The 57,671-nt window shown below is 58.9% G+C and carries 48 protein-coding genes, 2 tRNA genes, 1 other RNA gene and 1 riboswitch (2 of these 52 only partly in view); of the genes, 23 read left to right on the top strand and 28 right to left on the bottom strand.

Features of this window, described 5'->3' with window-relative positions; translation table 11 throughout:
- From H8790_RS02900 to glyA, 6 genes are all read left to right on the top strand, one after another.
- A protein-coding gene (locus H8790_RS02900) for a 5-formyltetrahydrofolate cyclo-ligase (protein WP_187333523.1) crosses the window boundary here: on the top strand, positions 1 to 537 show its 3' portion. It extends 45 nt beyond the left edge of the window; 537 of the gene's 582 nt are visible here — the last part of the coding sequence; its start codon lies off the left edge, out of view; its stop codon occupies positions 535 to 537.
- 227 nt (positions 538 to 764) lie between these two features.
- Positions 765 to 856, top strand: a riboswitch (glycine riboswitch).
- A 78-nt stretch (positions 857 to 934) separates the two neighbouring features.
- Positions 935 to 2,032 (top strand): glycine cleavage system aminomethyltransferase GcvT, encoded by a 1,098-nt coding sequence (gene gcvT / locus H8790_RS02895; RefSeq protein ID WP_187333522.1) that lies wholly within the window; start codon positions 935 to 937, stop codon positions 2,030 to 2,032.
- Positions 2,033 to 2,075: 43 nt separating this feature from the next.
- Positions 2,076 to 2,453, top strand: coding sequence for a glycine cleavage system protein GcvH (gcvH, locus tag H8790_RS02890; protein WP_187333521.1), 378 nt, complete (start codon positions 2,076 to 2,078; stop codon positions 2,451 to 2,453).
- Between the two features lie 39 nt (positions 2,454 to 2,492).
- A complete protein-coding gene (gene gcvPA / locus H8790_RS02885; RefSeq protein WP_187333520.1) occupies positions 2,493 to 3,806 on the top strand; it encodes an aminomethyl-transferring glycine dehydrogenase subunit GcvPA in 1,314 nt (437 codons plus the stop codon).
- A gap of 1 nt (position 3,807) precedes the next feature.
- Entirely contained in the window at positions 3,808 to 5,232 is a 1,425-nt protein-coding gene (gene gcvPB, locus H8790_RS02880; protein ID WP_187333519.1) for an aminomethyl-transferring glycine dehydrogenase subunit GcvPB, read from the top strand.
- Between the two features lie 52 nt (positions 5,233 to 5,284).
- The gene (gene glyA, locus H8790_RS02875) at positions 5,285 to 6,532 is read left to right on the top strand and encodes a serine hydroxymethyltransferase (protein WP_243208553.1); all 1,248 of its coding nucleotides are present in this window, start codon (positions 5,285 to 5,287) and stop codon (positions 6,530 to 6,532) included.
- Positions 6,533 to 6,601: 69 nt separating this feature from the next.
- Here glyA and mmuM read toward each other — a convergent pair whose 3' ends face one another.
- From mmuM to H8790_RS02855, 4 genes are all read right to left on the bottom strand, one after another.
- Positions 6,602 to 7,558 (bottom strand): homocysteine S-methyltransferase, encoded by a 957-nt coding sequence (gene mmuM, locus H8790_RS02870; RefSeq protein ID WP_187333518.1) that lies wholly within the window; start codon positions 7,556 to 7,558, stop codon positions 6,602 to 6,604.
- Between the two features lie 3 nt (positions 7,559 to 7,561).
- Positions 7,562 to 8,995, bottom strand: a complete 1,434-nt coding sequence (locus H8790_RS02865) for an alanine/glycine:cation symporter family protein (protein WP_187333517.1) — start codon at positions 8,993 to 8,995, stop codon at positions 7,562 to 7,564.
- Positions 8,996 to 9,186: 191 nt separating this feature from the next.
- Entirely contained in the window at positions 9,187 to 9,696 is a 510-nt protein-coding gene (locus tag H8790_RS02860) for a sigma-70 family RNA polymerase sigma factor (RefSeq protein ID WP_187333516.1), read from the bottom strand.
- Positions 9,642 to 11,309 (bottom strand): recombinase family protein, encoded by a 1,668-nt coding sequence (locus H8790_RS02855; protein WP_187333515.1) that lies wholly within the window; start codon positions 11,307 to 11,309, stop codon positions 9,642 to 9,644. The genes H8790_RS02860 and H8790_RS02855 overlap by 55 nt, the downstream gene beginning before the upstream one ends.
- Before the next feature lie 286 nt (positions 11,310 to 11,595).
- Between H8790_RS02855 and H8790_RS13960 the strand changes: the two genes are divergently transcribed.
- A complete protein-coding gene (locus H8790_RS13960; RefSeq protein ID WP_256404481.1) occupies positions 11,596 to 11,721 on the top strand; it encodes a hypothetical protein in 126 nt (41 codons plus the stop codon).
- A 342-nt stretch (positions 11,722 to 12,063) separates the two neighbouring features.
- Here H8790_RS13960 and H8790_RS02850 read toward each other — a convergent pair whose 3' ends face one another.
- The 4 genes from H8790_RS02850 to H8790_RS02835 all read right to left on the bottom strand — a co-directional run bounded on the left by H8790_RS02850 (position 12,064) and on the right by H8790_RS02835 (position 15,178).
- Positions 12,064 to 13,272: an RtcB family protein gene (locus tag H8790_RS02850; protein ID WP_187333514.1), complete on the bottom strand. Its 1,209-nt coding sequence runs from the start codon at positions 13,270 to 13,272 to the stop codon at positions 12,064 to 12,066.
- Positions 13,273 to 13,342: 70 nt separating this feature from the next.
- Positions 13,343 to 14,806 (bottom strand): DUF2828 family protein, encoded by a 1,464-nt coding sequence (locus tag H8790_RS02845; RefSeq protein ID WP_187333513.1) that lies wholly within the window; start codon positions 14,804 to 14,806, stop codon positions 13,343 to 13,345.
- 138 nt (positions 14,807 to 14,944) lie between these two features.
- Positions 14,945 to 15,017 (bottom strand) — tRNA-Met (locus tag H8790_RS02840).
- Between the two features lie 95 nt (positions 15,018 to 15,112).
- Positions 15,113 to 15,178, bottom strand: a tRNA-Leu gene (locus tag H8790_RS02835).
- 121 nt (positions 15,179 to 15,299) lie between these two features.
- On the opposite strand from H8790_RS02835, the gene H8790_RS02830 reads away from it, so the two are divergent.
- Together H8790_RS02830 and H8790_RS02825 are read left to right on the top strand one after the other, a co-directional pair.
- Positions 15,300 to 16,532 (top strand): WYL domain-containing protein, encoded by a 1,233-nt coding sequence (locus H8790_RS02830; protein ID WP_187333512.1) that lies wholly within the window; start codon positions 15,300 to 15,302, stop codon positions 16,530 to 16,532.
- Complete coding sequence (locus H8790_RS02825; RefSeq protein ID WP_187333511.1) at positions 16,532 to 17,506, top strand: WYL domain-containing protein; 975 nt, start codon at positions 16,532 to 16,534, stop codon at positions 17,504 to 17,506. Before H8790_RS02830 ends, H8790_RS02825 begins: the two co-directional genes overlap by 1 nt.
- A gap of 251 nt (positions 17,507 to 17,757) precedes the next feature.
- Here H8790_RS02825 and H8790_RS02820 read toward each other — a convergent pair whose 3' ends face one another.
- Together H8790_RS02820 and H8790_RS02815 are read right to left on the bottom strand one after the other, a co-directional pair.
- Entirely contained in the window at positions 17,758 to 17,964 is a 207-nt protein-coding gene (locus tag H8790_RS02820; protein WP_187333510.1) for a sporulation sigma factor SigK, read from the bottom strand.
- Positions 17,965 to 18,068: 104 nt separating this feature from the next.
- Positions 18,069 to 21,377 (bottom strand): Ig-like domain-containing protein, encoded by a 3,309-nt coding sequence (locus H8790_RS02815; RefSeq protein WP_187333509.1) that lies wholly within the window; start codon positions 21,375 to 21,377, stop codon positions 18,069 to 18,071.
- 684 nt (positions 21,378 to 22,061) lie between these two features.
- Here H8790_RS02815 and H8790_RS02810 point away from each other — a divergent pair.
- Positions 22,062 to 22,682, top strand: coding sequence for a flavodoxin family protein (locus H8790_RS02810; RefSeq protein ID WP_187333508.1), 621 nt, complete (start codon positions 22,062 to 22,064; stop codon positions 22,680 to 22,682).
- 34 nt (positions 22,683 to 22,716) lie between these two features.
- On the opposite strand, the gene H8790_RS02805 is transcribed toward H8790_RS02810, so the two are convergent.
- Genes H8790_RS02805 through H8790_RS02790 form a run of 4 tightly spaced genes read right to left on the bottom strand, consistent with a single transcriptional unit; the run spans position 22,717 to position 25,309 of the window.
- Positions 22,717 to 23,280: an ATP-binding cassette domain-containing protein gene (locus H8790_RS02805; RefSeq protein WP_187333507.1), complete on the bottom strand. Its 564-nt coding sequence runs from the start codon at positions 23,278 to 23,280 to the stop codon at positions 22,717 to 22,719.
- Positions 23,280 to 23,996 (bottom strand): ABC transporter permease, encoded by a 717-nt coding sequence (locus tag H8790_RS02800; protein ID WP_243208551.1) that lies wholly within the window; start codon positions 23,994 to 23,996, stop codon positions 23,280 to 23,282. The genes H8790_RS02805 and H8790_RS02800 overlap by 1 nt, the downstream gene beginning before the upstream one ends.
- Positions 23,997 to 24,015: 19 nt before the next feature.
- Positions 24,016 to 25,029, bottom strand: a complete 1,014-nt coding sequence (locus tag H8790_RS02795; protein WP_187333505.1) for an ABC transporter substrate-binding protein — start codon at positions 25,027 to 25,029, stop codon at positions 24,016 to 24,018.
- 1 nt (position 25,030) lies between these two features.
- On the bottom strand, positions 25,031 to 25,309 hold the full coding sequence (locus H8790_RS02790) for a TM1266 family iron-only hydrogenase system putative regulator (RefSeq protein WP_187333504.1): 279 nt from the start codon (positions 25,307 to 25,309) through the stop codon (positions 25,031 to 25,033).
- A 277-nt stretch (positions 25,310 to 25,586) separates the two neighbouring features.
- On the opposite strand from H8790_RS02790, the gene H8790_RS02785 reads away from it, so the two are divergent.
- The 3 genes from H8790_RS02785 to H8790_RS02775 all read left to right on the top strand — a co-directional run bounded on the left by H8790_RS02785 (position 25,587) and on the right by H8790_RS02775 (position 29,456).
- Positions 25,587 to 28,724 carry a UvrD-helicase domain-containing protein gene (locus tag H8790_RS02785; RefSeq protein ID WP_187333503.1) on the top strand — a complete coding sequence of 1,046 codons (3,138 nt, stop codon included), beginning with the start codon at positions 25,587 to 25,589 and terminating at the stop codon, positions 28,722 to 28,724.
- Positions 28,725 to 28,844: 120 nt separating this feature from the next.
- A complete protein-coding gene (locus H8790_RS02780; protein ID WP_187333502.1) occupies positions 28,845 to 28,988 on the top strand; it encodes a hypothetical protein in 144 nt (47 codons plus the stop codon).
- Between the two features lie 45 nt (positions 28,989 to 29,033).
- Positions 29,034 to 29,456 (top strand): hypothetical protein, encoded by a 423-nt coding sequence (locus tag H8790_RS02775; protein WP_187333501.1) that lies wholly within the window; start codon positions 29,034 to 29,036, stop codon positions 29,454 to 29,456.
- A 46-nt stretch (positions 29,457 to 29,502) separates the two neighbouring features.
- Here H8790_RS02775 and H8790_RS02770 read toward each other — a convergent pair whose 3' ends face one another.
- The gene (locus tag H8790_RS02770; RefSeq protein WP_187333500.1) at positions 29,503 to 30,378 is read right to left on the bottom strand and encodes a LysR family transcriptional regulator; all 876 of its coding nucleotides are present in this window, start codon (positions 30,376 to 30,378) and stop codon (positions 29,503 to 29,505) included.
- A 142-nt stretch (positions 30,379 to 30,520) separates the two neighbouring features.
- On the opposite strand from H8790_RS02770, the gene H8790_RS02765 reads away from it, so the two are divergent.
- Complete coding sequence (locus H8790_RS02765) at positions 30,521 to 31,915, top strand: alanine/glycine:cation symporter family protein (protein WP_187333499.1); 1,395 nt, start codon at positions 30,521 to 30,523, stop codon at positions 31,913 to 31,915.
- A gap of 118 nt (positions 31,916 to 32,033) precedes the next feature.
- On the opposite strand, the gene H8790_RS02760 is transcribed toward H8790_RS02765, so the two are convergent.
- The 8 genes from H8790_RS02760 to H8790_RS02725 form a co-directional block, all read right to left on the bottom strand.
- The gene (locus H8790_RS02760) at positions 32,034 to 32,987 is read right to left on the bottom strand and encodes an ABC transporter ATP-binding protein (RefSeq protein WP_187333498.1); all 954 of its coding nucleotides are present in this window, start codon (positions 32,985 to 32,987) and stop codon (positions 32,034 to 32,036) included.
- Positions 32,988 to 32,989: 2 nt separating this feature from the next.
- Positions 32,990 to 33,898 carry an ABC transporter ATP-binding protein gene (locus tag H8790_RS02755; protein ID WP_243208550.1) on the bottom strand — a complete coding sequence of 303 codons (909 nt, stop codon included), beginning with the start codon at positions 33,896 to 33,898 and terminating at the stop codon, positions 32,990 to 32,992.
- Between the two features lie 139 nt (positions 33,899 to 34,037).
- Positions 34,038 to 34,913, bottom strand: coding sequence for an ABC transporter permease (locus H8790_RS02750; RefSeq protein ID WP_243208549.1), 876 nt, complete (start codon positions 34,911 to 34,913; stop codon positions 34,038 to 34,040).
- Positions 34,914 to 34,919: 6 nt separating this feature from the next.
- Positions 34,920 to 35,858, bottom strand: a complete 939-nt coding sequence (nikB, locus tag H8790_RS02745) for a nickel ABC transporter permease (protein ID WP_187333496.1) — start codon at positions 35,856 to 35,858, stop codon at positions 34,920 to 34,922.
- Between the two features lie 43 nt (positions 35,859 to 35,901).
- A complete protein-coding gene (locus H8790_RS02740; RefSeq protein ID WP_187333495.1) occupies positions 35,902 to 36,723 on the bottom strand; it encodes a tetratricopeptide repeat protein in 822 nt (273 codons plus the stop codon).
- A 39-nt stretch (positions 36,724 to 36,762) separates the two neighbouring features.
- Positions 36,763 to 38,763, bottom strand: a complete 2,001-nt coding sequence (locus H8790_RS02735; protein ID WP_187333494.1) for a S9 family peptidase — start codon at positions 38,761 to 38,763, stop codon at positions 36,763 to 36,765.
- Between the two features lie 69 nt (positions 38,764 to 38,832).
- Complete coding sequence (locus H8790_RS02730) at positions 38,833 to 39,198, bottom strand: Rid family hydrolase (RefSeq protein ID WP_187333493.1); 366 nt, start codon at positions 39,196 to 39,198, stop codon at positions 38,833 to 38,835.
- A 24-nt stretch (positions 39,199 to 39,222) separates the two neighbouring features.
- Complete coding sequence (locus tag H8790_RS02725) at positions 39,223 to 40,803, bottom strand: ABC transporter substrate-binding protein (RefSeq protein WP_187333492.1); 1,581 nt, start codon at positions 40,801 to 40,803, stop codon at positions 39,223 to 39,225.
- Here H8790_RS02725 and H8790_RS02720 point away from each other — a divergent pair.
- Together H8790_RS02720 and H8790_RS02715 are read left to right on the top strand one after the other, a co-directional pair.
- Complete coding sequence (locus tag H8790_RS02720) at positions 40,782 to 41,864, top strand: LysR family transcriptional regulator (RefSeq protein ID WP_187333491.1); 1,083 nt, start codon at positions 40,782 to 40,784, stop codon at positions 41,862 to 41,864. The genes H8790_RS02725 and H8790_RS02720 overlap by 22 nt on opposite strands.
- A 420-nt stretch (positions 41,865 to 42,284) precedes the next feature.
- A complete protein-coding gene (locus H8790_RS02715) occupies positions 42,285 to 44,768 on the top strand; it encodes a response regulator (protein ID WP_187333490.1) in 2,484 nt (827 codons plus the stop codon).
- An 82-nt stretch (positions 44,769 to 44,850) separates the two neighbouring features.
- On the opposite strand, the gene H8790_RS02710 is transcribed toward H8790_RS02715, so the two are convergent.
- The 5 genes from H8790_RS02710 to smpB form a co-directional block, all read right to left on the bottom strand.
- Positions 44,851 to 47,472 (bottom strand): DUF11 domain-containing protein, encoded by a 2,622-nt coding sequence (locus tag H8790_RS02710; protein WP_187333489.1) that lies wholly within the window; start codon positions 47,470 to 47,472, stop codon positions 44,851 to 44,853.
- A 298-nt stretch (positions 47,473 to 47,770) separates the two neighbouring features.
- Positions 47,771 to 48,135: a transfer-messenger RNA gene (gene ssrA / locus H8790_RS02705) on the bottom strand.
- Between the two features lie 69 nt (positions 48,136 to 48,204).
- On the bottom strand, positions 48,205 to 48,963 hold the full coding sequence (locus H8790_RS02700; RefSeq protein ID WP_187333488.1) for an SDR family NAD(P)-dependent oxidoreductase: 759 nt from the start codon (positions 48,961 to 48,963) through the stop codon (positions 48,205 to 48,207).
- 14 nt (positions 48,964 to 48,977) lie between these two features.
- The gene (locus tag H8790_RS02695) at positions 48,978 to 49,508 is read right to left on the bottom strand and encodes a peptidylprolyl isomerase (protein ID WP_187333487.1); all 531 of its coding nucleotides are present in this window, start codon (positions 49,506 to 49,508) and stop codon (positions 48,978 to 48,980) included.
- Between the two features lie 16 nt (positions 49,509 to 49,524).
- Complete coding sequence (gene smpB, locus H8790_RS02690; protein ID WP_243208548.1) at positions 49,525 to 49,998, bottom strand: SsrA-binding protein SmpB; 474 nt, start codon at positions 49,996 to 49,998, stop codon at positions 49,525 to 49,527.
- A 249-nt stretch (positions 49,999 to 50,247) separates the two neighbouring features.
- Here smpB and H8790_RS02685 point away from each other — a divergent pair, with 249 nt between their 5' ends.
- The 7 genes from H8790_RS02685 to H8790_RS02655 form a co-directional block, all read left to right on the top strand.
- Positions 50,248 to 50,784, top strand: a complete 537-nt coding sequence (locus H8790_RS02685; protein ID WP_187333486.1) for an NUDIX hydrolase — start codon at positions 50,248 to 50,250, stop codon at positions 50,782 to 50,784.
- A gap of 10 nt (positions 50,785 to 50,794) precedes the next feature.
- The gene (locus H8790_RS02680; protein WP_187333485.1) at positions 50,795 to 51,502 is read left to right on the top strand and encodes a response regulator; all 708 of its coding nucleotides are present in this window, start codon (positions 50,795 to 50,797) and stop codon (positions 51,500 to 51,502) included.
- 26 nt (positions 51,503 to 51,528) lie between these two features.
- The gene (locus H8790_RS02675; protein WP_187333484.1) at positions 51,529 to 53,292 is read left to right on the top strand and encodes an ATP-binding protein; all 1,764 of its coding nucleotides are present in this window, start codon (positions 51,529 to 51,531) and stop codon (positions 53,290 to 53,292) included.
- Between the two features lie 18 nt (positions 53,293 to 53,310).
- Positions 53,311 to 54,555 (top strand): hypothetical protein, encoded by a 1,245-nt coding sequence (locus H8790_RS02670; protein WP_187333483.1) that lies wholly within the window; start codon positions 53,311 to 53,313, stop codon positions 54,553 to 54,555.
- 24 nt (positions 54,556 to 54,579) lie between these two features.
- Positions 54,580 to 55,392: a hypothetical protein gene (locus tag H8790_RS02665; RefSeq protein WP_187333482.1), complete on the top strand. Its 813-nt coding sequence runs from the start codon at positions 54,580 to 54,582 to the stop codon at positions 55,390 to 55,392.
- Between the two features lie 209 nt (positions 55,393 to 55,601).
- Positions 55,602 to 56,900, top strand: a complete 1,299-nt coding sequence (locus H8790_RS02660; protein ID WP_187333481.1) for a UDP-N-acetylglucosamine 1-carboxyvinyltransferase — start codon at positions 55,602 to 55,604, stop codon at positions 56,898 to 56,900.
- Between the two features lie 122 nt (positions 56,901 to 57,022).
- On the top strand, positions 57,023 to 57,671 hold the 5' portion of the coding sequence (locus H8790_RS02655) for an MBL fold metallo-hydrolase (RefSeq protein ID WP_187333480.1). Its footprint extends 146 nt past the window's final position; only the first 649 of its 795 coding nucleotides appear in the window; the start codon lies at positions 57,023 to 57,025; its stop codon lies beyond the right edge, outside the window.

Genomic DNA, 57,671 nt, shown 5'->3' with positions numbered 1-57,671 from the left:
ATGGCGGAGCGGGCCATCCCGCTTGAGGAAAAGCTGCGCTCCGACGAGCGGATCCTCACCCGGCTGCGGACGCTGAGCGAATACCAGAACGCCGACACGGTGTTCTGCTTTGTGGGAACGCCCCACGAGATCGACACCCGCCCCATCCTTTTGGACGTGCTCTCCTCCGGCCGCAGGCTCTGCGTCCCTCGCTGCCTGGCCGGCCACCGGATGGAGCCGGTGGTCATCCGCTCCTTAGACGACCTCTCCCCCGGCGCATACGACATTTTGGAGCCGGTGGCCTCCTGCCAGGTGCTCCAGAGCGACGAGGTGGACTTCACGGTGGTGCCCTGCCTCTCCTGCGACCGCTCCGGCCACCGTCTGGGCCGGGGCGGCGGCTACTACGACCGCTTCCTCGCAAACTACCGCGGCCGGGCGGCAATGGTGTGCCGGGAGTCGCTGATGCGGCGGCGCATCCCTGCGGATTTGTACGACCAGACCATCGAAATACTTGTGACAGATGCCCAAATCTACCACTGTCGGACAGATGGGATGTAGGCAATCGTTTACATACGTACATACAAAAAATGCCCTGCAATGCAGGGCATTTTCTTCTTTTAGCTCAGGTAAAATTTCTTGACACCGCTTCCGCTTTTTGGTATCCTATCTTCAATAAAAACAATCAAACAGGCCGCGTGTCTGTGTTAAAAATTGCATATTGTCGGATGAACGATTCAGAAGAGGCCAAGCAGACGGTGAGCCGCGCTGGGCAGAGGACTGGATCGGGACGAAGCTCTGAAAAGCATGACACATGCACCGGCGGGGCAACCGGACTGCGGTCCGGGAATCTCTCAGGTAAAGACACAGAGGCGCAACAAGAACTCACACTACAAGGGGGTAAGTTGCGCCTCTGTCTTTTTAATACTTAATTTTTGTGGATGGAGGCACATAAATTATGGAAAAGAAAACGCCACTGTACCAGACCCATGTGGACCTGGGCGGGAAGATCGTCGAATTCGGCGGCTACCTGATGCCGGTCCAGTACGGCGCTGGTGTCATTGCCGAGCATATGGCGGTCCGCCAGAAGGTCGGCCTGTTCGACGTCTCCCATATGGCTGAGCTCATTTTAGAGGGTCCTGACGCTGTTGCCAACATTCAGCACCTGGTTACTGCGGACATCTCCAAAATGGTGGACGGCCAGGTCAAGTACGCCATGCTCTGCAACGACAAAGGCGGCATTGTGGACGACCTTGTGATCTACCGCCGGGCCGCCGACAAATACCTGCTGGTGGTCAACGCCGGCAACCATGAAAAGGACGCAGCCTGGGTGGAATCCCACATCAGCGGCGACGTGCACTATGCCGATGTGTCCGAACAGGTGGCCCAGCTGGCCCTGCAGGGGCCCAAGGCCGGTGAGGTGCTGAAAAAGCTCTGCGACGAGTCGGAAATCCCCCAGAAATACTACCACTTCACCGAGGGCGCGGCTTTGAAGGCTGGTGGACGGGATATCCCAGCCATCGTCTCCCAGACCGGCTACACCGGCGAGTTCGGCTTTGAGATCTACTGCAAGTCCGAGGATGCGGTGACACTCTGGAACGCCCTGCTGGAATCCGGCAAGGAGGAGGGAATCCTGCCCTGCGGACTGGGTGCCCGCGACACGCTGCGCCTGGAGGCCAGCATGCCCCTCTACGGCCATGAGATGAACGACGACATCTCCCCCAAGGAAGCGGGGCTCCCCTGCAAGCTGGACGGCAAGGATTTCATCGGCCGGGACGCCATCATCGCCCGGGGCACCCCCACCATCAAGCGCATCGGCATGAAGGTGGTGGGCCGCGGCATTCCCCGTGAGCACTGCGACCTCTACACCCTGGACGGCAAGAAGGTGGGCTGGGTCTCCTCCGGCACCCACTGCCCCTACCTGGGGCACGCCGTGGCAATGGGCTATGTGAATGTGGAGGAAAACGAGGTGGGCAAGCACCTCAACGCCGACGTCCGCGGCCGCATGGTGGAGGTGGAGATCGTCTCCCTGCCCTTCTACAAGATCGAGCGCTAACAAGTCATTGAACTCAAATTAAGGATAAATGGAGGAACTGATTATGAACTTTCCCGCCGAACTGAAGTATTCCAAGTCCCATGAGTGGGTCAAGATGCTGGATGACACCACCGCCCTGGTGGGCATCTCCGACTTTGCCCAGGAGGAGTTGGGCGATCTGGTGTTCATCAACCTGCCCCAGGTGGGCGACAGCGTCACCAAGGAGGAGAGCATGTGCGACGTGGAGTCCGTCAAGGCCGTCTCCGACGTCATGTCCCCGGTCACCGGCGTGGTGGCCGAGGTCAACGAGGAGCTGCTGGACGCCCCCGAAAAGCTCAATGACGATCCCTACGGCGCCTGGATCGCCAAGATCGAGAACATCACCGACACGGAGGAGCTGCTGGACGCCTCGGACTATGAGGCCTTTACCCGGGAAGCCTGAGCCGGTTTTTCGATCTATCCAGGAAAGAAAGGTGATTTGATGGGTACATACGTTCCCAATTCCCCTGCTGTACAAAAGGAAATGCTGGATGTCATCGGCGCAAAATCCATTGACGAGCTTTATGGCAATGTGCCGAAAAAGATGCTGGTGAAGAATCTGGACCTGCCCGCCGGCATGAGCGAGCTGGAGGTCCGCGGCGCTGTCACGGCCATGGCGGAGAAAAACACAGTCTTCAAGACCTGCCTCCGGGGTGCCGGCGCATACCGCCACTTCATCCCCTCCGTGGTGAAGTCCGTTTCCTCCCGGGAGGAGCTGGTCACCGCCTACACGCCTTATCAGGCGGAGATCAGCCAGGGCATTCTCCAGTCCATCTTTGAATACCAGACCATGATCTGCGAACTCACCGGCATGGCGGTCTCCAACGCCTCCGTCTACGACGGGGCCACCGCCGCCGCGGAAGCCGTCACCATGTGCCGGGACCGCAGGCACACCAAGGCTTATATCTCCGCCACAGTTCAGCCCAGCGTCATCGAAACGGTAAAGACCTACTGCTTCGGCTCCGATACGGAGCTGGTGGTGGTGCCCGCCAAGGACGGCCGCACCGACCTGAAAGCCCTTAAGGAGATGCTGGGCGCCGACGCCGCCTGTCTGATCCTCCAGCAGCCCAACTACTACGGACTGATGGAGGACGCCGGCCAGGCCGGGGAGATCGTCCACGCCGCAGGCGCAAAGTTTGTCCTGTCCGTCAACCCCATCGCCTGCGCCCTGATGAAGACCCCCGCCGAATACGGCGCCGATGTGGCCGTGGGCGACGGCCAGCCCCTGGGGCTGGACCTTGCCTTCGGCGGCCCGTACCTTGGCTTCATGGCCGCGACGAAAGAGATGATGCGCCACCTGCCGGGCCGCATTGTGGGCCAGACCCACGACGTGGACGGCAACGTGGGCTACGTGCTGACCCTCACCGCCCGCGAACAGCACATCCGCCGCGAGAAGGCCTCCTCCAACATCTGCTCCAACCAGGCCCTGTGCGCCTTCATGGCCGGCGTTTATATGAGCGCCATGGGCGAGGAGGGCATGCGCCAGGCAGCCACCCTCTCCATGTCCAAGGCCCACTACCTGGCCAAGGCGATGGAGAAGGAGCTGGGCTGGAAGCTGAAGTACAAGGGTGAATTCTTCCACGAGTTTGTGACGGAAGTGGATGATAAGACCGCCAAAAAGGCCCTGAAGGCCTTGGAGAAAAACGGCATCCTGGGCGGATTGAGCGTGGAGGGCGGACTGCTGTGGTGCGTCACCGAGGTGGTCTCCCGGGCCGAGCTGGACCGGGCGGTTGCAATTTTGAAGGAGGTGTGCTGAGATGAAACTGATTTTTGAGCAGGGCTCCCCTGAGCAGCACATGACCCTTCTGCCTGAGTGCGACGTGCCGGTTGTCAAGCTGAAGGAAACCCGTCAGGTCCCCCTTCGGCTGCCCCATGTGTGCGAAAACGAGCTCACCCGCCACTACACCGCCCTTGCCAAGCGGGTCCACGGTGTCAACGACGGCTTCTACCCCCTTGGCTCGTGCACCATGAAATATAACCCCAAGATCAACGAGGACATGGCCGCCCTGCCCGGCTTCACCCAGGTCCACCCCACCCAGGGCGAGGGGACGGTCCAGGGCTGCCTGGAGGCAATGTACACCGCGGAGAAGTACCTCTGCGAAATCACGGGCATGGACGGCGTAACGCTACAGCCCGCGGCCGGCGCCCAGGGCGAATTCACCGGCCTTCTGCTTATCAAGGCCTACCACACCCACCGCAAGGACCTTGCCCGCAAGAAGATCATTGTCCCCGACTCCGCCCACGGCACCAACCCCGCCTCCGCCGTGATGGCAGGATTCACGGTGATCAACATCCCCTCCGCCAGCGACGGATGTGTGGACTTAGACGCCCTCCGGGCGGCCGTGGGCCCAGACACCGCCGGACTGATGCTCACCAACCCCAACACCGTGGGTATCTTTGACAAGAACATCCTGGAGATCACCCAGATCGTCCACGACGCGGGAGGCCTCTGCTACTATGACGGCGCCAACCTCAACGCGGTCATGGGCGTGGTCCGCCCCGGCGATATGGGCTTTGATGTGATCCATCTCAACCTCCACAAGACCTTCTCCACGCCCCATGGCGGCGGCGGCCCCGGCTCCGGCGCAGTGGGCTGCAAGGCACTGCTGAAGGAGTTCCTGCCCGGCCCCGCCGTGGCGGAGAAAAACGGAAGATACGCCTTCTACACCCCCAAACACTCCATCGGCCGCATGAAGAACTTCTACGGCAACTTCTCGGTGGTGGTCAGGGCCATGACCTACATGATGACACTGGGCAAGGAGAACATCCCCGAGGCCGCACGCAACGCCGTCCTCAACGCCAACTACATGATGGCGCGGCTGACGGACACCTATGACATGGCCTATGGCGGCTATTGCATGCACGAGTTCGTCATGACCCTTGCACGGCTTCACGACGAAACCGGCGTATCCGCCATGGATATTGCCAAGGGCCTTCTGGACAACGGAATCCATCCGCCGACCATGTACTTCCCCCTCATCGTCCACGAGGCGCTGATGGTGGAGCCCACGGAGACGGAGAGCAAGGAGACCATGGATCACGCCTGCGATGTGTTCCTAAAGCTCTACGAGGAAGCCAAATCCAACCCCCAGGCCCTGCACGACGCGCCCGTGTGCACGCCGGTCCGCCGCCTGGACGAGGTGGGCGCCGCCCGTAACCCTGTCCTGCGCTACAGTTTTTAAAAGCGGGCAATACCATCTGCTTATGGAAGAAATTGAAGGAGGAACTTTCCCAATGATTAAGGAAACCATGGATTTTCTGGAACAGGCCGACCCGGAAGTCGGCGCCTCCATTCGTGAAGAGTTCAACCGCGAATGCCGCAACATCGAGCTGATCGCCTCTGAAAACATCGTCAGCGAGGCCGTCATGCTGGCCATGGGCACCTGCCTGACCAACAAGTATGCCGAGGGCTATCCCGGCAAGCGCTACTACGGCGGCTGCTATGCCGTGGACGTCACCGAGGAGATCGCCCGCAACCGTGCCTGCCAGCTTTTCGGCGCCAAGCACGCAAACGTCCAGCCCCACTCCGGCGCCTCCGCCAACCTGGCAGCTTTTGTCGCCCTGGTAAAGCCTGGCGACACCATCCTGGGCATGAACCTGGCCCACGGCGGGCACCTGAGCCACGGCAGCCCCGTGAACATCTCCGGCAAGTACTTCAACATCGTCCCCTACGGCCTGGGTGAGGAGACCGAGACCATCGACTACGACGCGCTGATGCAGGTGGCCAAGGAGTGCCAGCCCAAGATGATCATTGCCGGCGCCTCCGCCTATCCCCGCGTCATTGACTTTGCCAAGTTCCGCGAGGTGGCTGACGCTGTAGGCGCCTACCTGATGGTGGACATGGCCCACATTGCGGGCCTCGTGGCCGCGGGCCTCCATCCCAATCCCATGCCATACGCCGACGTGGTGACCACCACCACCCATAAGACCCTCCGCGGCCCCCGGGGCGGCATGATCCTCTGCAACGACGACGACATCTTCAAGAAGATCAACTCCGCTGTGTTCCCCGGCACCCAGGGCGGCCCGCTGATGCACATCATCGCGGCCAAGGCCGTCTGCTTCGGCGAGGCGCTGAAGCCCGAGTTCAAGGCCTATCAGCAGCAGATCGTGAAAAACGCTGCCGCTCTGGCCGAGGAGCTTCAGAAGCAGGGCTTCCGTCTGGTCTCCGGCGGCACCGACAACCACCTGATGTTAGTGGATGTGCGCAACTTCCACATCACCGGCAAGGAGCTGGAACACCGCCTGGACGAGGTCCAGATCACCGTCAACAAAAACTCCATCCCCAACGATCCGGAAAAGCCCTTTGTCACCTCCGGCATCCGTGTGGGTACTCCTGCCGCCACCTCCCGTGGCTTCAAGGAGCCGGAGATGGTCAAGATCGCCCAGTGGATGGCCATGACCGCCAAGGATTTCGAGGGCACCCGGGACCAGGTCAAATCCGAGGTCAACGCCCTTTGCCAGGAGTTCCCCATCTATCAGTAACAGCCGAAAGCGGGCCGCAGAAGTTCTGCGGCCCGCTCTTTTTTACTCTATTGAGGGGAATACGTGCCCTCACCTGCACAGCTTCAGATAAGCCTCCCTGGCCCGGGCCACCTCCTGGATGTGGGAGGGCAGCGTTCGGCAGCAGCCGCCCACCGCGCTGGCCCCGGCGCGCATCCACCGGCGGGCATAGTCCCCAAAGCGCATGCCGTCCCGGCTGCCGTGCCAGGTCTTGGTGATGGGATCGTACTCCTCGCCGCTGTTGGGATAGACCGCCACAGGCAGATCGCAGCTGTCCTTCAGCTCCCGGATCAGGTTCTCTACAAACTGGGGAGGCGTGCAGTTGACACCGATGGCCTGGAGCCCGGGGTGCTTGCGGCTCAGCCGCTCGGCGCAGGAGCGGATGTGATCGCCCTCATTGATGTGGGAGCCGTCCTTGCAGCTGAAGCTGATCCAGTAGGCCGCGCCCAACTCCTCGGCAATCTGGGCCTCGATCAGCGCTTCATCCATGGAGGGCTGGGTCTCGATCAGCAGCAGGTCCGCCCCCGCCTCCCACAGCAGCTCCATGCGCCGGCGGTGGAAGTCGTAGAGCGCCTTTTCTGAAATCCCGTAGTTACCCCGGTATTCAGACCCGTCGGCCAGATAGGCCCCATAGGGCCCCACAGCCCCCAGGCACAGGGGATAGGCCCGGCCGCTCCCTTTCCCCTCGGAGTCCCACCACTCTTGGCGCGCCTCCAAAAAGAGTTTTACCGACCGGACGATCAGATCCTCTGACTGCTGCTGTGTAAAACCCTTTGCCATCAAACCGGGGATGGTTGCCTGGTAGCTGTCTGTGATCCCGCAGTCGGCGCCGGAGCGGAAGTAGTCCAGGTGCACCTGCTTGACCTTCTCCGGCGATTCCGCCAGCGCCTTGGCGCTCCATAGGCTGTCATTCAGATCGCAGCCCAGGGCCTCCAGGGCCGTGGACATGGAGCCGTCAATGACAATCACGCCTGTCTTTTCCAACGTCTCAGCAAATGTGGTACGCATTGTTTACACTCCCTTTTCAGCCTTCTCGTCCACCGTGCCATAGCTGACGTTCTCCGGATGCTCCCCACGCTGCTGGGCCGGGACAAAGCGGTCCCAGAAGTCGTGGAACAGTCGGAAAATTTCCTTGTGCTTGGCATAGATGAAGATCAGGGTAATGATCACATAAACCGCGGAGAGGATATCGGTCATGGCCCACAGTGCGTCCGCCTGGATGTTGTAAAGCACCACGCAGGGCACCATGTAATAGACCATGTAGACCCAGGTGGCCCGGCGGTTGGCCTTGGTGTCGCCAAAGGCGTAGTTGACCGACTTCTCGCAGCTGTAGTACATGCCGATGATGGTGGTCCAGGCAAAAATCGTAATGGCAATGGCCATGAACCAGCCGCCGAAATCTCCGTAAGCCACCTTAAAGGCCACGGTGGTCAGCTGGGCGCTGTCGATCTCAGGATAGTCGATGTAGGCATTGGTCAGGATCAAGGACAGCGCTGTGACAGAGCAGACCACAATCGTGTCCAAAAACACCTCGCCCCAGCCCCAGGAGGACTGGCGGACCGGATGGTCCGTCTTGGCTGAGGCGTGGGCAATGATGCCGTAGCCGGTTCCGGCGTCATTGGAATAGAGGCCCCGGGCAATGCCGTAGCGGATGGCGTCCCGGACGGTTGCGCCGGCAAAACCGCCCACTCCGGCCATGGGCGTGAAGGCGCTCTTGAAAATCAGGCCGAAGGCCGCGGGCACCTGAGGCAGGTTCATCAGCAAAATACCAAGGCCGCCCAGGATGTAGAGCATGGCCATAAAGGGCACCACCTTCTCCATGATGGAGGAGATGCGCTTCAGCCCGCCGGCAATGGTCAGCAGGCAGGTGGCGCCCAACACAATGACGGAGATCAGCGGATTAATGCCGAACCCTTCCTCGAGGGAACTGGTGACGGACTCCGTCTGAACGCAGCAGGTCCACGGGCCGAGGACGAAGCAGGCCACCGCCAGGACCACCGCGCCCCGCTTCCAGCCCAGAGCGTTTTTCATCACAAAGGAGCGGTCGCACATGTACTCATCCATGGACTCGCTGTATTTCACCCGGTAACGCTGGCCCAGGATGATCTCACATGCCTTGGTGGACATCCCAAGAAGGCCGGAGACCCACATCCAGAACACCGCGCCCGGCCCCCCGGCCACGATGGCCGTGGCCACGCCGCCGATGTTGCCCACACCAATGGTGTTGGCCATGGCGGTGCAGGCGGCGGCAAAGCCGGAGACCGTACCGGTCCCCTCCCCCTTTTTGAACATCTTTCCAAAGGTATTTTTAAAATGGAAGCCGATTTTCCGAAAGTTATACCGGAAGCCAAAGGCGATCGACAAAAAGAGCCCTGTGCCCAACAATGCCACCGTCATGGGCGTGCCCCACAGGAAATCAGAAATTGCATACAGAATATCCAGCATTTTTTACCCTCCCACAGCAAGCCGTGCCGAAACCGCACGGCTTACGATTGGTAAAACTTTAGCACATTGCTGTGGGATTTGTCAACGGATCATCTGTCAAAGAATGGCACGTTCCCCCATCAAATGCTGTCAAAATAGCTGGAACTCTTTTTGCAGGCGGTTTTGACTCTTCATTCACTATCAGGCCGCCCTTATTCCGTGCCCAACGCCTCCTCCAATTTATTCAGTGCCCGCTTTTCAATGCGCGACACATAGCTTCTGCTGATGCCGAACACCTTGGCCACCTCCCGCTGGGTCTGGGGAATTCCGCCTCCCAGGCCGTAACGCAGGCGGATGATCTGCGCCTCCCGTTCCGTCAGGCACTCCTGCACCAGATGGCGGATGCGGATGCTGTTGTCCCGGTCATGGAGATCCTCCAGCATGGTGTCGTCCACTCCCACGACGTCCATCAGCATAAGGGAGTTGCCGTCTTTGTCCGTCTCTATGGAATCGGAGAGGGAGACCTCGCCCTGTAATTTCTTCTGGCTTCTGAAGTACATCAAAATCTCGTTTTCCACACAGCGGGCTGCATAGGTGGCCAAACGCGCGCCTTTGGAGGGGTCAAAGCTGCTGATCCCCTTGATCAGCCCGATGGTCCCTATGGAAATCAAATCCTCCTGGTCGGCATTTGGAGTGTAGTATTTTTTAAACGGCTGAAACAAAAGGAGGAATCGTTGCGGTTAAAAACGACCCCGCAGGGGTCGCCGAATTTCAGGTGAATATCCAGATGCACTTCCTCTTTGGTGCTGCTCTTTTTGACCACGATGTGGTCCAGAATAGTGGTCACCAGGGTTGAATTGATGCCGTTCTCGAAAGAAAGCTCCTGTTCGAGCGCGGTGCGGATTTGCTCCAACTGCTCTATGGAGCGCTTGCTCTTCTGCGCCTCCGTTTTCACGAACTCCAGCCGTTCCTCCAGCTCTTTGATCTGCTCATTAAAGCTGTCGTTGCGGCGCTTGAACTCCTCGATGGTGATCGCCTCCGCCATGCTCATCTCCAGCAGGCGGTCCTTTTTTGCGTGGATTGCGGACAAGTCCTCCTCGATGCGCAATACGTCCCGCCCATAGTCGTGCTCATCGGGGACCGATTGGATGACCTTCACCACCGCGTCCACAATGGCCTGCTTATCCTGGGCCAGTTGATCGAAAATCTGAGCCATGATCTGATCCAGCTCCGTGGTGCGCAGCTGGGGCGCGGAGCAGGCCGCCCGGCCCCGATTGCGGTACACCCGGCACTGCCAGACCTCCTTTTCCCCCTTGGCGCTCTTGAGCACCTGACGGTGAAAGCTGGTGCCGTGCTCCTCGCAGATGATCTTGCCGCTGTACGGGTAGCGGTTGTGGAACTCGGCGGCGCTCTGGTGGGACATCATCTGCTCACTGCGGCGCTTATAGAGTGCGTTGGCCCGGTCCCACAGTTCCTCCGATACAATGGCCGGGATAGAGGGGTCCGGGTACATGACCCACTCGCTCTCCTCCAGGAAGACCTTGCGCTTGCTGCGGTAGTCCACCGTCTGGGATTTGTTGGCACAGTACCAGCCCTTGTACTTGGGGTTGCAGAGGATATGCCGGATGGTCAGCACGTTGAAGGCGTTGCCCTTCCGGCTGGTAAAGCCTTCGTCATACAACGTCTGGGAAATGCGGCGAATGCCCATCTGCTGGTTGGCGTAGAGGTCGAAAATCCGGCGGACCACCCGGGCCTCCTCCTCATTGATCGTCAGCACGCAGTCCTTTTTGTCGTACCCCCACAGCTTGTCGTTTCCCAGCACATGGCCGTTTTTGATGGCCTGGCGGAAACCGAACTTCAATCGTTCAGAGAGCTTGCGCACCTCGTCCTGGGCCACGCCGGCCATGACCACCAAACGGAACTCGCTGTCGCTGTCCAAGGTATTGATGTTGTCGTTTTGGAACAACACTCCCACGTCGTGCTCCAGCAACTGTTGAGTGTACTGGATACTGTCCAGGGTAGAACGGGAAAAGCGGGATATTTCTTTCGTGATGATGAAGTCAAAACGTCCCGCATTGGCGTCCGCGATCATCCGATTGAAACTATCCCGCTTTTTGGTACTTGTCCCGCTGATGCCCTCGTCAATGTACCCCTTAACATAAGTCCAGTTGGGTTTCGATTGAATCAGTTCCGTATAATATTGCACCTGGTTTTCCAGGCTGTTGAGTTGTTCGTCTTTGTCAGTCGATACTCTGGCGTAAAAAGTTACGCGCAGCGGGAGATCAAAAATGGACTTCCCGTTTCTCATCTCACTGCGTATTTTCAATACATTCATGCCTGCTCGCCTCCTCTGTCAAGCACACAGGATACCGCAACAACTCCGGTAAGTCTATCACAGAATGCACCAAATCTTCCGCGTGAGAATAGGTGGATTTCGATATAAGGCCAAGGGAAAAGACGTGCCCCAACAGGACGCTCAGCAGTTCTTTCTGTGCGCTCTCCAAATTGCATCACCTCGCTTCTAAGCTATGAGCGGCAGAACATAAAAATACCGGCCGGCCAAGCCGTCCGGTATTTGAATGTGCTATGATAAGGGCATCAACGCGGAAAGGAGCGGTTTGATGAAAAGACGATTGGCGCCAGAGGAAAAGCAGGAGTTGGTAGCCCGCTACCAGATGGGCGAGCCGGTCAAATTAAGCTTCTGTGGCGGAACGAAAACCGGGGCGCGATTTCACTTTTCGCAGTGATCAAGGGGCACAATACGCGAGTCGTGAGGCAGTTGGAATACCGGGTTCAAAATAGTTATTTTTTAGTTTCTTTCTCTAAAGCTTGAATAAGCGTTGTCCGGACATTCCGGAAACACACAGGCATAAAAATGCCGCCAAACCCTTTTGTGAGAAGGATTCAGCGGCTCAGGAGAAAATGGATGGCAAATAAATTCCGGAGTTTTTGTTGAGAAAAAGCAGCTGCATTCAACTGACTCCATTCGAACAGGGTCGGGTTGGAGGCGTGGAGGATGGTGACGCCTTCAGTCTCCTCGATCTCCTGTAGTTTTGTAAAATGATTTCTCTCAAGTTTCTCAACTCAATTCATCTCTCGCCCGCCTTGAAGTTGTAGACGGGGCGAATGATCTTTATGATCTCGGCCGTGGGGCCGATATTGTCCACGATGGCGGACATGTCCTTGTAGGCCATGGGGCACTCGTCCAGGGTGTCCCGTCCCACGGAGGTGGTGTAGATGCCCTCCATGGAGCGCCGGAACTCCTCCACCGTGAAGGCCGCCGCGGCCGCGTGACGGCTCATGAGCCGGCCCGCTCCGTGGGGGGCGGAGCAGTTCCAGTCCTCGTTGCCCCGGCCCACGCAGAGCAGGCTGCCGTCCCGCATGTTGATGGGGATGAGCAGGCGCTCCCCCTTTTGGGCGGAGACGGCCCCCTTGCGGAGGATCATGGTGCCGGTATCGATGTAGTTGTGGATGGTGCTGATGGTCTCCCGCACCGTCAGGCCCAGGCCCCGGACGATCTCGCTCACTATGGCCCTGCGGTTCAGGAGGGCGAAGCGCTGCGTGAGGGCCATATCGTGGAGGTAGTCGTCAAAGAGGGCCCCCTCCACGTAGGCCAGATCCTGAGCGACGGCCCCGCCGGGGCGGCGGCGCTTGGCCGCCCGCAGGGCGGGTTCGATCTCCTGGAAGCGACCCTCGGCTTTGAGGGCGTCCAGCAGCTCCTGGAGCTGGCGCCTGCTGTTACCGGAGAGGCTGCGGTAGCCCTCCTCCTGGTACCAGCGGGCCACCTCTGTGCCCAAGTGGCGGCTGCCGGAGTGGATAACCAGGTACAAGGTTCCCTCATCGTCCCGGTCCACCTCGATGAAGTGGTTGCCGCCGCCCAGGGTGCCGATGGAATGGCGGGCCCGATGCTCGTTGATCTGGCCAAAACAGCGCAGCGCGCTCAAATCGGCCTGGGTCTGGTAGGAATGGGGGTGCTCCCGAATCTCCATGCCCACGGGGATATTTGCACGGATGAAGCGGTCCAGAGCCTCCAGGTCCAGGGACTTCTCGTCCAAAATGGCCGTCTCCATGCCGCAGCCGATGTCCACGCCCACCATATTGGGCACCACCTTGTCATGGAGGGTCATGGTGGTGCCGATGGTGCAGCCCTTGCCCGCGTGGGTGTCCGGCATCACCCGGATGCGGCAGTTTTCCAGGAAGTCCTGGTCGCACATGGTGGTAATCTGCGCCCGGGTCGTCTCGTCGATGGTGTCGATAAACACCTTGGCGGTGTTGTGGGCGCCGGTAATTTCAATCATATTGTTCACCTATACACAGGGGGCGCATCCTCCAAAGGGATACGCCCCCTTCTTTCTCACAGATCTCAGCCTATGCCGCGATGTCCCGGTACCGGGGGGCGCTCAGAATATCCAACATATAGGCGTAGGGGGACAGCTTGCCGCCCAGGACCATCTCGAAGAGCCGGGGCGTGCAGCCGGAGACCAGCGCCACGCCCTGCTCGTTCATGGTGACGGGCTGCTGGAGCGCACGGCTGGCCACGTTCCAGAACACCACGCGGGGAAGCTTGTAGCCCTTGGCCTCGAAGGCCCGATGGGCGCAATTGAAGTTGGTCAAATCCGCGTGCTCCGCGCAGGAGTCGAACTCCATATCGGAGATAAAGTACAGCGTGGCGGGCAGGTCGACCTGCTTTAAACGGTTTTTCACCGCCGTGCGCAGGATGAGGTCAAAGACCGCCTGGACGTTGGTATTGGCGCACTCGTTGAAGCTCTCGGCGTACTTCACCTGCTCGTAGAGATCCCGTCCCTTCACCTCCACCAGCCTGGGTCTGCTGGAGAAGGTGATGAAGTGGCCCCGAAAGGCCCCAGTGTTCCGCTGGGCGAAGTAGAGCCCCAGGGAAAGGGCCACCGTGGCGGGCATGGGCTGAGCCCCATTCCAGTACATGGAGCCGGAGCCGTCCACCACCACCAGAGCGTCGCCGTCCGAGGCGTAGTCGGGCAGGGAGTTCCAGGTGGTGTCCAGGGTGAGACGCTCGGCCTCGGATACTGTGCCGTTCAGGATGGGGGCCACCAGCTCATAGGGATACAGGGTCCCCGTGTGCAGCTTGGCCTCGCCCGAGCGAACTTGCTCCAAAAATGCCTGATAGCGTACGCCGTCGTTGCGGAGGAACGCTTTGCGGTACTTGAACATGGCCTTGGAAGGCTGCTTGGCATAGTCAAAGGTATAGTCCCGCTCCCGGAGGCTATTCTCCAGGATGGCAATTCTGGCCCGGAGCGCGGAGAGGGTCTTGCGGTACCGGGCGTCGCTCATGCCCAGGGCGCGGGCCACCTGCTTGGCGGCACGGACGGTGTCCGCGCTGCTGGCGTTCACCGAGGGGAGCCACTTGGCAAGCAGGGAGACAGATTCCTCCTCCGTGCCCAGGGCGGCGATATCCCTGGCAAGCTGCCCCTTTATGTAGACAAGCATCTGCCCCCTGCAAGGGGTGTCCAACAGGGCTATCAGGTCGTCGTAACGGCCATACTCGGGGATGTTCGCCAGGTTCTTGACCACAGACGCGGGGGCCAAGGCGGAGAGGGTCTTTAACATGACCCGGAAGGCCCGGCGCTCGCCCAGGCCGCCCCGGACGTCCCGGGCGAAGAAGGCGATTTTCATTGCCAGGTCGGGGTTTTCCGCCCAGGCCCGGGTGAAGCGGTCCGCAATCTCCGCCTCGGAGGCAGCGCGGAGCGCGCCGACGGTGGAAAACAGGTCCAGGCAATCACTCATGGTGGTGGCGTAGGCGGCCGCGCCGTTTTCCGTGCGGGTGGTGAGGGCTTCTTTCTTCAAAAACGCAAGCATGATGATGACCTCCTTACCTGCTTGACGATTGCAAGGCACAGTTTCGACACCGGTTGCCCGGCGTTGTGGAGTTGAACCACGTTCCTGAATGGAATGACCAAATTGGATTGCTGTCTGTGCCTTTGGGAAATCAAGGCGCCATTTCAGCGGGATTCGGACCCGCGTCTCCTGGTTATGAGCCAGGCGCTTTTACCACTTAGCTATTGAAAAGCTGCGGTTGACGCCTTTTGACAACGCACCGTTTACGATTCACAGTTAACAGCTGTATGTAGGATTGCTGTTGGTGCGTTTATAGCAAGGCGCCGTTTGATGCGGGATTTGAACCCGCGAAACGTTGATCTTAAGTCAACTGCTATACCAACTTAGCTAATCGAAGTTGCTGTTGGCGCCTTTCATGTTCCAATCTTAACCGCAGGTGGAAAACTTTTCATTCCAAAAAAGTTGCGAGGTCTCCCGATATGTCGTAAACTGACAGATAAGAGGAGGTGGCGGCATGGCCTACAGTGAATTGGTCAAGCGGTTTGACCGGGTGCGGGACTACATGCGGGATTTTCTGATTTTCGGCTACAAGACCCGGGAAGACTTCGACCAGAAGAGCGCCCGTACCTACGACAACGAGCGCCGGCGCATCGAGAGCTGGCTGGGGGACGGCCTGCGCTGGGAGTACCGCCCCGGCGGGAAGGCCGTGTTCCTCTCCGTGGATGCCTCGGAGCTCCCCCACAATCCCCTCTATCGGGCTTGGCAGTCCAAGAGCTTCACCGACAACGACATCACCCTCCACTTTTACCTGTTGGATCTGCTCTCGGACGGCCAGCCCCGCCACGCGGAGGAGATCACGGACGAACTGGCGGAGCGTGGGGAACAGCTTTTCGAGCTGCCCACTGTCCGGCGGAAACTGAAGGAGTATGAGGAACTGGGAATCCTGAATACGCAAAAGCAAGGTCGAAGGCTGTACTATGCCATCTCCCCGTGCTCCCTGGATTCTCTGTTCCCGGATCAGACCGGCCTATCGGAGTTCTTGGGCTTTTTCGGAGAGGCCGCCCCGCTCTCCGTCGTCGGCTATTTTCTGTCCGGCCGCCTCGGAGGAGAGAATCCCAGTCTCCGGTTTAAGCATCATTTCATCGTCCACACCCTGGAGGACCAGATTCTCCTCACCATTTTGGAGGCCCTCCGGGACGGCCTGCGGCTGGAGCTGACCAACGTCAGTGGGCGGGACGGGCGGCAGAGCGTCTGCCGGGTGGTGCCGGTCAAGATCATGGTGAGCGTCCAGAGCGGGCGGCGTTACCTGGTGGCCCACCACCTGGAACAGCGGCGGTTCTCCACCTTCCGGCTGGACTATATCAAGGCCCTGGCGCCCCTCCCCGGGCACGAAGGGGACGAGAACTACCGCGCCCTGGCGGACCTCCTCCTGGCCCATGCCTGGGGCCCCGCCCTGCCCAGACATGAGCGGACCCGGCGCTTCTCCATGACGGTGGCGGTGGACGAGGAGCACGAGCCCCACATCATCCAGCGCCTGCGCCGGGAGGGCCGGGGCGGCCATGTGGCCCAGCTGGAGCCCGGTTTGTGGCGCTACACCAACGAGGTCTACGACGTGGGCGAGATGATGAACTGGGTCAAGACCTTTATCGGACGCATTGTAGCCTTGGAAGGGGACGATCAGCGCGCCATAGACCGCTTTTATGACGATGTACACCGCATGGTGGGGATGTACGGGGGTGAGGAATAGTGGAACTCTTTTCCGAGGTCTACGGCTGCTATTATCAGGTGGTGGCCGACATTCTCCACGCCGCGCCGCTGACACGACGCCAAGTGGAGGCGCTGGTGGGAGAGCGGGGCTACGGGGAGAGCACCCTCCAGCTTATCCCCAAGCTGCTGAATCAGAATGCCTGGCCGCTGCTGGAGGAGCGGGACGGGCTGCTGTTCTCCCTGCTGGAGCATCCGCCTGCATTGCCGGTAACGGCCCTGGAGCGCGCCTGGCTGAAAGCCCTGCTGGGCGACCCGCGCATCCGGCTCTTTATGACCGACGAACAGCTCGACCACCTGACCGAAGCCCTCCGGGACGTGGCGCCACTCTACCGGCAGGAGGACTTTTTCTATTTTGACCGCTACCTGGACGGGGACGGCTACACCGACCCGGACTACCGTCGGCACTTCCAGGCCATCCTGGCCGCCCTGCGGGAGGGGGCCTTCCTGCGCCTGGCCTACGCGCCGCCCAAGAGCCGCTTACAGCTGGGCGACCACCGGCCTCTGCGGCTGGAGTACTCCGCAAAGGACGACAAGTTCCGGGTCTACACAGCCAAAGCGTGGCACGGAGTCTTCCAGGGCTACCATATCCTGAACCTGAGCCGCATCCAAGAAGTGGGGCCCTCCACCGAGCGGTATGACGGTCCCTTGGATCTGGAAGGCTGGCGGGTCAGGCACCGCTGCGCCGAGCCGCTGCTCCTCCGGGTCACCCGTGAGCGCAACGGCATCGAACGTTTTATGGTGGAGTTCTCCTCCTATGAAAAACAGAGCGAGTACGACGAGGAGACGAAAACCTGCACCGTCAAGCTGTGGTATCAGCGGGACGACGAGACCGAGGTCCTCATCCGTCTGCTGGGCTTTGGCCCCGTGGTCCGTGTGCTGGGCCCGGAGCGCTTTGTGGAGCAGATGCGGGAGCGGGTGCTGCGGCAGAACAACTGGATACAAACAAGCAGATAAAGCGTGCACAGTACGGATCGTCTGTGTCTATTGAGCTGCTTAAATGCCTTATGAGGTCTTTCATCAAAAAAGCGCCGTTGTTTCCAACCGGAAATAACGGCGCTTTTTTGATGAAATTGTCTTAATCTATACGCCCCGCAAAGTTCTTGAATCATCCTTCCAGTATGACCTTGTACTTAAAAATTACATTTTTACCCGTGCGCTTCAAAGCCTTTTTCCTGTAGTCGGTCCAGAGTTTCTTTCCTTCCGCTTCACCCGTTGTTGATGATATGTGCCACTAGCCTCAGATTGTGTTCGATGAGTACATTTCTGGCCTCCACATCCCCCTGTGAAAACCGTTCCAGATACATTTTTTCCTCCGCCGCAGAGAGGGGCTTTGGAAATGAACTGCCGTTCCCCTCCAGCCTCAGGGAAAACAGCAGGCTGTTGCACAGGAGCAGCAGCGTAGCGGACAGCATGGGCACTCCCCCTTTCGCCATTTATCCTATGAGCGCAGAGGAAGTCCCTATTCTTGAAAAGCGGGCCGCGGATATTTTCCGCGGCCCGCTTCCCTATTCTTGAATTAATAGTTGCAGATGATCTTCACCGTATATGTACGGGTGTAGCTGGAATTTTCAGCCGTCACCTTGATCTGGATCGTCATGGTCTCACCCTTGGCAAAATCCAGATTGGAGATGGTATAATACCCATCGCTGTCCCGATCCAGCTGGATATAGGGGGTGGAGCTGCTGGTGCCGATCTTGTACTCAATGGAGCTGACGGAATCCTCGGTGGGCAGCATGGTCAACTTCGCGCCCACAGCCGCCGTGGGATAAACCGTATAGGAGGTAGTCGTGGTTGCGGTATCAATGATGCTGTAAACATCGGGATCCGCAATCAGGCGCATCTCCTTCAGTGTGGAGGTGACGGAAGAGGAGGTGGTGGAGAAGCTCTGGCTCTTGGTGTAGGTGAGGCCGTTGTACACCAGCGTGGCGCGGATGGTATAGCTTGTGCCCGCCTTCAGGTCGGACAGCTCAAACCGCCTGGCCTCATTCGCCTTGGTGGTGATATTGGAGACCAGGGTGGTGGTCTTGCCGCCGCCGGAATACGTCACGGTCAGCTTGCCCTCCACATCGGACTGCACGGAAAATACCGCAGAGGTGCTGGAGACGTCGTTTTCCGTATCCACCGCGATGTTCAGGGGGTTGGAATCCTCCGTGGTGAAATAGGAGGAGAAGGAGCCCACATTGGAGCCATCCTCGTATTCCAGGGTTCCGGACACTACCACCACGTAGTATTTCGTATTCAGCTCCAGGTCGTTGTAGGGCTGGATGGTAACTGTCTTGCCGTCGTTGGAAACAGAGGCGGTGAAGTCCACCTTGGAACCGGAGGTGCTGCCGCGGCGCAGCTCAATGGCTGTGCTTTCCACATAGGAGGGCTTCAAAGTGGTATAGCCCGACCGGTAGACCGGGGAGCCGAAAGTCACCGTGATAGGGCTGCCGGCGGAGACGTTGACGGCCTTATCTTCGGGAGAGACCACGATGTCTGTCTCCACGGTCTTGCCGGTGGAGAACTTGGAGACAAAGCGCCCGTTGGAGCTGCCGTTTTCATTGACCAGCGTCCCCTTATTCACCACAACATAATAGGTGGTGTCGTCCGCCAGCGCCACGTTGGGCTTGATGGTGATGGTGCGCTTGTTGGAGCTGATGGTGGCGGTATAGGCAAGGCTTTCGCCGGTGGTGCTGTCCTTGTGCAGCTCCACCACGCTGTTCCTGATATAGGACGCGGTCAGCGTCACGCCCACATCCTCATAAATCGCCTCGTCAAAGCTCAGCGTGATGCTGGTGGTCTTGGACACGCTGGTGCGGCCGTTGGTGGGGGACACGGAGGGCGTGAGGGTGGTGGAGGTGCCAGTGGTGAAGTACGAGGTGACCTTGGGATTGGTGGCCCCGTCGGAATTTTTCAGCTTGGAGGAGGCCACGATCACATAATAGGTGGTGTTGGTGGCCAAATCCTCATCCGGCCGGATGGTGATGGTCTTCTTGTCGGAGCTGATGGAGGCGGTATAGCTGACCAGCGCGCCGGAAGTGCTTCCACGGCGCAGTTCCACCACGCTGCCCTCCACATAGGAGGTGGTGAGGGTGTTGCCGCTGGAGTTGAAGAGCACATCGTGGAAGGTCAGGGTGATGGCGCTGGAGATGGCCACACCGGTGGAGGCGTTGGAGGGAGATACTGTGGGGCTCAGGGTGGTGGAAGCGGACTTGGTCCCGAAATAGGAGGTGTACTCCGTGTTCCGCTGTCCGGCGCTGTTTTTCAGAGTACCGCCCTTTACGACCACATAGTAGGTGGTACCGGTGGCAAGCTCCGAATCCGGCGTCACGGTCACGGTCCTGCCGCTGACATAGGCGGAGAAGTTCACCTTGGTGCCGGAAGAGCTTCCGCGGCGCAGCTCCACCACGGAGTTTTCAATGTAGCTGTTGGAGACGCTGTTCCCGCTGGAATTGTAGATGGCCTCGTCAAAGACCAGGGAGATGGTGGCCGAGGGGTCCACCGAGCCCGCGCCCTTGGAGGGCACCACGGTGGGCTGGAGGATCCCGTTTTGATCCTTGTCGGCGTTGTTGGTGATCTTGCCCGGCTGGGTCTCATAGGTGATGCCGTTCACATTCTCCACAGCGGTGGAAATGGTTCCCTCGCCGTAGAAGGTGGTCAGGCCATTCATGGTGGCGGTGCCCACGCTGACACCCTTGGCCAGGGAGATGGTGGTACCGGCGGCGGCCTTGTCCACGGTCAGGGCGGTGATGGTGCCCTTCTGGATCACCGTGTTGGTCTTGCTGGTCAGGTTCATGGCGGCGATCTTACCGCTGCTGTGGTTGATGACGGTGCTGCTCTGCACGGTCAGCTTGTCAAATGTACCGGAGAGCTTGACGGTGCTGCTGGCCAGTGAAGAGCCGGTGAGTGTCACATTCTGGAAGCCGTCGCCGGTGAGGGAGGATTCGGAGAGGGTGACGCCGTTTTTGACCACGGTTTCCTTCACCGACGAGTTCCCGGTGGCATAGATGGCCGCATCCTCCTTGGAGGCGGCCAGGTAGTTTACATTGGTGTCATAGAGCGTGACCATGCTGCCGCCGTTGACAGTCAGGGCGCCTAAGACACGGCTGTTGCGCAGCGTCACGGCGCCGCTTCCCGTATCGTCGGTCACAGTGACATTGTTGGCGTAAAGGGTGTTGCTGCGGGTCACCGCGGAGGAGATGGAAACCGTGGAATCGGACACCACGTTCTCGCCCTTGAGCAGCAGGTAGATCACCTGGGCCACCTGGGCGCGGGTCATCTTGGCATTGGGGTTGAACTTATTGTTCCCGTCGCCCTTCATGTACCCCTTGGTGTAGATGATATCCACGCCGTCGCGGGCCCAGTCCCCGATGGAGGAGGAGTCCGCAAAGACCTTGGAGGAGGAAACCGACGCAGGCAGCGTCACCACGCGGCTGAGCATCAATGCCGACTCCTGGCGGGTGATGGTCTGGTTGGGCCGGAAGGTGCCATCGGTATAGCCGGCGATGTAGCCGGCGGAAACCGCCTTCTGGAGCTCAGAGTAGCACCAGTCGCTGCTTCTGATATCGGAAAAGCTGATGGATACCGTGTTGCTCAGGCCCAAAGCCTGATTGAGCATCTTGGAGAACTCCGAACGGGACACAGGGTTGTCCGGCCGGAACGTGCCATCCTGATAGCCGCTGATGTAACCGGCGTTCACCCCGGACCGGATGGCCTCCTCCGCCCAATGGCCCTTGATGTCGCTCAGTGCGGCAGCGGTGCTCTGCACCGTCACCAGACCGCACACAAGCACAAGGGTCAGGCAAAAGGAAACGATTCTTTTGATACCAACACGCTTTTTCATTTTCTTTACCTCATTTCATCGTCGGTGATCAACTGTGTTGCTCCACAAAGAGTATTTAGCGCTATTATTATATACTATCTTCTTTTATTCCACAAGCCACTTTCAGAAAATATAGTGCCAAATCCCTCTCCCGACACAAGATGTAGCGCGAATGCTCATTTGTATATAGACGGTTTTACCAGGCGCTTTGTTTCCATTTTTCCTGTATTTTCATATCATTCAGGAAAAATCCGAGTAAACCCCATCCAGGTCACTTTAATAGGATCTGGCGGAACTTTCCAGGCTTTTGATAAAAGGATGTGCCTGCTCGAACATCGGAGACTCGCCCGGCGTCGTTAGTACAGGGGGTGTATGGAAACAGGAATGCCCGCAGGGATCACCGTCATATAGTCTTTTGCATAGCCGCAGCTTAGTCCCAATGGGCCTATCCGCCAGAAAAAAGGCAAAAGCCGTCAGCAAAAGGGACAGCGCATCATCAGGACAATGCCTTTTCAAACTCAGTGGCCGGAGAGGAGGGCCAGCGCGGCCTTGCCATCGCCCACCATCAGCGAAGCTTGGCGAGAGCGATGATACAAATTTTTACTGCAGTTGTTAAAGGAATTTGCATTTGATTTTTCGCCGTGCTACACTGAATTCCGTAAAGGGCCGGCATGGCCGGCGGATCATCTGAAAGGAGCGTTTTCTATGAAGGTACTTTTGCTCAACGGCAGCCCTCATGAGCACGGCTGCACCTACACCGCCCTCAGCGAGGTGGGAAAGGCACTGCAGCGCCGGGGCGTGGAGACAGAGATCGCCTACCTGGGCGTGCAGCCTGTGGCCGGGTGCATCGGCTGCGGCAGCTGCGCCAAAACCGGCCGCTGCTTCCGGGACGACCTGGTCAACGAGATCGCCGGGCGTCTGGACGAATTCGACGGCCTGGTGGTGGGCAGCCCCGTCCACTATGCAGCCGCCAGCGGACAGGTCACCTCGTTTTTGGACCGGCTTTTTTACATAGCCGGCGGCAAGATGGCGGGAAAGCCCGGCGCCGCCGTGGTCTCCTGCCGCCGGGGCGGCGCGTCGGCGGCCTTTGACCAGCTGAACAAATACTTCACCATCAGCAACATGCCCATCGTCCCCTCCCAGTACTGGAACCAGGTGCACGGCAACACGCCGGAGCAGGTGCTTCAGGACGAGGAGGGCCTTCAGACCATGCGCACCCTTGGGGAGAACATGGCCTGGCTGCTCCAGTGTATCCAGGCCGGCGACCAGGCCGGTGTGGCCCGCCCCCAGTACGAGCCAAAGATCAAAACCAGCTTTATCCGTTAAAAAACGCGGCGGCCACAAAGGCCGCCGCGTTTTTTCAGATGACAGGCAGACGGATCACCCGGGCGTCAAGTTCCCGGGCATCCTGGGGGTTGTGGGAAGCCAGCAGGACGACCTTCCCCTCTCCCCTGCGCCGGAGACACGCAAGGCACGCGGCACGGCTCTCCCGGTCCAGGCCCGTAAAGGGCTCGTCCAGTACCAGAGCGTCCGACGGCGCAGCCAGCGCCCTTGCAAGGGCCACCCGGCGGCGCATCCCCCCGGAGAACTCCCCCACCGGCTGTCCGGACAAGGGCAGGCCCAGCTCCTCCAGCAGCTCTGCCGACGCTTCCTCCGCGCCTGGGCGGACAAAGGCCAGGTTCTCCAGAGCCGTGGCGTGGAGCAGCAGCCGGTCCTCCTGGAACACGGCGGCCAGCCTGGCTCCCTCCAGGCCCTCCACCCTTCCCCGGTCCGCCTTCTCCAGGCCCAGGACGATCCGCAGCAGCGTGGTTTTCCCGCCGCCGGAAGGCGCCTCGATGCAGGTGACGCCCGGAGGCGCCGAAAAGGAGAGGTCCCGCAGGACAAGCCTGCTCCCGTAGGACTTCCAAAGATGCACCGCGTCCATCACGCACCTCCCATCCTGCCGCAAATGCGGTCTAAGAGTCCAAGGATCAGCCGCTCCGAGAGGGCCGACAACGCCACCACCACCGCTGTCCAGGCAAACAGCTCCGGCGTCTCAAAATAGATTTTCGCCGTGTAGAGCCGTTCTCCGACGGACCCGGCCGGCAGCCCGATGATCTCCGCCGCCACTCCGGCCTTCCAGCAAAGCCCCAGGCTCAGGGAGCATGCCGAGCGGAAGTAGGGCATCACCTGGGGCAGGTAGATGCTCCGAATCCGCCGGGCGGGCGGCACATGGAACACACGGGCCATCTCCAGAAGAGCGGGGTCCACGCGGCCGCTCCCCTCCAGCACATTGCCGTAGACCGTCGGAAAGACGATCAGAAAGGAGATCAGCAGCGACAGCTTCCGGGCAGGCACGCACATCAGCGCCAGCAGGATGAACGAGGCCACCGGCACCGCCTTAACCACGTCCACCAGGGGCCGCAGCAGCTCCCGCACCGCCTGGAAGGCACAGCTGCAGCCGGCACAGAGCACTCCGGCTGCGGCGGCCAGGAAAAAGCCGCCCAGGATACGCGCCGCCGAATACCACGCCGCCTGCCAGAACGTTATGGAGCCCATCAGCAGGGCAAGGCTCACAGCCGCGTCAATCGGCCCCGGCAGCAGCAGCCCTTCCCCCACCAGTAAGGCACACCCCTGCCACACGGCCAGCCAGAAAACCACGGCCCAGAGCCTCGGCGCTTTACGCGCCGTAATAGAAGTCGTCCTCAGGCAGAGCACCTCCCACGGAAGCCGGGTCCTGGTCATAGAGCACTTCAAGATAGCCGGACAGCTTTTCCTTCATCTCAGCGCCGGTGATGCACACGATGTTGCACTGAGGCAGCGCCTGCTCCGCCACCGCGGTGTCCACAATCCCATAGGAGCCGATGAGCCGGGCCGAGTCCTCCGTCTGTTCGTTGACCCACGCCACAGACGCGCCGTACCCCTCCAGGAACAGCGCCGTCGCCACCGGGTGCTCCTCCGCAAACTGCCGGCGTCCCACGGTCACGCCGGTGATCAGGGCAGAGCCGTTCTCCAGCCTGTCCCACTGCTCCGTCAAATCCAGCGCTACCCGCAGCCCCTCTATCTTCCCCTGGGCCACGGTGACAAAAGGCTGGGGCAGCAGGGCGATGGCCTCGCTGCCGGAGGCAAGGGCGCTGACGCACTCGCTGTGTTCGCTCTTCCAGTCAATGGTCACATCCGTGTCCGGGTCCACTCCGTTTTCCCGCAGCAGATACCGCAGGGCATACTCCGGCGTGGAGCCCTTCCCCGCCGCCGCAATGGTCTTGCCCTTCAAATCGGAGAGAGATGTCACGCTGTCCCCCCGCTCCACGATGTAGAGGACGCCCAAGGTATTGATGCTCAGGGCCACGATCTCCCCTTTGCTCTTTTCATAGAGCACCGACGCCAGGTTGGCCGGAACGCAGGCCACGTCCAGCTCCCCCTGGATCAGGCCGGGGCTCACCTCGTCGGCGGACGCAGCCAGCGTAAAGTCATAATATCCATAGGTGCTGTTCCCGTCCTCCGAATCCCGCATCAGCTTCACCAGGCCCATGGCGGTGGGGCCCTTCAGCGCCGCCGCCCGAACCGTGACCGCCTGCTCCGCCTCCGCCGAGGGAATGGAGGCGCTTTCCCCGCCTGCTCCATTTGAGCCGCCGCAGGCGGCCAGGGAGAGGATCAGCAGGAGGCTCAATCCTGCCGCTACCGCTTTTTTCATCTTATCTCTTCTCCTTTTCCTGTCCTTCGCCGGACTCCGCCGGCGCGTAAACTGTTTTCGCCGTGACGCCCTCCAGCCGCCCGATCTTCCCGGCCAGGGCGCTGATCTCATCCTGGGGCGCGTCCATGGCCACGCTGATGATGTGAAGCCCCCGCTGGCGGTAGGGAACGCCCATCCGTCCGATGATCCATGCCCCGTACTGGTGGAGCAGCTCGTTGAGCCGTCCCACCGATCCGGTCTCCTGCACCACAATGGCAAGCAGGGCAATTCGTGTCTTCATTTCTCACCCTCCAAACAACAAAAGCGCCTTTCCCCCGGGGAAAAGGCGCAGACTATCCGGGGCGTGCCGCAGCGCGCCCTTTTCCGCCTCTTCCCGCCCGGACTCCTCCGGGATTGTCAGAACGGTCGCTTGTTTACCGTCAGGGGTCAGAGCATATCTTTCCCACAACGCTTCTACTGTATCACAGGATTTCCCACCTGGCAAGACTCTGACTGGCGTTGCAAAGGGGCGCGGTAGGCGGTATAATCGAGAAAACCATTCGACAGAAGGTGACATTTTGTATATTGCCGATCTCCACATCCACTCCCGCTTCTCCCGGGCCACCAGCCGCGACTGCGACCTGCCCCACCTGGACTGGTGGGCCCGGCGCAAGGGCATCCAACTATTGGGCACCGGGGACTTCACTCATCCCGCCTGGCGCGCGGAACTCAAAGAGCAGCTGCTCCCCGCCGGGGACGGGGTCTACACGCTGCGAGAGGAACTGCTCCTTCCGGACAGGGAGGCGGCGGAGGCGCCCCGCTTTGTGGTCACGGGTGAAATCAGCTCCATCTATAAGCGGAATGGAAAGACCCGCAAGGTCCATAACCTCATCCTTCTGCCCAGCCTGGAGGATGCGGAGGAGCTCTCCGCCAGGCTGGAGGCCATCGGCAACATCCACTCCGACGGACGGCCCATCCTGGGCCTGGACAGCAGGGACCTATTGGAGCTGACGCTGGAGACCTGCCCCGGCGCGGAGCTGATCCCCGCCCACATTTGGACGCCGCACTTTGCCATGTTCGGCGCCTTTTCCGGCTTCGACACCATGGAGGAGTGCTTCGGCGATCTGACGCCCCACATCCACGCCGTGGAGACCGGCCTCTCCTCCGACCCGCCGATGAACTGGCGCCTCTCCGCCCTGGATCATCTGACGCTGGTGTCCAATTCCGACGCCCACTCCCCCTCCAAGCTGGGCCGGGAGGCCAATTTGTTGGATACCGGCCTCTCCTATCCCCAGCTGATGCAGGCCATCCGCACCGGGGAGGGGTTTGCCGGAACCATTGAATTTTTCCCCGAGGAGGGCAAATATCACCTGGACGGCCACCGCAGCTGCGGCGTCTGCCTCACGCCGGCTGAGACGGAGGCGCGGGAGGGCCGCTGCCCGGTGTGCGGAAAAAAGCTGACCATCGGCGTGGAACACCGGGTGGAGGAGCTGGCCGACCGGCCCCACGGCTTCCGCCCACCAACCGCCAGGCCCTTTGAAAGCCTGGCCCCCCTGCCGGAGGTCATCGCCGCCTCCACCGGGGCCCCGGCCGCCGGGAAAAAGACGTTGGAGCAGTATGAGCACATGCTCCGGGAACTGGGGCCGGAGTTTCACATCCTGAGAGAGGTCCCCATCCCCGACATTGAGCGCGTGTCGGGCCCCTGCGTGGCGGAGGGCATCCGCCGCCTCCGGCTGGGCCAGGTACAGCGGCGCGCCGGGTTCGACGGGGAGTTCGGCACCATCTCTTTGCTGACGCCCTCTGAAATCTCACTGCTCAGCGGCCAGGTCTCCCTTTTCGGCGCCTCGGCTCCCCAGCAGGCACCAAGGCGCCAGCGGACGCTGAAAAAGAAGGCCGCGGCCCCCGCCCCATCCTCTCCGGAGGCGGACTCCCTCAACCCGGAGCAGCACCAGGCGGTCTGTGCGCCGGAGCGTACGGTGGCCGTGGTGGCCGGCCCGGGAACGGGCAAGACCAAGACATTGGTTGCACGGATCGCCTACCTGGTAGAGGAGCGGGGCGTCAAGCCCGGGGAGATCACCGCCGTCACCTTCACCAACCAGGCCGCCGCCGAGATGCGCCAGCGGCTGGAGCAGCGCCTTGGCGGCAAGCGTGCTGTGTCCTCCATGACCATCGGCACCTTCCACTCCATCTGCCTGAAGCTCCTGGGCAAGGTGCGCCTCATCGGCCAGGGAGAAGCCATTGAGACCGCGTCCGACGTCCTGCGGGAGGCGGGGAGCAAGAAGAGCGCCAGGGCCCTCCTTCAGGCGGTGTCCCAGGTCAAAAGCGGCGCCTCCACGGAGGAGGCGGAGGTGGATGCGTCCCTCCAGGAGGCCTACTGCGCCCGGCTCAAGACATTGAGCCTACTCGATTTTGACGACCTGCTGACAGAGGCGCTGAAGCTGGATACCGCCGGGCGCAAAGGGTTTACCCACCTGTTGGTGGATGAGTTCCAGGACATCAATGCTGTCCAATACGACCTGGTCCGCGCCTGGAGCCGGGGCGGCAAGAGCCTTTTTGTCATCGGCGACGGGGACCAGTCTATCTACGGCTTCCGCGGCGCCAGCGGGCGCTGTTTCCGGCAATTGATGGAGGAGTATCCTGAGACGCGGGAAATCCGCCTTATGGAAAATTACCGCTCCACGCCTGAGATTCTGGAGTCCGCCCTTGGGGTCATTGAAAAAAACTCCGGCGGGCCCCGCCTCCTTCATCCCAACCGCCCCTCCGGGCCCCAGGTGCGCCTGGTACGGGCCGCGGGAGGCTTTGAAGAGGGCGTCTTCATTGCCAAGGAGATCGGACGCATGACCGGCGGCGTGGACATGTTAGAGGCCCAGGGCCTGGATCACGAGCGGAGCACCCGGGCGTTTTCCGACATCGCCGTCCTCTGCCGCACCCACCGCCAGCTGGAGCTGGTGGAAAAATGCCTGCGCCACGACGACATCCCCTGCTTGGTGACGGGACGGGAGGAGTTTTTAGAGCGTGACGAAGTCCGGGGCGTCCTCTCCTTTTTCCACTTTCTCCTGAGCCCCGGCGACGGCGCCGCCCTAAAAACCGCCCTGCGCCTTTTGTGGGACTGCCCGGCCGATCTGATCCAAATCGCCCGGGCAGCCTGCCGCGGCCTGGAGACGCTGGATCCGGAGGCGCTGCGGGATACCGTGCGGGGCTACGGCCTCCTTGAGGACTGGCTGGCCCGGGCGGAGGCCTATCTGCCCCTGGTGGGCAGGGAAAAGCCCCGGCTTCTGATCGAGCGCTGGGCAGAGCAGTACGGCAGCACATCTGCCCTGGAGCAGCTGAAAAACACGGCGGTCTTCCACGCTGACTTTCCCGGCTTTTTAAACGCATTGACCCTGGGACAGGAGGCGGACCTGTGCCGCGCCGCAGGCAGAGGCTGGGAGTCCGGGGCGGTGCGCCTCATGACCTTCCACGGTTCCAAGGGTCTGGAATTTCCGGCAGTCTTCCTGGCCGGCGTGGACACCCTTCCCCTGAAGGCCCAGGGCAGGACCACGGACGTGGAGGAGGAACGGCGGTTGTTCTATGTGGGCATGACCCGCGCCCGGGAGGAACTGATCCTCACCGCCGGGCCGGGCGAGTCCTTGTTCCTGAAGGAACTCCCGGAGTGCGTGAGTCGGGAAACCGCACGAAAGAACGTGCGCCCCTCGGAACAGATCAGTCTGTTTTAATAGATGTTTTGCATAAATAACAAATTATTATACTGTGCATCTTGCTGTTTGACCGCTGCAAATGACGCAATTCGACATAAATCACCTGTTTACGGGCAAACTATGGCGGAGGTGATTGCAATGGATGAAAAAAAGCGCATTGAGCTTCCCCAGCCGGGACTCCAGGAGAAACCCATCCCCAGCGTATATCCCGTCATCGACACCGACCTGGGACGGGACAACGTGGAAAACGACCTGCCCGCCGCGGACCTGGAGGATCTGTAAGTATTCTTGTCCGCTTTGGTCATACTATTGGCAGAGGTGAGTACAATGCAGGATACCGAGTTGCTCCAATTTGTCCACGAGACGGCAGAGATGGGCATAGAGGGGCTCCAAAATGTGGTGGGGCAGGCCGACGACAGGCTGAGAGAGTCCATCCACTCCCAGATTTCGGAGTATGAAAACATCTCAAGACGCTCCGCCCAGATGCTGCGCTCCAAAGGCGAAACACCCAAGGAGCCTGCCCTCATGGCCCGGGTTTCCTCCGAGGTCATGTCCACTGTGCAGACCTTGGCAGACCCTTCTTCTTCCAAGATTGCCGAAATGGTCATCAAGGGGAATCAAATGGGCATCACCAAGGGGCTGAAGCATCTCCACGACTACGCCGGCAACGACAGCCAGGTGCGGTCGCTGGCGGAAGAGCTCCTTGCAACCGAGCAGTCCAATGTGGAACAGATGAAGCCCTTTTTATAAGGGCGGAAACAAACGCGCCGCGGCTTAAAAGCCGCGGCGCGTTTGTTCAGATGCCGGCGCAGTAGGCCATCACGGACTGAAGGTGGGGAGAGACCCACTTGTCCCGATGGCAGAACAGCTGCTTCCAGACCTCCACCGTAAAGTCGTCCACCTTCAGCCGCACCAGCCGGCCCGCCTTTACATCCTCGTCGGTGGCGTAGTCCGGAAGGAACGCGCATCCTGCCCCCCGGGATGCCAGCTGGCAGATGATCTCCGTATTGCCCATCTCCAGGACAGGGCTGACCTCCAGGGAGCGGGACGCCAGCTGCTCATCCACCAGGCGGCGGTAGCTCATCCCCTTTTCCGTCAATAGGAAGGGGTAGTCCAGCACCTCCCGGACGGAAACATGTTCCCGCCCCGCGAGGGGGCAGTTCGGCGCGGCTACAAAGTGCGTCTCAATCTTTTCCTCCCGGATCAGCTGGTATTCCGTGTTGTAGATGTGGTTGTCCAGCGTGAAGACCAGGTCCACCTCGTTGTGGTTCAGAAGCCGGAACATCTCCTCCGTGCCCGCCGCAATGATTTTCAGGCTGATGCCGGGATACCTCAGCCAGAAATCCTGAAACGTCCTGCCGAACTGGGTGCACAGCGAATCCGCCATGGCCAGGCGCACGTGGCCCGTCACCTCTTTTTCCTCCCGCAATTCCCGTTCCAGCTCCGCCCGCAGCTTGTCCATCCGGCGGGCGTAGCGCAGCACTTCCCGCCCCTGATCCGTCAGCTTTACCGTGTGGTGAATCCGCTCAAAGAGCCGCACGTCCAGCTCCTCCTCCAGCTGCTTGATCTGGAAGGAGACCGTGGACTGGGAATACCCCAGCCGCGCCGCCGCTTTCGTAAAGCTGCACTGCTCCGAGACATAGAGGAATGTTCTCAAATTCCGCAGGTCCATTGTACCCTCCATCTATTTTCTTAATCCATTCCATTTGAATTATCGATTTTACAAATGAGTGTTCCCATTATATACTAATCTCTGGAAAAATCAACTGCCGCCGCGCTGGCGGCAATCAAGAATCAGGAAAGGGACAAGGCCAATGGAACCGATCATCCGACTCATCTCCACCGTTTACCAGTATTTATGGGGGGACCTCTTTTCCATTCCCCTGCCCGGCGGAGGCTCTGTGGGCATTTCGCTTCTGGTGCTGCTTTTGATTCCCACCGGCATTTACTTCACGTTCCGCACCCGTTTCCTGCCAATCCGCCTCTTTCCGGAAATGCTGCGCATTGCCGTGGAAAGGCGGACCGGGGACAGCAGGCACGGCATCTCCGGCCTTCAGACGCTGATCGTCTCCACCGCCACCCGCGTGGGAATGGGAAACCTGGTCGGCGTGGTGGCTGCCATCTCCGCAGGCGGGGCAGGCGCGGTGTTCTGGATGTGGATTTCCGCCCTCCTGGGCTCTTCCACCGCCTTCATCGAGGCCACGCTGGCTCAGCTCTACAAGCAGAAAGACCCCCTCTACGGCGGCTTCCGGGGCGGCCCCGCCTACTACATCCACCGCTTTGCCGAGGAAAATGGAAAAACCCGGCGGTATTCCGTGGTGGCTGTCCTCTTTGCCATCTCCGGCCTGATCTGCTGGTGCGGCATCAGCCAGGTCATCAGCAACTCCGTCTCCAGCGCCTTTGAAAATGCCTTCCAGATTCCTCCCCTCTACACCACAGTGGTTCTGGTCGCGCTGGCCGCCGTCATCGTGCTGCGGAAAAATGCCACGGTAAAGGTGCTGGACGTGCTGGTCCCCATCATGGCGGGCTGCTATTTTGTGCTCACCCTGTTCCTGCTGGTCAAAAATGCGGCTGTGCTCCCGTCGGTCTTCCAGCGCATCTTCTCCGAGGCGTTTGGCCTGCGGCAGGCGGCGGCCGGCGGGTTCGGGGCCGTGCTGATGAACGGAGTGAAGCGGGGCCTATTCTCCAATGAGGCGGGTTCCGGCTCCGCCCCCTGCGCCGCAGCCGCGGCGGACGTTTCCCACCCGGCCAAGTCAGGGCTCCTTCAGGCCCTGGGCGTATTCATCGACACCATCGTCATTTGCAGCTGCACGGCCCTCATCATGCTGGTCACACCGGAGGCCAATGTGTCGGGCATGGAGGGCATGGACCTGCTTCAGGCCTCCATGCAGTATCATCTGGGCCGCTTCGGCGTGGTGTTCATCGCCGTGGTTCTGTGGCTGTTCAGCTTTTCCACCTTCATCGGCATCCTCTTCTACGCCCGCTCCAACGTGGCCTATCTCTTCGGTGACAATTGGGTCTCCCAGACCGCCTACAAGGTGCTGGCGCTGGGGATGCTGTTCATCGGAGGCCTGGCCACCTACACGTTTGTGTGGGATTTGGGCGATGTGGGGATTGGCCTGATGACCATTTTCAACATCGCCGTCATCCTTCCCATGTCCAAGCAGGCCCTTGGCTCCCTGCGGGAGTACGAGCAACTGCGAAAATAACGCCCCGGACAAGGACCATCGGAGAAAAGCCAGGCGAATCCAATAGGATTCGCCTGGCTTTTTATTTCTCTCAAGGCCGGACTGCCGTGGAAACTCACGCCCGCATGGCTCCCGCCTTTTACAGCGGATGGTGGCATGCAATCAGGCGTCCGTCTTCTTCCACCGCTTTCGGGACCTGCCGCCTGCATTCTTCTGTTGCATAGGGGCATCGGGTATGAAAACGGCATCCCGGAGGCGGTGCGATCGGGCTTGGCAGTTCACCGGAAATCAGCTTTTTCCCCTGCCTGTCGCTTGGGTCCGTAACCGGCACCGCGCTGAGCAGAAAGCTTGTATAAGGATGCCTCGGATGCGCAAATATCTCCTCCGTTGCCCCGCTTTCGCAAATCACGCCTAAGTACATGATGCAAACGCGGTTGGAAATGCGCCGCACTACGTTCAAATCATGAGAGATGAACAGATAGGTCAGCCCCATTTTCTCCTGCAGGTCTGCAAGCAGGTTCAGGACCTGGGCCTGGATGGAAACATCCAATGCCGACACCGGCTCATCGCAGACAATCAGTTTGGGGTTCAAAGCCAATGCGCGCGCAATACCAACACGCTGACGCTGACCGCCGCTGAACTGATGGGGGAACCGGTTCTTGTATTCAACGGGAATCCCCACCGTTCGCAGCAACTCTTCCACCTTGCGCTGCTTTTCCTGCCTGCTGCCAACCCCATTGATGGTCAGCGGCTCCATAATGGAGTTCGCTATGCTCAGCCTTGGGTCCAGACTGGCATAGGGGTCCTGAAAAATACACTGGATGTCCTTTCGCACCTTCCGGAATTCGCCCGGGCTCATTGCGGTCAGCTCGTTTTCTTCAAACCAAAGCTTCCCTGCAGTCGGCCGGAGAAGGCCAAGAATCAATCGGCCCAGTGTACTTTTACCGCAGCCGCTCTCTCCCACAAGGCCCAGGGTTTCGCCCTGATACACCGTAATGTCGACATCCGATACGGCATGGACCCGGTTGCGTCCAGCGGGGAATTCTTTCACAAGGCCTTCTCCGCGCAGCAATACTCTTTGCTCATTTTCCATACTCAGGCCTCCTTTTGGAACATCCAGCAGCTGACACGATGCCCCTCATGCACTTGCGCGGCAAGGGGGAAGGCCTGCCTGCACGACTCTTCCGCATACTGGCAGCGGGGCGCAAAGCGGCAGCCCTGCGGCATCTCCGCCAGCATTGGTACGGTCCCCGGGATACTTTGCAGGCGCTTTTCTGTGTTCCGGCTTGGAAGCGACCCTAACAGCCCCCGCGTATACGGATGCTTTGGGTTGTGGAACAGCTCGTATACATCCGCCGCCTCCACTATTTTTCCAGCGTACATGACATAGACCCAGTCGCAGATTTCCGCAACCACGCCAAGATCATGGGTGATCAAAAGGACCGACGTGCCCGCTTCCTGCTGCAGCCGGCGCATCAATTGGAGGATCTGCGCTTCAATTGTAACGTCCAGTGCGGTCGTGGGCTCATCGGCGATGAGCAGGTCAGGCCTGCAGATCATTGCGGCACTGATCATCACGCGCTGCCGCAGGCCGCCGCTGAGCTCATGGGGGTAGCAGCCGTACCGCCGCTCCGGCTCCGGAATTCCAACGCTGCGGAACATTTCTATGACCTGGTTCTTGGCCTCTTCCCTGCTGAGCTCCTTGTGAAGCATCAAAACTTCCGAAACCTGCGGGCCAACCTTGATCACAGGGTTCAGGCTGCTCATCGGCTCCTGGAAAATCAGCGTTATCCTGTCACCATACAGTTTTCGGCGCTGCTCTGCTGTGTACGCCAGGAAATCATTCCCGCAAAACCGGATGCCGCCTTCTGCGATGTAACCGCCTTTCGGCAGCAGCCCCATGACCGAATTGGCCATCATACTTTTTCCGCAGCCGCTCTCACCCACCAGCCCAATGATCTTTCCTTTGGGGATATCCAAATCCACGCCGTCAACCGGATACAATTTCCCTTTTCTGGTTTCCAAACAAGTGCGCAGCCCGGATATCTGCAAAACAGCGGCATCGGAATCCACGGTAGAACGCTGTGTTTGAATTTTATCGCCTTGTGTAATCATCCGCTTGCTCCTTTTTACATAGGAAAATTTACCGACGTAATTTGGGGTCGAATGCATCACGCAGACCGTCCCCCATCAGGTTCAGGGAGAGGACCGTCAGCATGATGGCAAGGCCCGGGAAAATCGTGATGTACGCATTGTGGCGCAAAAAGTCCTTTCCGTTGGAAAGCATCGCGCCCCACTCCGGAATGGGGGCCGGGATTCCAACGCCCAAAAAGCTCAGTCCGGCGCAGGCAATGATGGCTGATCCAACGCTGAGGGTCGCCTGCACAATGATTGGCGCAAGGCAGTTGGGAATGATATGGCGCAGAATGATAAACAGGTTCGAAGCGCCCGACGTACGCGCCGCGTCGACATACTCTGTGTTCTTGATCTGCAGCACGGAAGCTCTCATAATGCGGCAATATCTCGGGATATTGGCTATGCCGACGGCCAGCATCATGTTGAATACGCTTTTGCCCAGTGCAGCGACGATCGAGAGGTTCAGCAAGAGGCTGGGGATCGCAAGAAGAACGTCCATACAGCGCATCACAACCGCGTCATATGTCCCGCCGAAGTAACCGGCGCTGGCCCCCAAAAGGCTTCCAAAAACACACGCGATCGCAACCGACACAACGCCCACCAGCAAAGATACCCTGGCGCCGTAAAGCACTCTGCTGAAGATATCCCGCCCAAACTCATCTGTTCCAAAGAGATGGGCCGCGCTTGGATGCTGCAAGGCCTCTGGATAAACCTGAAGATAAGGATCACAGGGTGCGAGCAGATCCGCAAATATGGCGACAAAGATAATGGCAAATAAAATCGCCATCCCCAGCACCGCAGCCTTGTTTTTCCTGAATTCACTCCACACGGAAGTAAAATAGCTTTCGCTTTTTACCTTTGCCCCTGTATTTTTATCACCCACCGATATTCACCTCGCGTTACTCAGACTCGTTTTCATCCTTGGGTCGATCAAGGCGTAGATAATATCCACCAGCAGATTGTTGACGCAGTAGATAAACGCAATCAGCAAAACGCCGCCCTGGACGACTGGATAATTGCTGGCGCGGATGGAGTCGACCATCAGCTTCCCAATGCCAGGAATGGCAAAAATGCTTTCAGTAATGACAGAGCCGCCCAACAGGATTCCGAATTGCAGCGCAATCGTTGTAATAATGGGGATGAGGGCATTTTGGAGCGCATGCCGCGTGATGATGACGAACTTTTTCTGGCCTTTTGCATGGGCAAAGTTGATGTAATCCTGATTGATTACCTCCAGCATGCTTGACCGCGTCATTCTGGCGATGATCGCCATGCACCCATACCCAATCGTCAACGCCGGCAAAATCAGTTGGGCTAACGTGCCGTATCCCGATATTGGCAGCCAGCCCAATTTCACGCCAAACAAAAGCATCAGCAGCAATCCCTGCCAGAAGTGGGGCATTGACACACCGCCCAGGGCAAAAATCATACACAGGTTATCAAAGATGGAGTTGTGCTTCACTGCAGCGATCACTCCAAACGTAACGCCCAGGACAATTGCAAGCGCAGCCGATACGCACGCCAGAGTCATCGTTTTGGGAAGACGCTCGATCAGCATTTCCGCAACCGGCCTTTTATTCAGGTAGGAAACGCCCAAGTTGCCATGCAGCAAATCCAAGACATAATTGCCATACCGAACCCAAAAGGGATCGTCCAGGCCCAACTCTTCATGAATCTGCGCAATCGCCTCGGGTGTTGCGGCCTCATCGCCCAGCATGATTTGAGCCGGGTCGCCAGGAGTAAAATAAAGCAGCGTGAAGATGATCAGTGTTACTCCCAAAAGCACGGGGATCAGCGCTATAAAGCGTTTAACAATGTACTTAACCATCGCGTCTTTCCTTTATCCTCCGCAACAGGATGTTGCAAACTATTTAAAAAAACCTCTTTGCCCAGGTGGCCTTGTCCAGCAAAGCCATCTTGTAGCCAAACGCGTGATGATCCTCATTCACCGCCAGGATTTCCTTCAGATATTCGACGGCCCGCTCATCGTCGCCGCTGATCCAGTGGCAGTAGACAACCGCTCCATACAGCTCCGTGATGATTCTCTTGGGCATGCTGCGATCGACCTCCCGGTCGAACTGGTCGATGCTGGTCTGGCCCGTATACAGAAGGCAGCGCTTGAGATACATGAGGTCGCCTTTCTCCACGGGCGTATCCGGGGTAATGTCAGCAATGGATTCCAGGGCCTTCTCCTTCTGTCCCATGTGCAGATACGCCATGAAGATCCAGTCTCGCTCCGGAGGGGTGTTGTTGGTGCCGTTTTTCAGGTGGCAGTCAATGCCGCGGTAAAAGCATTCGATGGCCTCTTCATACTGCTCCAGGAAATAGTGCGCCACGCCCCGGAAATGCCACTTCCACGCGTCCTTATCATCCAGGCGGGTAGAGAGGACCAGGTCGGCCAGGGCCTGCGGATAGCGGTCCTCAGAGAGGAATTTGCGGCCGCGGTTGTAGTACTGGTCACCGTTGAACGGCTGCAGGGCCAGCGCATTGGAAAAGCTTTCGATCGCCTGTTCAAAGTCCTCGTTAAAGTACAGAATTCCTCTGGAAACCCAGGCGATAAAATCCTTGGGATCCTTTTCCAGCGCTGCCTCCACCTCTTTCAGGATCTCCTCGTCCATGACGATCGGCCCACGGGTGGCACCGCCTTTTCTCATGAGTTTAAGCTGTCTTTCCTGGATTTTTTCGTGACTCATAATTTGGGTCCTCCTTATAGTTTTGTTATGTAGTAGGTTTTACTTTTCCATCAGATAACGGTCCATCCACTCTGAAAGCTCTTTGAGCCTGCGGATCCGGCTGCGGGGTGCGCCGGACCTTGACAGCTCGTGGGAGGAATGGCGAAAAAGGCACATTCTTGTCGGCACGCCTTTTATCTGCAGCGCAGCATACATCTGCATCGCGCCGCTGAGCGTACAGCGAAAGTCCTCAAATGAATGCAGGAACAGCGTCGGGGTTGTCACATTCATCGCGTACGTGTAAGGCGACTGGGCCCTCAGGCGCTCCTCATGGCTCCACGGCGTACCGCCGTAGACGCCGGGGGTTCCCCAGACACCGTAATCCGTTGCGCCGTAGTCGCCTGTTATATTTGATATGGAACGCATGGAAACGGCCGCATGGAAGCGGCGGGTATGGGTAATGCACCAATTGGTCAAGTAGCCCCCATATGATCCGCCCATCACGCCCAGCCGCTCCGGATCAATGGCCGGATACTGGTTTAATACGAAATCGGTCCATTCCATCACATCCATATAATCAGCCGTTCCCCGGCACGCCCGAATGTCAGCAAAAGCCTCCCCGTTTCCCGCCGAACCCCTTGGGTTGCAGAAAAACACAAAGTATCCCTTACCGGCCAGGTATTGCATCTCATGGAAAAACCCCGCTGTAAACGCGGCACGGGGCCCGCCGTGAATTTCCAAAATTCCGGGATAGGTCTTGGCAGGGTCATAGCCCACGGGCTCGATGACGAATCCGCTGATTAAAAATCCATCTGAATCCCTGAATTGATACTTGTGGGGACGGCTGACCGCCCTGTCCTCCAGCGCCTCCGTGTTGACCCGGCTCAGGCAATGCGCCCCGCCGGAATCGATTGCAAAAAGCTCCTGCAGCCCACCCGCCGCTCCGGTGGCCAATATAATGCCGTTTTTCACCGTCAGGCTGTCCGGGAGGAAGCTCTCCTCATTTAAGCGCTCCGGCTGGCGGCCTGGGCTCCAGCGGTTGAGGTAGGCCGCCGTGTCGCAGGTCGTTATGTAGTACAGGCATCCCCCGGACACCTGAAAGGTGGTTCCCGGTCCATACCGGCAGTCCGAGCAGGTTTTGCTTCCAAAATCCTCCCTGCTGTGGGTATGGCGCAGGCGCATCGCACCGCCGGCCAACGGCAACGTATATAAATTGTGATTGGGGAACGGGCCTTCTCCATTCCAGGGAAATGCCGCAACCACAAGCTCGTCCCCCAAAAAATCCAGCCCCATGATCTGATAGGAACCCGGCGTCAAAAGCGTTCTGGTTGTTCCCGACTCCGTATCATAGAGGTAAATACCGTGGGGACGAACATAGTAGCGGTTGTACTGGACGCCGCTGAACGCGATATACCGTCCATCTGGGCTGATCGCGGAAAAGGATGTTTCAAAATCCCGCTCCGTCAGCTCAGAGAGGAGCTCTTTCTCAGTGTCGTACAGATAAAGGGCATGCCTTTTTTTGTTGATGAATCCCCGCCCATCGGATAGGAACGGCAGTTCGTCACAGACCTCAAAGTCCTCCTCTTCCCTCCACTTTGCGAGCGCGGCGCTGCGCTCCTCCTCCGGCATGGCTTCAATATCCGGTCTGGCATTATCCCGAACGCATGATAAAAGGAGCAGCCCCGGCCGGACGGGGCGCGCCGCGGCACCCTTCAGTGGGACCCGGAAGGCCTCTTTCCTCACCTGCGTCTTCAGGTTCTGTTCCTCGAACACCGTAAGATAGCCGCCCTGACCGATATAGTCCCGATCCCGGCTGTCCCTGATGACCGGGAACAATATCCGATCCGAATTCAGATAGCAAAAGCTGCGTACCGACTCCGTCCCGGCAATCGGTGCGATCTTTTTGCTATCCCACGAATACTGCCACAGACCGCTGTCATAGCCGTTTGTGTCCTTTACTGCCTGCGACAGGCAAAAAACAGCGGAGGTTCCATCCGGCCCCAGTTCAAGGGCGGAAAAAAAACGATAGTTTAAAAAATCATCACATTGAACGGCCTGCATCCATCCTTGCCTCCTTATAGGAAGAGGCTGCCACAAGGCAAAGCCCTATAACAGCCTCTTCACATGTTTTTACACGGCTTTTTTTGCCGCCGTCATCACAATGCCAAGCAGAATGCCTTCAGGTAGGATCAGCCCGGTATGCGTCAATCTCGCAGGCTGAAACCCATCCTCCACCCACTCTGTCCATGCGTGGTTGAACTCTTCCAAGTCCGAGGAGTTGCGCAGAATGATTTCCGCCCGAAGCACATGGCATTTGTCCGAGCCATATTGCTCAAGCAGTTCATCATAGCGATGCAGCAGGGCGGTCGCCTGTTCGTACATCGTCATCTGGCGCTTTGCGGCATCGACAGGCGCATGGATTTCAAAATACAAAACGCCGTCATGTTCAACGATCCGGCTGGCCCGGCCGTGGGGCTCATGATGAATCACTTCCATTGCAAATTCTCTCCTCTGTCAACGTTATTCAACAAAATATACATTGTTATATTTCTGATAGTTGGTCGGCAGGACCAGATCAAAGCCGCGGATCTTGGCTGTGGTGGCCGTCATGGTCTTCATGTTGTAAAGGGGGATGTAAACCACACGGTCATACAGGTACTGCTGAATGTCGGCATAAAGCTCCATCCGCTTGGTGGTGTCGATCTCTTCCGCAGCTTCATCAAGCATGGCGTCCAGCTCAGGATCCACATAGTTGACACGGTTCCCGCCGGAGCCCACAAGATCGGAATACAGCTTTCCAAGGGTCTGATGAGGGTCACGGAGCGTACAAACCGTTGTCAGAATGGCCGCAGTCTGTTCACGCGCATTGAGCATGGGCGTATAGGCAGAGCTGTCCATCTCATTCAGCTTCACAGTGATGCCGCTCTCCGCCATCATATTCTGCAAAAATTCGCCCATCCGGCGGTTATCCGCGCTGGTATAGAAGGAGAGCTCCAATTCATAGCCATCGGGATATCCCGCTTCAGCCAGCAGCTGTTTGCTGAGCTCCGGATCGAACGCATATCCGCCGGTATCATAAGCGCCGGGAACTGTGGCGGGCAGATAATTGTCAAGCGGCTCCGCGGCATCAAGCAGGCAGACGGAGCAGAGCGTCTTATTATCAATGGAATGCGCAATCGCCTCCCGGAGCTTTGTATCCGCGATCTTGTCGAAATTCAAAGCAAGGTAGCTTGTATTCACACCAGAGCATGTCCAAAGCGTCAAATCCGGGTTGGCCTGGATGTCCTCCATAATGGTGCCGGACACTTCCTGAATGAGGTCAACGCCGCCCGCTTCCAGCTCCATCAGACGGGTGCTGACTTCAGGAATATAGCGGAAGTTAATCGTCTTCATTTTCGCAGGGCCGTCAAAATAGTCGTCGAACCGCTCAACGACAATATTTTCGCCCTCGTTCCACTCCGTGAGCTTAAACGGCCCCGTGCCATTTTCCACCAGGTCCAGATCCCCGGCGGCCAGATGCTCTTCATAGAAGGACTGCTGGAAAATACTCATCGTGGCATGGCAAAGTGTCGGCAAGAAGGGCGCAAACGGCTTGAGCGTTGCAAGCACAACCGTATAATCGTCCTCCACCACAAAATGCTCCGCATCAAACTGTGCCGCATTGCTTTTTGCACCCGGAGTCTCCATCAGGGTGGCAAGGCTGAATGCGACGTCGCTTGCCTTCAGCTCGTCGCCATTGTGGAATTTAACGCCCTTTCTGATGTGAAAACGATAAGTAGTGTCGCTCAGCTGTTCCCAGCTCTCCGCAAGCAGCGGGAGGATGGTGCCATCCTTATCCATGGTAACCAGCGTATCATAGAGGTTAACATGCAGCTGAGCGCCCGGAAGCTTGCTGTCGTTTCCGGGAAACATGGACTGAACCGCTCCATAACAGGCTACTACCATTTCATCTTTGCTGGAGACCACTTCTGATGCGTTTTCGTTACTTGTTTGGCCTTCGCTGCTTCCGGCCTCGTTCTGACCACAGCCCACAAGGGAAACCATCAGTGCAATTGCCAGACTCATGCATAGCAGTCTCAGTGATCGCGAATTTCTTTTCATGTCTAATCCTCCTTATAATAGCTTTGGTTTCAATACTGCATTTGGCTAATATTGATAAAAATATTATCACATTGCATAATTTTATTTGCAATGCTATAATTGCTATAACGGTCATAGATGCTTTCTATGGCGAAAGGAGGGCTCATATGACAATTGATCAGCTCCGTTATGTGGCGGAGATCGTAAGATGCAAATCATTCAACAAAGCTTCTGAAAATCTATATATTTCCCAGCCATCCCTCTCCGTCTCCATCCGAAAACTGGAAGAAGAGCTGGGCGAACCTTTGTTCATCAGAAACAGCAACGGAGTGATCCCCACTCCGTTTGGAATTGAACTGCTGCCGTTTATCCAGGATATCGTCAGCCTGTATGAGCAGATGCCGCTCCAGGTCTATGGCAAGGCCTCAAAAAACTATTTGAGAATCTCTGTTGCCAACGGCGAGTACCGCTTTTTTTCCGAATTGGCCGGCAGGCTCTATATGGCCCATAAGGAAGAGGGCATCCATATCGAGTTTCATGATGTGCCGCCGGAAGAGAGCCTTTCCATGGTTGTGGCGGGTACTGCGCAAATAGGCGGATTCACCATCTGGTCCTTCCAAAAAAAGACGATAGAAACACGGCTGAACCGAATGGGCATTCAGTTTGTCTCCCTTGGGTCCTGTTCCCCAACCGTTTCAATCGGTCCTAAAAATCCGCTGTGGGGGCGGAAGGAGGACTGGGTCACGTTGAATATGATCCAGGAATTCCCCATCATCTATTCTTTTTCCGAGCACTCCAATATGCTTCTCAAAAAGCTCGGCTTATACAACAAGGGCAACCTGATCACATGCAAGGAACGCGCCGGACGCGGTGAATTGCTGCTGCATACCGACGGCATCTCCGTTGGCGGCTTTCCCTCGCAGGTTTACCGAAAGGCCAGGCGCTATCCCGAACAGCGTATCTTTCAGTTGCGTGGGTATGATTTCAAAAATGAATTCGGGTATATCTATAACCAATCTTACGCACTTTCCCGTATTGCCCTGGAGTTCATTGACTACTTGGATGAACTGCTGTCCGACTGATTGCCCAGCCATTGTGCACAAGCAAGCCATGCCCCACGTCCCGCCGTGCGGGATACCGCATTGGGTGCATCTTTTTGCGTAAATTAGCAGTAACCAGATATCTCTTATTGTTTTATTCGACCTATTTCTTATTATTTGTCAAATAAATAACCTGGTTTCGGTCATAACGACAAAAATCGGCAAAATAGTTGAGTTTTTCCAAATGCTGGATTATACTAAAAGGGGCAAAATGAAAAACTTATATAAATGAGCTTGGAGTTGAGATGGAAGCACTCCTGGCTAAGGGAGTTTACATCAATGGATTATCGGAAAAAGAAAAAAAGTTTGGTAGAAATTGGAATGGCCATTGTCTGTTTACTGGCAATTTTACTGTCTGTGTTCAGCATATTTTCCACATACCACCTGCAGCAAACGGCCACTATGATCTACGCACATCCTTACACGGTTTCCAACGAATCCAGGGCCATGCGGTCCAGGCTGCTGGATATGCGTTCGTTCCTTCTCAACATCATCGCAGAGCCCAGCCAGGATGTGGACAGCGTGCAGCTGCTGCTCGAACAGCGCTATTCCATGCAGTATGACGCCATTGATGTAATCACCAGCCAGTATCTGGGGCCGGCTGAAGATACCGCAGCGCTTTTGGCGGCCATGCAGGCACTGGAAGCGGAGCAGACACAATCCCTTCCCAACGTCCTGCCCATGAATCCTGAAGAAACCGCGCGCTATGCGGAGCAGTATATTTACCCCAAGTATGACGCAGTGGATGAAGCCATCACCAAAATCATCGCCTTTGCCGATAATAAGGTCCAGGGGCTGGAACAGGAGTCGGCCGACACAGCAACAACAGCCATTTTGTCATCCGTTCTGCTCACCATTTTCCTCCCAGCATACTTTATGGTTGTATTTTGGCGGGAGCGGAAAAACATCCGTGAAGTCCGGTATCGGGAGCATTTATTCGACATCCTCTCTACTAACGTTGATGAGGTTTTTCTGATTTACAACCAGGGGAAGGGCGCACTGGAGTACGTCAGTGCCAACTGCAAGCGCGTATTGGGTTTGGAAGAGGAAGAATTCAGTGACAACACCAGCGTGCTGGTCGAGCGTGTCGTGGAGGAGGATCAGCCGGCATTTGAAGAATTCCTCTGCCCGACTGGCACCGAGCCCAGTAAAAGCAGCGTCCTGCGGATGCACTCCCCCAACGGTGAACTCCGCTGGATCCGGCTGCAGAGCTTTCCGGAACTCATCAATCAAAAGGCCGTCCGCTACATCCTCTCCATCTCTGACCAAACCGAGGAAATCCGCAGGGAGCAGGCGCTCCGGGACGCCCTCATCAATGCCCAGAACGCCAACGCGGCCAAGCAGAATTTCCTCTCCCGCATGAGCCATGAAATCCGCACCCCCATGAATGCCATCATCGGCATGACCACCATTGCCGCCGCATACATCGAAGACCGGCAGCGCGTGGAGGATTGCCTGGAAAAGATCGGTTACTCCTCCAAGCACTTGATGTCCCTCATCAATGACATACTGGATATGTCCAAAATTGACGAGGGCAAAATGACCATTGCCCACGAAGTCTTCAATCTGGAGAGCGTGGCAGAGTCCATCACCTCCATCATTTACCCCCAGGCGGAGGCAAAAGGCCTCGACTTCACCATGCCGCTCATTGACCTCACAGACACAGTTCTGATAGGAGACTCGCTGCGGCTGAATCAAATTCTCCTCAATCTCCTCTCCAACGCCCTCAAATTTACACCAAGCGGCGGTTCCGTCAAATTGGAAATCCGGCAGATTCAAAAAAAGAACGGGAGGGTCCGCCTCCGGTTTACGGTCAGCGACACCGGCATCGGTATGAGTGAGGAGTTCATGAACCGACTCTTCCTCCCCTTTGAGCAAGAGAGCAACACCACAAGCCAAAAGTACGGCGGCACCGGTTTGGGTATGTCCATCTGCAAGAACCTCGTCACACTGATGGGCGGAATCCTCACGGTAAAAAGCAAACCGGAGCAGGGCAGTACCTTTTCTGTTGAGTTAGACTTTGACGTTTCTGCTTCCGCTGAACATCCTGCCCTCCACAACCATCAGGTTTTGGAGGCTCTGAAGGTGTTGGTGGCGGATGACGATCGGGATTGCTGCATCCACACCTCGCTGCTGCTGGGCAACCTGGGTATTCTATCCAAATGGGTATTGACCGGAGCGGAGTGCGTGGAGGAGGTTCTCACTTCCCACAAGACCGGGGAGGACTATGACGTATGCCTTATCGACTGGAAGATGCCGGATATGGACGGCATCGAAGTGACCCGGCGGGTCCGGGAATATGTGGGGCCCGACACCACAATCATTATCATCACCGCCTATGACTGGAGTTCCATTGAGCAAAGCGCCAGGGAAGCCGGGGCGAACGCGTTCCTCTCCAAGCCCATCTTTGCCTCCACGCTCTACAATACCCTGCTGGCTGTGACCGGTATTGAAAAGGCAGTCCGATCCCAGGGGCATACCCGTCAGTGCCCAGCCCTGGTTGGCAAACGGGTTTTGCTGGCCGAGGACAACGAGCTCAACCGGGAGATTGCCGTGGAGCTGCTGAAAATGACTGGTATGGAAATTGACTGCGCAGGCAACGGGCAGGAGGCTGTGGAGCGCTTCCTCAGCAACAGCGATGCCTATGACCTGATCCTGATGGATGTCCAGATGCCTCTAATGGATGGTTATCAGGCCACGGAAGCCATCCGCAACACGGAAGCCGCCAAAGCGAAGACCATCCCAATCATCGCTATGACAGCCAACGCGTTTCACGAGGATGTGGTACGCGCCAGAGAGGCCGGCATGAATGAGCATTTGGCAAAGCCGATTGACCCTGACCGGCTTTACCAGGTAATTGAGCGTTCCATTGGTTCCCCGTCCTGATGATTTGACATGAAAAGCACACCCATCTATGATGGGTGTGCTTTTTCGCTGTTCTCCTGTATAAAAAGCTTCTCCTATCAGCCTATCTGCCGCCGCAATCGCTTTTTCTGGGCCTGCAGCAGGTGGAACCCCTTACCCACACGGCGACGGAATCCGTGTTGTTGGATGGGTTCGGGTCAGCAGTGGCGGAAGATACCTCGGCCGTGTTGCAGAAGCACTCCCCGACGCAAACGCTGACAAATCCAGCCACCAAAATGGAGACTGAGGCGCCTGCGGCAAGGGTGCCCACCGTATAGCTTCCCGTCCAGGGCCGCCACGTTTGGCAGTTGTCCACAGAATAAACTGCCATGCTCAGCTCCTTAGGCAGCAAATCTGTGATTACAACCTGATCTGCAGCCGCAGGGCCGGCGTTGGAGACGGTCAGGGTGAAGGTGACGTACCGGCCGCGGCACACGGGATTGGGGAACGCGGTTTTTTGAATGGAGAGATCCGCGCCGTTCAAGGTGACAGGCGTATCCACGGTAGCTGTGTTGTTACTGAGATCCGGGTCGGGTGTGGCACTTGTCGCCACCGCTGTATTGGCAATCGTACCGCGGGCTTCCTGGGGCACAGTACCGCGAATCAGGACGGTTCTGCTCTCCCCGGCGGCAAGCCGGCCGATGAGATAAGGGTTCGACCAGGGCCTCCAGGTCACGCCGCCGTCTGTGGAGAACTCCGCACCGGACAGCTGCACTTCGTCATAAAGTGTTACGCCATCCGCGGCGTCCGGGCCCTGGTTGGTGATCCCCACCGTATAGGTCAGCAGTTGTCCCGGGGAGACTGTGGCAGGCTGGGCGCTTTTGGTGACTGCGATATCCGCCGCCGCCCCAGTGGTGATCACATCAGTCGTATTTGTATCGGTGTTATTCGTTGGATCGGGATCCGGCGTGGTGCTGCTTACCACAGCGGTGTTGACTATGGTCCCCTCTGCCGCCGGACTGACCTGGCCGCGGAGCAGCACGGTGCGCATGCTGTTCGGAGCAAGGCTTCCCAAGGGAAGGGAGCCGGGCCAAGGCTGATAGGATGCACCGTTATTGATGGAGTATTCCACATTGGCCAGCGCAGCGGGCACGGCATCGGTCAAAAGCACATTATCCGCCGTGGAGGGCCCGGCGTTGGAGATCGTGAGGGTATAGGTCAGGAGGCTTCCAGGGGTTACCGGGCTGGGGCTGGCCGTTTTGACCACTGAAACGTCCGCCGATGCGCCGACCTGCACCGGAACATCGTTGGAGACCACGTTGAACTCCCCTGGGATGCCGCCCTCCACCGGGGTATATTCATAGCGGATGTTGGCGCGGTTCAGTGTGGGGTTAGGGTTTGGAATCTCCGTTACAGTGGCTGAGAAGCCGACGGTGACGGTTCCGCCGCCGGGCACGTTCGGCAATACGAATCCTGCATTGGGATCGGCCACTGGGACTGGCGCGCCGTTGATTGTAACGCTTCCAGGGACAAAGGCGAGCCCACCCGGTACGGTGTCCTGGAAAAATACGCTGGTGAGCGGGCTTTCGCAGGTATTGGTCAGCGTCACCGTATATCGGACCGTATCCCCTACGTTGGCGGTGCTGCGGTCCACGGTTTTCACCGGGAGAAAGACGGGCTCTTGAATTTCCTGAAAGGAGACGTCGTCGATGGCATAGTCATTGCCGATCACCTCCGGGCCCTCGCTCAGGAACTCTACAGTCAGGCTGGTATTATTCCGGGAGTTGATGACGCTTCCGATCTGCTTCCATTCTGGCGCATTGGTATTGACAGGGATCAGGATACCCAAGGTCGCGCTGTAGAGGACTGCACCGTTTTGATCCAGGATGACCACGCCCAGCTCCGGGTTGGGGTAGCCCACCACTTTAAAGAGGTTCAGGATCCACGCGCTGAACAGGTAATTCGTGTTGGGCTGTACCGGAACCTCAGCCTGGAAAAAGATTGCCCCGGGGTTAAAGCCGTTGACGATCATCATCCGGCCGGTCTCGTTGCCAGTGGTGTGATCTGCAATGCGCCACCACGCGCCGATCACCTCGCTCAGGGCGTTGTTCATGATGTTCTGCACCGTATACTCTCCGCCGGCGGGCGTGTAGACATCGGGGTTTGGCAGCACATAGGTGAAGTCCGGAGTCACGTCGGGGTAGGGCTCCACCGGGACGCCTGTATTGGCCGGCGTTCCCTGGGGAAAGGAACCGAATGTGCCGTTGTCCGCGGCCCGGATCAGATTTTCGCCGGAGATGACGGCGCAGGGGTCCAGGATGGCCTGGATGGGGGTATAGATGACCGGACCGTTATAGAAGTTCTGATTGGTCAGGTCCGCGCCGGTCACGGTGACTAACAGTGTATCCGGCGTGACGGAATCCAGATTGGTGGAGCCGGGCGGTGGATTGCCTGCCACGGTGATTGGAGGATTGACCCCCTGGGGGATGCTTCCCGCCGCAGCGGAGGAGAAGTCTCCCGGTGTAGGGACCCCGCCGGATGCGCCATAGGACTCCACGATCCGATAGCTGCCGTTGGGCACGTTGAGAAAGGTATAATTGCCGGCGGCATCCGTCAGCACGGTGAGCCGCGCGGTTGTGCTGATATTTTGAAGTACGACCGGGATATTGGCAAGGCCGGAATCGCCGCCTGAGACCGTAGCGCTTCGATCCCTGTCGAAGACGACGCGGCCCGATATCGTTGCCATAGTGTTTGCACCTCTCGATCTAAAATAAACGCCGCCAAAGCGAGTGGCGACGGAAAACGGTTCTGGACGGCAGGCTGTAAGACTGCCGGGGGTCGCCCCTTATACAATATATGCTTTTTTTACTCAGCGGGCACATATGGAAAGTATGCCTGTTCTTTATTTCATTCGGGCAGGCAATTCAAAGTCCGCTGCCTGTGCGCGGCTGGACGTGGACCGAGGCGTTTTTTTTGTCACACTGCGGCAAATACTAAAATTAAAGTGCGCCAGACGAACCGCTTGGGTTCGTCTGGCGCACTTTTGGTGGAGGTGGGGGGAGTTGAACCCCCGTCCGAAAGCACTTTGACAGGACTTTCTCCGGGCGCAGGCGGTTATTTTGGAAGTCTTTCTCTTCCCGTTCCCCTTCCCGGCGGCAAGCCGCCACGCCGTCAGGTCAGGTGAGCTTCATGATGTGTGGCACAGGCAAAGCTTACTGTACTCACATTTACCGCTAAACGACGCCCTTCCGGACCCGCGGTCCTGTCCGGTCGGACGGCTGCCTTTAGTTAGGCAGCAACAGCAACAGTGTTGTTGTTCTTTAATTTATAAAATGCCCATTTTAAGGATGTTAGGCGCATCCGCCCGCTTATCCAGCCTCCATACCCCCGTCGAAACCGGTACACCCCCATATCTGATGTCGGTCGGTAGGGTCTCGCAGGTGTGCCGCGCAGTGCACGGCACACCATGATCAATGGATCAGGTCTTTGCAATCTTTGCAACCAGCTGTTCCGGCAGTAACTTCGCCGCCAGCCGGTAGAACTTGTAAAACATCTTAGGCGTATAAATGGTCCGCCCAGCCCTGGCCGCCCGCAACGCGCCCGCCGCCACCCGCACCTGGTCGCAGTAGGGCAGGGTCTCAAACATCCGGGAGTTGCCGGTGATTCCGCCCACGGTGAGAAACTCCGTCTCCATGGGGCCGGGACAGACCGCCGTGGCGTGGATGCCCTTCTTGCGCAGCTCCTCGCTGATCCCCACGGTAAACCGGGAGACATACGCCTTGCTGGCGGAGTAGACCGTCATCCTGGGGTTTACGCAGAACGACGCGATGGACGACACGTTGAGAATGCGCGCTCCCGCCTTCATATAGGGCAGCACCAAATTGGTCACAGCAGTCAGCGCGCGGACATTGAGGTCCACCATGCGGGTCTGGGTCTGGGTGGGCATCTCGCCCACATTGCCCAAATAACCGCAGCCGGCGCAGTTGATCAGCAGCGTTACATTGGGCTGATCCAGCCGCAGCTTTTCCTCCAGATAGGCAAAACTGGCCCCTTCGCACAGGTCCAGGGGGAGAATCTCCACCTGAAGCTCCGCCAGCGCGTCCTGGACAGCTTCCAGCCGCTCCCTGCGGCGGGCAATCAGCCAGACGCACTCCACGTTGGGAAACACCTCTGTGAACTGCCTTGCAAACTCCTGGCCCAGGCCGGAGGATGCACCGGTGATAATCGCGGTTCTCATAGAGCGTTCACTCCTTACTTCTTTTCCGGCTTGGGATACTCCACGCCCTGGGTGTCCACACGGATGGACTGGATCACCACCGGCTCCTTGGGTTTATCGTTCCAATCCGTCTTCACCTCGGAAATCCGGATGGCCTCTTCCACCCCTTCAAACACCTGGCCGAACGCGGCGTACTGCCCGTCCAGATGGGGCGCAGGGGCGACCATGATGAAAAACTGGCTGCCGGCGGAGTCGGGCTGCATGGCCCGGGCCATGGAGAGCACGCCGGTGACATGTTTGAGGTCGTTTTCCGCAAACCCGTTGCCGGAAAACTCCCCGCGGATGGAGTAGCCGGGTCCGCCCATTCCGTTGCCGTTGGGGCAGCCGCCCTGGATCATGAATCCGGGGATCACCCGGTGGAAAATCAAGCCGTCATAAAATCCGCCGTTGGCCAGATCAATGAAGTTGTTGACCGTGTTGGGCGCCTTCTCCGGATACAGCTCCGCTTTCAGCACTTTGCCGTTTTTCAGCTCAATGACGGCGATGGGGTTCTTTCCTTCAGACATTGTTCTACGTCCTTTCTCAGCGATTTCTCTGTTTGACCGCGCGGTCCATTTCGCGGCCCGCTTCCCGCCTGGCCAGGGCCTCGCGCTTATCGTAGTTCTTCTTGCCGCGGCAGAGGCCCACCTCTATTTTCACCCGCGCGTCCTTGAAATAAACGGACAGCGGGACCAGAGCGTAGCCGTCCTGCTTCACCAGGGCGTGGAGCTTGCGGATTTCCCGCTTGTGCATCAATAGCCGCCTGGGCCGCACCGGGTCTTTATTGAAGATGTTTCCCTTTTCGTATGGAGAGATATGCATGGAGTGCAGCCACATCTCCCCTTCTTTGACCGTGCAGTAGGCGTCCTTCAGGTTCAGCGTACCTGCCCGGATGGATTTCACCTCCGTGCCGGAGAGCTCGATGCCCGCCTCGTACCGGTCCTCCACAAAATAGTCGTGGAATGCCTTGCGGTTTTGCGCCGCGATCTTGATTCCCTTTTTTTCCGTGAGGACCACCTCTTCTCCTCTGCAAGTGGATGATAGTATACCATACTCCCCTCTTGCTTTCAAGCGGGAGAATTGGATTGGATTTTCCGGCGCTGTATGATATAATTGCCAAAAGATCACATAGTCCAAACAGCCGGTTTGTTTAGCGGAGACGCCGCCAAGGCATAATAGCCGCGATGCCGCCCGCTGTACGAATGACAGTATAACAGATAAATATGAGCATTTTGTGAAGAATTTCGTCAAAAGAGGTCTTTTGAAATGGATTTTATGGAAAAGCGGCTCAGCCGCAATGAGATTTACAGCGGACGCATTGTGCAACTCCATGTGGACACGGTCTCCCTGCCCAATGGGAAGGAGGCCGTCCGCGAGGTGGTGGAGCACCCCGGCGGCGTGGCCATTCTGCCATTGGACGAGCGGAACAACGTCATCACGGTCAGCCAGTACCGCTACACCTTCGGCCGTATCCTGCAGGAGATTCCTGCCGGCAAGATGGAGCCCGGTGAGGAGCCCATGGCCAGCGCCCTGCGGGAGCTGAAGGAGGAGACGGGGGCCGTGCCGGACACCATCCTCCCCCTGGGCTCCATCATCCCCTCCCCCGGCTGCTATGGGGAGGTGCTGTACCTCTTTTTGGCCAGGGGCCTTCACATGGAGGCCCAGCAGCCGGATGAGGACGAGTTCCTCACCATGGAGCGGGTCCCGTTCGACGAGATGGTACACCGGGTGATGGCCGGTGAACTCCAGGACGCAAAGACCGTGGCCGCCGTGCTGAAGGCCAAGATACTGCTCAATTTGTAAGGAGGATATCATGGACAGCAAGAAAACCGTCCTGATCGTGGAAGATGAAAAAAACATTGTGGATATTCTCCGCTTCAACCTCCAGCGGGAGGGCTTCGGCACCCTGGAGGCCTACGACGGCGAGGCGGGGCTGGAGCTTGCAAGGTCGGCCCGCCCGGACCTGATCCTGCTGGACGTCATGCTGCCGAAAATGATCGGCTTTGACGTATGCAAGGCCCTGCGGGAGAGCGGTGACAACGTGCCCGTCATCATCCTCACCGCCCGGGAGGAGGAGGCTGACAAGGTCCTGGGGCTGGAGATCGGAGCCGACGACTATATCACCAAGCCCTTTTCCATGCGGGAGCTGATTGCCCGGGTCCGGGCCAACATCCGGCGCACCGCCATGGTGGCCTCCGCCTCCCAGGAGGACGCGACGCCCGTGGCCGGGGACCTGACCATCCATACCGACAGCTGCCAAGTCTACCGCCGCGGCCGCCACATCGACCTCACCCAGCGGGAATACGAGCTGCTGACCTTCCTGGCCAGCCACCCCAACAAGGTCTACTCCCGCGTCGACCTGATGGAACAGGTCTGGAACTACGGCTATGTGGGCGACGACGCCCGGACGGTGGACGTCACGGTCCGCCGGCTGCGGGAAAAAATTGAAGACAACCCCGCCACCCCCGTTTATATCCTGACCCGCCGGGGCCTGGGCTATTATTTCAGCACGGCGCAATAGCCATTCCTTCCGAAAGGAGATCTGCCATGTTCCGCAGCCTGCACATGAAGCTGGTCTTGATTATGCTGCTGATGATCACCTCGCTGATGGCGGTGGTCGGCGCCTTTTTGACCACCAGCGTCTCCAACTTCTATATCAACAGCTTTTATGAACAAATCACAGATGTGTTCGGTGAGGACAACGCCGACTTCTATCTGAGCCTGTGCAGCGCCGCCGAGCAGGAGACCCCCGCCGACGGCATCCAGGACATCCTGGCCGCCAACGCCGGCCGGCTGGGAATCGACTACCGCACGCGGAACTACTATATCTTGGACGGGCGGACCGGAGTGTTTCTCACCGGCTCTGACGAACCGGGCGGGGCGGAGCTGAGCTACGACACGCCGAACCTGCTCTCCGCCCTCAACGGCGAGGTGGGCGACAAGAGCGACGCCACAGCCGACTACATGGATGTGGCGGTGCCCATTGCCGGGGGCGGCAACTCCTTCATCGTCTACATCAAAGACAACCGGGAAACCGTCAGCGACCTCAACTCCCAGCTGTTCCTCCTCATCATGCAGGCCCTGGTCATCGGCCTTCTGATCTCGCTGCTTCTGAGCTTCCTGCTCTCCAAGGCCATGGTCAGCTCCATTGAAAAGCTGACCCTTGGCGCGGAGCGTGTGGCGGACGGCGACTTCTCCAGCAAGATCGATGTGGAGTCCACAGACGAAATTGGCATCTTGACCAATACCTTCAATGAGATGGCGGACGTGCTGCAGTCCACACTGGCCGCCGTGGAGAACGAACGCAACAAGTTGGACACCCTGTTTCTCCATATGACCGACGGCGTGGTGGCCTTTGACCACGCCGGAGCGCTGATCCACTGCAACCCCGCCGCCACGGAAATGCTGGGCCGCTCCATTGAGGGCTGTACTTACGACGACCTCTTCGCCGAGGTATACCCTTTCCAGCAGATGCTCTCCCTCCAGCGGCCCAACTTTGCCGAAAGCCAGCAGACGGTGGGCGAGCGCACGCTGGAGCTGTACCTGGCCCGCTTTTCCGACGACGCGGACGGCGGCGTGCTCATCGTGCTCCACGACGTAACGGAGCAGCACCGCAACGAAGAGCGTCGCAAGGAGTTCGTGGCCAACGTGTCCCATGAGCTGCGCACCCCGTTGACCAACGTGCGCAGCTATGCCGAGACCCTGCGGGATTCCGACGGCATCTCCAAGGAGACCGCCCACAGCTTTTTGGACATCATCATCGGCGAGACCGACCGCATGACCCACATCGTACAGGACCTGCTGACCCTTTCCCGCCTGGACTCCGGCCGGGGGGAGTTCAGCATGGCCCGCTTCCCCTTTGCCGACGCAATCGAAAGCGTGTGCCGGGCCAACGCCCTGGAGGCCAAGCGCCACAGCCACCAGCTCACCTGCGGAGACCTCTCGGGCCTGCCCCTCATCATGGGGGACCGGGGCCGGCTGGAGCAGGTGATGATGAACGTCTTGGGCAACGCCATCAAGTATACCCCGGACGGCGGCCACATCCGCGTCAGTGCCGGAAGCGAGGGTGAGTGCGTGTGGATGGAGGTCAGTGACGACGGCATCGGCATCCCCCCCGAGGACCGGGACCGGATATTCGACCGTTTTTACCGGGTGGACAAGGCCCGTTCCAGAGAGCACGGAGGTACCGGACTGGGGCTGTCCATTGCCCGCGAGATTGTGGCCCGCCACCACGGCACCATCGCCCTGGCCGACCACGAGGGCCCCGGCACCACCGTCCGGCTCAGCCTGCCTATCGTCCAGCCGGATTAACCGCAGAAAGGAGATGCCATGGGCAAGCTCACACGCAACCGCCTGCAAAATATTGCCATCTGCCTACTTGCTCTGTCCGCCGTGGCACTCTTTACCCAGATTCAGCTGACAGCCTTGGGCCGCAGTCAGCTGACGGCCGGCCCAGCCGAAACCGTGCAGGGCGTCACCGGCTCTTTGGCGGAATTCGCTTCTCCCCTCCGCGTGGCAGTGACCAACAGCTTCGGCCGCTCCGGCCAGGGCCGCAGCACCACCTCCGACGCGTCGGCCCTGGTTCTGCTTTTGGGAGAGGCATTGGGCACGGCCGGGCCTGCCTCCATCGTGCCGGAGACGGCCTTCCGGGAGCTGTTGGATGGGGAGTGTATCTACTTCGACTTTACCGTATCCCTCCCGCTGCCGGTGCTCTCGGCCCTCTTGGGCGCGGAGGTTTCACCGTCCCTTGCCTCCCTCAGCGCAAGGCGGTTGATCCTTGCCGCCTCCCATTCCTCGGTGCAGCTCTATTTTCAGGACGAGTCCGTTTACTCCTGCACCACCAGCGTGCTGGGATCCGCCCTCCTTTCTGTTTTGGACAGCTACCAGTCCTCCAGTGCCTCCTTTGCCTTTGAATTGGGGGAGGAGTACACGTCCCTGGACCCCTACACCCTGTTCACCGACGAATCGTCCGGGTACCACACGCTCTCCGCCTCCAATCCTCTGGCGGATACGGACACGCTGCTCCGCCAGCTTCAGTTCAACCCTCACACCAACAACCGCTATGTGGACTCCGTCGACGGCACGGAGGTCATCATCGAAAACGACCGGACGCTGCGCATCTATACGGACGGCACCGTGACCTATCAGTCGGGGGACGGAGACCGCTCCTTCCCCGTCTCCGCCGTTGGGGAGACGCCCACCGCCGTGGAGGCCGCGGCCGCGGCCCGGTCCCTGGCGGAATCCGTCCTGTCGCCGGGAGAGGCGTCCCTCTGCCTGCGCGGCATCCAGCAAAATAGCGGCGGCTGGCTGGTCTCTTTCGGGTATCAGGCAGATGGGGTCCCCATCCTTTTTTCCAATGAGACAAGCGCTGCGGAGCTTCTGATTCAAAACGGCTCCATCGTCTCCTTCACTCTGCGTTTTCGCAGCTACTCTGCCACCGATTCCCCCTCCGTCCTCCTGCCTGTCCGGCAGGCGGCGGCCATCGCCCAGCACCGCTACAGCGGGGCAGAACTGACCGTGACCTATGTGGACACGGGATCCGACAGTGTCAGCGCCCAGTGGGTGGCCGGCTGATTCCACAGGAAAGGACTTTGACCAATGCAGACCTATCGCCTGAAAAACATCATCATTTTGATTCTGGTCCTGGTCAATGTGTGCCTTTTGGGCCTGCCGGGCAACCACCAGGCCGCCCAGCGCAGCGCCCGCCAGTCCTCCAACGAGCAGCTCTCCGCCCTCTTTCAATCGGAGGGCATCTCCCTGGAGCCGGACCTGATCCCGGAGGACTCCACCCTCGCTCCCCTGACGCTCAGCCGAAGCACCGAGCGCGACCAGGCCCTGGCCGAATCCATTTTAGGCGAGGGCCTCACCGTCTCCGACGAGGGCGGCGGCATCTATCTCTACACGGGGCAGGCCGGCACCGCCCGCTTCCGCGCCAACGGGGCCTTTGACATCGCGGTGGTGGACATGCCGGATGAGACGCCGGAGGCCCTGTGCCGGCGGATCTGCCGTAAATTCGGCTACGGAGAGCTCCAGGGCCGCCTGAACGGCGGGACCGGAACATATTCCGCTCCCCTTCTGTGGGGCGGCGTGGAGGTGGTCAACTGCTCCATCTCCTTTACTTTTTCCAAGAACGTGCTCACCTCTGTCAGCGGCTATGCGCTGCCGGACCACACCGCCCCCGCCCCCGCGGAGGGCTCCATGTCCGCCTCCACGGCCCTGACGCTGTTCCTTCAGTCCCGCACCACCACTGACGCCATCTCCGTGGCCAGCGCCGTCACCTCCATCTCAGCGGGATACCTTCTGGAAAGCACCCCTGCGGCGCCGCTCTCCCTGACCCCGGTCTGGCAGATCGGCACCGATACGTACAAGTATTATGTAAACTTCTCAACCCGCGTTGTGACTCAGAGCTGAACGCTGATTTTTTCTCTTGGATTTTTCGTTGCTTTTTATGAAATTTCTGTTATACTAAATCTGCTAAAGTTGCAAAACGTATATTTCTTCTGCCTCTGAAATAGAGGGTATGAAGCTCCATTGCCGGGGGCAAACTGTCTCTGGTGCCCTGTTTGTGCGCACCAAGCGAGTCCCGGCGCTGATAAATGCCTGAAGAGAAGGTGCTTTTTTTGACAAATTATGTCGTGCACGGCGGAAAGCCGCTGTTCGGGGAAGTCGAGATCAGCGGCGCCAAAAACGCCGCCGTCGCCATCCTTCCCGCCGCACTCCTGGTAGACGGGGTCTGCCGCATTGAAAACATCCCTCAGATTTCCGATGTCACCTTATTTCTTAAAATTCTGGAGGAATTGGGCGCCGGCATCCGCACCATCAACCGCCATGCGGTGGAGGTGGACTGCCGTCGCATCCGCAAAGCACGGACCTCCTATGAAATGGTCCGCCGCATCCGGGCCTCCTACTATTTGATCGGCGCGCTCCTGGGCCGCTTCGGCCAGGCCGAGGTCGCCATGCCCGGCGGGTGCAACTTCGGGGTACGCCCCATTGACCAGCACATCAAAGGCTTCACCGCCATGGGTGCCAAGGTGGTGGTGGAGGGCGGCTTCATCCATGCCACCACCGAGGGCGGACGGCTGAAGGGCGCCAACATCTATTTGGACGTGGTTTCCGTGGGCGCCACCATGAACATCATGATGGCCGCCACGCTGGCCCAGGGCAACACCATCATTGAAAACGCCGCCAAGGAGCCCCACATCGTGGATCTGGCCAACTTCCTCAACTCCATGGGGGCCAACATCCGCGGTGCCGGCACTGACACCATCAAGATCCAGGGCGTGGATCACCTGCGGGGCGGCAGCTACGCCATCATCCCCGACCAGATCGAGGCCGGTACCTACATGGCCGCCGTCTCCGCCACCGGAGGGCAGGTCCTTGTCAAGAACATCATCCCCAAGCATATGGACTGCATCACGGCCAAGCTTCAGGAGATGGGTGTCCAGATCGAGGAGCAGGAGGACACGCTGCTGGTCCGGCGCACCGGCCGGATGCAAAAGGCCAATGTGAAGACCATGCCCTATCCCGGCTTCCCCACCGACATGCAGCCTCAAATCACCACGGTGCTGACGCTGGCGGAGGGCACCAGCATGGTGACGGAGGGTGTCTGGAGCAACCGCTACCGCTATGTGGACGAGCTCAAGCGCCTGGGCGCCAACATTCAGGTGGACGAGAAGACCGCCGTGGTGGAAGGTGTTGACCATCTCACCGGAGCGCCCATCCAGGCCTGCGACCTGCGGGCCGGAGCCGCGCTGGTGATTGCCGCTCTGGCCGCTGAGGGAACCACGGAGATCAGCGGCGTGCAGTATATTGAACGGGGCTACGAGGACATGGTGGGCAAGCTCCGCGCCTTGGGCGCCGACATCCGCGCGGTGGAGGTCCCCGGCGACAGCGAAGAGCTGGAGGCCCACATCGGCTGAGCCGCAAAACGCGGCGGCTGGAATTCAATACAACCGCTGCGTCCGCTGCGGAGCATGGCGACGTTGGTCATCGTGCTCCGCAACGGACGCATTTTCGACTCTGCAAGTGAGGTATGATAGATTTGACCACTGTACATACACTTTCCAGCGGCTCCTCCGGGAACGCGCTGGTGCTCTCAACGGAGAATACCCACATCCTGTTGGACGCAGGTATCTCCTGCCGGCGCATCGAACAGGGGCTGCGCCAGCTGGGCCTGGAGCTGCGCGACCTGTCCGCCCTGCTGATCTCCCACACCCACAGCGACCACATCAGCGGTCTGGGAACGCTGGTCAAGCGCTGCCGCGCGCCCATCTATTCCAGCATCGAGACCGCCCGAGGCCTCCAGTACCGGATCGCCGGGGTGGAGGATCTGCTCTGTCCCTTTTCCCAGGGTGTCCCCTTCCACGTGGGGGAGTGCCGCGTTACGCCCTTTTCCACCTGCCACGACGCGCCGGGCTCCACCGCCTACCGGATCGACACGGAAGAGGGGGGCTTTGGCTTTCTCACGGACTCCGGATGCATTCCCGACGGGGCCCGGGAGGTGCTGCCCGGCGTGGAGCTGCTGCTCCTGGAGGCCAACCACGACGTGGACACGCTGCGCTCCGGCTCCTATCCTTATTACCTCAAGCGCCGCATCCTTGGCGACGAGGGGCACCTGTCCAATGAGGCGGCGGCCTCCTTTGCCGCGGAAGCGGCCGGATGGGGCGCCTCGGAGATCGTCCTGGCCCATC

It is taken from the genome of Oscillibacter hominis (genome assembly GCF_014334055.1).
In the GTDB taxonomy this organism is placed as follows: Bacteria; Bacillota; Clostridia; order Oscillospirales; family Oscillospiraceae; genus Oscillibacter; species Oscillibacter hominis.
This window is presented reverse-complemented; position numbering and strand designations above follow the sequence as displayed.

Coding starts and splice junctions, on each gene's coding strand:
- gcvT (WP_187333522.1), top strand. CDS start 935: ATGGAAAAGAAAACGCCACTGTACCAGACCCATGTGGACCTGGGCGGG.
- gcvH (WP_187333521.1), top strand. CDS start 2,076: ATGAACTTTCCCGCCGAACTGAAGTATTCCAAGTCCCATGAGTGGGTC.
- gcvPA (WP_187333520.1), top strand. CDS start 2,493: ATGGGTACATACGTTCCCAATTCCCCTGCTGTACAAAAGGAAATGCTG.
- gcvPB (WP_187333519.1), top strand. CDS start 3,808: ATGAAACTGATTTTTGAGCAGGGCTCCCCTGAGCAGCACATGACCCTT.
- glyA (WP_243208553.1), top strand. CDS start 5,285: ATGATTAAGGAAACCATGGATTTTCTGGAACAGGCCGACCCGGAAGTC.
- mmuM (WP_187333518.1), bottom strand. CDS start 7,558: ATGCGTACCACATTTGCTGAGACGTTGGAAAAGACAGGCGTGATTGTC.
- H8790_RS02865 (WP_187333517.1), bottom strand. CDS start 8,995: ATGCTGGATATTCTGTATGCAATTTCTGATTTCCTGTGGGGCACGCCC.
- H8790_RS02855 (WP_187333515.1), bottom strand. CDS start 11,309: ATGAATGTATTGAAAATACGCAGTGAGATGAGAAACGGGAAGTCCATT.
- H8790_RS13960 (WP_256404481.1), top strand. CDS start 11,596: ATGAAAAGACGATTGGCGCCAGAGGAAAAGCAGGAGTTGGTAGCCCGC.
- H8790_RS02850 (WP_187333514.1), bottom strand. CDS start 13,272: ATGATTGAAATTACCGGCGCCCACAACACCGCCAAGGTGTTTATCGAC.
- H8790_RS02845 (WP_187333513.1), bottom strand. CDS start 14,806: ATGCTTGCGTTTTTGAAGAAAGAAGCCCTCACCACCCGCACGGAAAAC.
- H8790_RS02830 (WP_187333512.1), top strand. CDS start 15,300: ATGGCCTACAGTGAATTGGTCAAGCGGTTTGACCGGGTGCGGGACTAC.
- H8790_RS02820 (WP_187333510.1), bottom strand. CDS start 17,964: ATGCTGTCCGCTACGCTGCTGCTCCTGTGCAACAGCCTGCTGTTTTCC.
- H8790_RS02815 (WP_187333509.1), bottom strand. CDS start 21,377: ATGAAAAAGCGTGTTGGTATCAAAAGAATCGTTTCCTTTTGCCTGACC.
- H8790_RS02810 (WP_187333508.1), top strand. CDS start 22,062: ATGAAGGTACTTTTGCTCAACGGCAGCCCTCATGAGCACGGCTGCACC.
- H8790_RS02805 (WP_187333507.1), bottom strand. CDS start 23,280: ATGGACGCGGTGCATCTTTGGAAGTCCTACGGGAGCAGGCTTGTCCTG.
- H8790_RS02795 (WP_187333505.1), bottom strand. CDS start 25,029: ATGAAAAAAGCGGTAGCGGCAGGATTGAGCCTCCTGCTGATCCTCTCC.
- H8790_RS02790 (WP_187333504.1), bottom strand. CDS start 25,309: ATGAAGACACGAATTGCCCTGCTTGCCATTGTGGTGCAGGAGACCGGA.
- H8790_RS02780 (WP_187333502.1), top strand. CDS start 28,845: ATGGATGAAAAAAAGCGCATTGAGCTTCCCCAGCCGGGACTCCAGGAG.
- H8790_RS02775 (WP_187333501.1), top strand. CDS start 29,034: ATGCAGGATACCGAGTTGCTCCAATTTGTCCACGAGACGGCAGAGATG.
- H8790_RS02770 (WP_187333500.1), bottom strand. CDS start 30,378: ATGGACCTGCGGAATTTGAGAACATTCCTCTATGTCTCGGAGCAGTGC.
- H8790_RS02765 (WP_187333499.1), top strand. CDS start 30,521: ATGGAACCGATCATCCGACTCATCTCCACCGTTTACCAGTATTTATGG.
- H8790_RS02760 (WP_187333498.1), bottom strand. CDS start 32,987: ATGGAAAATGAGCAAAGAGTATTGCTGCGCGGAGAAGGCCTTGTGAAA.
- nikB (WP_187333496.1), bottom strand. CDS start 35,858: ATGGTTAAGTACATTGTTAAACGCTTTATAGCGCTGATCCCCGTGCTT.
- H8790_RS02740 (WP_187333495.1), bottom strand. CDS start 36,723: ATGAGTCACGAAAAAATCCAGGAAAGACAGCTTAAACTCATGAGAAAA.
- H8790_RS02735 (WP_187333494.1), bottom strand. CDS start 38,763: ATGCAGGCCGTTCAATGTGATGATTTTTTAAACTATCGTTTTTTTTCC.
- H8790_RS02730 (WP_187333493.1), bottom strand. CDS start 39,198: ATGGAAGTGATTCATCATGAGCCCCACGGCCGGGCCAGCCGGATCGTT.
- H8790_RS02725 (WP_187333492.1), bottom strand. CDS start 40,803: ATGAAAAGAAATTCGCGATCACTGAGACTGCTATGCATGAGTCTGGCA.
- H8790_RS02715 (WP_187333490.1), top strand. CDS start 42,285: ATGATCTACGCACATCCTTACACGGTTTCCAACGAATCCAGGGCCATG.
- H8790_RS02710 (WP_187333489.1), bottom strand. CDS start 47,472: ATGGCAACGATATCGGGCCGCGTCGTCTTCGACAGGGATCGAAGCGCT.
- H8790_RS02700 (WP_187333488.1), bottom strand. CDS start 48,963: ATGAGAACCGCGATTATCACCGGTGCATCCTCCGGCCTGGGCCAGGAG.
- H8790_RS02695 (WP_187333487.1), bottom strand. CDS start 49,508: ATGTCTGAAGGAAAGAACCCCATCGCCGTCATTGAGCTGAAAAACGGC.
- H8790_RS02685 (WP_187333486.1), top strand. CDS start 50,248: ATGGATTTTATGGAAAAGCGGCTCAGCCGCAATGAGATTTACAGCGGA.
- H8790_RS02680 (WP_187333485.1), top strand. CDS start 50,795: ATGGACAGCAAGAAAACCGTCCTGATCGTGGAAGATGAAAAAAACATT.
- H8790_RS02675 (WP_187333484.1), top strand. CDS start 51,529: ATGTTCCGCAGCCTGCACATGAAGCTGGTCTTGATTATGCTGCTGATG.
- H8790_RS02670 (WP_187333483.1), top strand. CDS start 53,311: ATGGGCAAGCTCACACGCAACCGCCTGCAAAATATTGCCATCTGCCTA.
- H8790_RS02665 (WP_187333482.1), top strand. CDS start 54,580: ATGCAGACCTATCGCCTGAAAAACATCATCATTTTGATTCTGGTCCTG.